The following is a 55,188-nucleotide window of genomic DNA, read 5'->3' as shown; positions in this document are numbered from 1 at the left end:
GGTGGCCGAACAGCAGCGCCATCCCGAGCCCGGCCACGGCCATGCCGAGCACCAGCGTCACCACGGGCCGGACGAGCAGCCGGGGCCGGCCGAGCAGCCCGAGCACGCCGCTCCACGTGATGGCTCCGCTCAGGACGCACAGCATCGTGACCCCGAGCACGGAGACCGGCTGGGCCGCGGTGTCGAGGTCGAGGCTGGTCATGTCCCGCAGCGTCACCCGTATGAGCATCAACGGATCGACCAGAAGCCCCTGCCTGACCCCGCCGAACAGCACGAACTGCGCGAAGAGCAGGCACGCCCCGGTCAGGCCGAGCGCGGCCAGCGCGCGCCGGGGCAGGCAGAAGTGCCAGGCCGCCTGCACCAGCGCGACCGCCACGAGCCCGGCCGTGAGCAGCGGCAGGTAGGTGGCCTTGGCGCCCATGACCGCGACGAGCAGGATCGCGAGCAGCGCCCAGAGGCGCCGGCTCGGCCGCTTGCCTTCGAGAAGGTCGATGAGGAGCAGCACGATCGGGGCGAAGAACAGGGCGCCGAAGGTCTGGGTGGGGCTCGCCCACGATTGCAGGGCCTTCCAGTTGAGCACCCCGGCGGCCTGGCCGACGTACAGGCTCGGCGCCGTGATGAGGAGCGTGCCCGCGACGCCCGCCAGCGCTCCGGCGCGCGAGCCCGTGATGCGGCGGCCGACCGTCCCGAGGAGGACGACGAACGCGGCGAGCATGGGCAGCATGGCCAGCCGGAAGACCAGCACCAACGGTTCCACTCCGGTGACCCAGCTGGCCGCCGCGAGGTGGGCGTAGACGAACCAGTGGTACACCAGCGGCTCGCCCGCGACCGCGGGCATCGTGGGCGGCATGTGGTTCTTCAGCTCGCCGACCAGGGCCAGGTGGAAGGGCATGTCGACGAACGACTTCCCGAGCGCCGGCCAGGTGAGGGGCTCACTCCTGAAGAAGGTGACCGCGGACCATCCGATCAGGTAGATCACGCTCGCCGCGCTGCACCACGACCACCACAGCGGCGTCCGCTTCGCGCGGACCCCGCCCTTCCAGTACCTGCGCAGCCGGGGCACCGCGAGGAAGGCCACGTAGGTGCAGACCGGCCACGCCAGGACGAACAGGGGCGCGCCGAGTGCCCGCGCGGGGATGTAGGTGAGCACCTCCAGCGCGTAGCCGAGGGTCAGGCCGAGCGCGATCTCCTCCGGCAGCGTGTGCGCCCGCCGGTACAGGACGCGTACCAGCAGCAGACCCGGCAGCGCGATGCCGAGCACGACGTAGAGGCTGAACAGAGCCAGGTCGGCGACGGGCACGTGGTAGAACCCGAGCGCGGCCCCGGCGCAGGCGACCACAGCCGTCGCCGGCAGCCAGACGGAGACGCGCCTCAGGAGCCCGCGCGGAGCTGTGTGCCCGCCCCGGGGCGGTGGTCCGCCCGCTCCTGGCTCCCGCACGGGCGCGGCGAGAGGGGCGGAACGCGGAAAAGATGGAGCTTCGGCCATGGGCGCAAGCCTGACGACACGCGCGCCTCTGGTAGGGGTAAACGCCAAGGTCAGGCGATGTCCTTGCCAGTCCTTTGAGGGTGCTTCAGTATCCCGCCGGCCGGTCGCGACATTTCCGGCTTGTCAGGAGCACGGCCGTTCGCGTCCCGGCGAAAGAGGGCGATCGCCTCGGGGCGTCCAAGAAGAAGGCAAGAAACGCTCGGACGCGAGGGTGCCGGAGCGACTCGGCCGCTCGCGTCGCCAAGCTTGCCGCCATGGACAAGATCTCGTCTGCCAACGGCTCCGCGCTGAGCCGGCTCGTGGTGATGGACATGGCCGCGCCCGGCGGGCCCACGCCCGTCCGGCCCCCAGCCCCACGCCGGGCGCGTCGGTCGCGGGCCGTGTTCGTGGCGACCAGGCGACGGCTGCTGTCGCCTCCCGCGTTGCTCGCGCTGGGGATGGCGGCGGTCTGCCTCCTCATCACGCACTTCGTCCTGTTCGGCCGGGTCTGGTGAGAGCTGGTCGCGGCCCTGTCGCCCCTCCTGTGCTCCCGCGAACCGGCGCCAGGTAAGACTTGGATAATCGCTCAACAAGCTGCCCGGCACGACGCCCGCCGGTCGGGCCGGTTCGTTGTTCACTGCGTCCGTGACCGTAAGCGATCAGACGGCGATCCCCTTCAACCGGACGCACGTCTCGGACAACGAGCTCGACTACCTCACGCAGGCCGTGCGCCAGGGGAACACCTGCGGCGACGGGCCCTTCACCCGGCGGGCCACCCAGCTCATCGGCGAGATCACCGGCGCCCGGCAGGTGCTGCTGACCACCTCCTGCACGCACGCGCTGGAGATGTCGGCGATCCTGCTCGACCTGGAGCCCGGCGACGAAGTGATCGTGCCGTCGTTCACCTTCATGTCGACGGCCAACGCGTACGCGCTGCGCGGGGCCGTCCCGGTGTTCGTCGACTGCCGGCCGGACACGCTCAACCTGGACGAGCGGCTGGTCGAAGCGGCGATCACCGATCGCACGCGGGCCATCGTGGTGGTCCACTACGCGGGCGTCGGCTGCGCGATGGACGCGCTCTGCGCCCTCGCCGAGCGCCACGGGCTGGCGATCGTCGAGGACAACGCCCACGGCCTGGGCGGCTCCTACCGAGACCGCCCGCTCGGCTCGTTCGGCCGCATGGCCACGCAGAGCTTCCACGAGACGAAGAACGTGCAGTGCGGGGAGGGCGGCGCGCTCCTCCTGAACGACGCCGACCTCGCCGAACGCGCCGAGATCATCAGGGAGAAGGGCACCGACCGCGGCCGGTTCTTCCGCGGCCAGGTCGACAAGTACCGGTGGGTGGACATCGGGTCGAGCTACCTGCCGTCGGACGTGCTCGCCGCGCAGCTCACGTCCCAGCTGGAGTCGTTCGACAAGATCCAGCTCCGGCGGCTGTCCGTCTGGGACGCCTACCACGCGGAGCTGGCCGACTGGGCGGCGGGTAACGGGATCTCCCAGCCGACCGTCCCCACCGGGTGCGCGCACCCGGCGCACCTGTACTACCTGCTCCTCCCCGATCTGGACAACCGCCAGGCCTTCATCGCGCACCTGGCCGCCCAGGGAGTGCGGGCGGCCTTCCACTACCAGCCGCTGCACACCTCGCCCGCGGGCGAGCGGTACGGGCGGCCGGCCCCCGGCGGCTGCCCGGTGACCGAGCAGATCGCCGACCGGCTCGTGCGGCTGCCGCTCTTCGCCGACCTGGACGAGGCCCGCCTGGCCCGGGTGATCGACGCGGTCCGCTCCTACGAGGTGCGCTGATGGCCTGGCAGGACGTGATCGAGGCGACAGCCCTGCGCGCCTGGGAGTCCCGGGTCGAGTCGGAGCGGTTCGGCTGCTCGGTGGAGCGGCTCACGGCCGGGTCCGCATCGCCGTTCCCCGCCGTGCGCGAGGCCGTCCTGGGCTCGGACGCGGACGTCATCGTGCTGCGCTACCCGGCCGAGCACGTCGGCTGGTTCGCCCAGCTGACCGCTCTGGGACGGACCGCCGTGTTCGCGGACTCCCTGGTGTACTGGCGGCTGCGCGCCGGGCAGGGCCGCGCCCCCGAAGGGGCGCCGGACCTGCTGCCGGTGGAGCCGGCGGCCGCCTCCGTCGGGGAGCTGATCTCCGAGATCTTCACCGCGTACGGGAACCACTACCTGGCCAACCCCCTGTTCGACCCCGCCGACGCGGTCGCCGGCTACCAGGAGTGGGCGCTCAGCTCGGCAGCCGAGGGCGGCTGCCTCGCGCTGTGGGATCGGAGCACGGAGGCGCTCGTCGCGCTGGCCACCCTGGAGGAGGGCGAGGCCAGGACGGAGATCCTGCTCGCCGGCGTCGTCCCCGGGCGGCAGGGGCGCGGGCTGTACGCGCACCTGCTGAAGGCCGTCGAGGACCGCACGCTGACACGCGGCTCGGCGGACGTCGTCATCTCCACCCAGGGGCACAACACGCGTGTGCAACGGGCCTGGGCGCGGTACGGGTTCGAGCCCACGCAGACGGTTCTCACCGTGCACCTGATTCGGAGCGCGCTGCTGCCAGGGCACTGAGGCCAATTCGCGCACGGTCGTGCTGCCGTGGGTGCGGACCCGCGAGCAGGAATTACCACCGACACGACCTCGGTGTCGCAATCCATCCAGCATGAGATGGTTACAATCATGCTTTCCCGCACCGCCCGATAACGATCCGGAGTGCCGGCGACATGGTCGAAGTGGAAAGTCGAGCCACGTACGAGGATAAATCGCATTTCGGATGGCGGGCGTTGCTCCCGGTTCTTGACGCGCACCGCGTCATCTACCTGATGGCCGGCGCCATGACCGCGGCGATCCATTGCGGCCTCCTCGGCCTGGCATTGCACGCCGCCCAGGGGGCCATCCCTTATCTCGTCCTTGTCGTGGTCAGTCATTTCGGCACCGTGGTCCTGGTGTATCCGTGGTACCGGCTGGTGGTGTTCCGCGGCTCCAAGGAGTCCTGGGTCACCGGCTACCTGCGGTTCTACCTGGTCGGGCTGAGCTTCCTGTTCGCGTCTCTGATCGGACTGCCGATTCTGGTGGAGGTCGTCGGGCTTCCCGTCCTGGTCGCCCAGGGCCTGATAGTCGTCATAAGTCCACCAATCACCTATCTGATACACCGAAATTGGACGTTTCGCGCTCACGGAAACGTCTAGTCCGGGACAACGGGCCGTACGCGCTTCGGCAAGAGGCGGCATCGCGAAGTTCCGCCGAATCGCGCCCCGCATAAACTCCTGCGGACAGGTGGCCGGCTCGGCCACGTCCGGTCCGCGGAAGGACTCACAAAGCGATGAAGGCGCTCGTTCTGGCGGGTGGCAAGGGGACGAGGCTGCGCCCGCTCACCCATACTTCGGCGAAACAACTGGTGCCCGTGGCCAACAAACCCGTTCTCTTCTACGGGCTGGAGGCGCTGCGCGACGCGGGCGTCACCGAGGTCGGCCTGATCGTCGGCGACACGGGCGCCGAGTTCCGCGAGGCGGTCGGCGACGGCTCCGCGTTCGGCCTGCGGATCACCTACATCCACCAGCAGGCCCCGCTCGGCCTGGCTCACTGCGTCCTGATCGCCAGGGAGTTCCTCGCCGACGAGCCCTTCATCATGTACCTCGGCGACAACTTCCTGGTGGGCGGCATCACCGGCCTGGTCGACGCCTTCCGCGCGGCCGACTGCGACGCCCAGATCCTGCTCACCAAGGTCGCGGAGCCGCAGTTCTACGGGGTCGCCGAGCTCGGCCCGGAGGGCGAGATCATCGGGCTGGAGGAGAAGCCCGAGCATCCGCGCAGCGATCTGGCCATCGTCGGGGTCTACATCTTCTCCCCCGCCATCCACCGGGCCGTCCGGGCCATCACTCCGTCGGCCCGGGGCGAGCTGGAGATCACCGACGCCATCACGTGGCTCATCGACCACGGCTCCCGGATCCACTCCCATCTCGTCAGCGGCTACTGGAAGGACACCGGGCGGCTGCAGGACATGCTGGAATGCAATCGGATCGTCCTCGAACAGGTCGAGCCGGACGTCAGGGGAACCGTTGACCGCCTGAGCGACGTCACCGGGCGGGTCGTCATCGAACCAGGCGCAGTGGTGGAGAACTCGGTCCTGCGCGGGCCCATCGTGATCGGCGCCGACTCCAAGATCATTTCCTCCTATGTCGGCCCGTTCACCTCGATCGGGGCGAACTGCGAAGTGGAGGACGCCGAGATCGAGTACTCGATCGTGCTCGACAGCTCGTCCGTGCGCGGGGTGTCGCGCATCGCGCACTCGCTGATCGGGCGCAACGTCGAGGTGAGCCGGGCGACGGGCCTGCCGAACACCCACGAGCTCATGGTGGGCGACCACAGCAGGATCCAGGTGCGGGCCTGAGACGGGCCGCCGCTCGCCGCCCTCGGAAAGGGGCCGCTGAACGGGCCCCGTGGTCAACGAGTGGTGAAAGCAGGAAAAGGTCCGGTGTCAGACTAATGGCCATCTATTTGTGGATCTTTCTCGTGTCCTCCTCGGGAATACATCGCCCGGCTCCTACAGTCGGGTCGTGTCTCATCTCGATGTAACGGGGGTCCTGACATGGGAGAGAAACTGGTGGTCGTCGGGCAGGGCTACGTAGGCCTGCCCCTGGCGATGCAGGCGGTCGAGGCCGGGTTCGAGGTCGTGGGGATCGACGTGGACCCGTGGCGGGTCAAGCGGCTCAACGCCGGCGAGTCCTACGTCGAGGACATCAGCGACGACCAGCTGACCGCCGCCCAGCAGAGCGGCCGCTACCTCGCCAGCGCCGACTACACCGACGCCGAGAACTTCGACATCTGCGTGATCACCGTACCGACGCCGCTGGCCGAGGGCGCCCCCGACCTCCGTTACATCGCCTCGGCCGGCCAGTCCATCGCCCCCTTCGTCCGGCCCGGCGCCACCGTGATCCTGGAGTCCACCACCTATCCGGGAACCACCGAGGAGTACCTGCTGCCCCTGCTGGAGGAGGGCTCGGGGCTGCGCGCGCCCGAGGACTTCCACCTCGGCTACAGCCCCGAGCGGATCGACCCGGGCAACACGCGGTGGCGGCTGGAGAACACGCCCAAGGTCGTGTCCGGCATCGACGAGACCTCGCTGAAGAGCGTCCAGAACTTCTACGGGCGGGTCGTGCGGGAGGTCGTCCCCGTCTCCTCGCTCCAGGTGGCCGAGCTGTGCAAGCTGCTGGAGAACACCTTCAGGCACGTCAACATCGCGCTGGTCAACGAGCTGGCCGTGTTCGCCGGGCAGCTCGGGATCGACGTGTGGGAGGCCATCGACGCCGCCTCCACCAAGCCGTTCGGCTACATGCGCTTCACTCCCGGCCCCGGCGTCGGCGGGCACTGCCTGCCGATCGACCCGTCGTACCTGTCGTGGAAGGTCAAGCGGAGCCTCGGCCACAACTTCCGGTTCGTCGAGCTGGCCAACGACATCAACGACCACATGCCCGACCACGTCGTCCACCGGCTCACCCTCGCGCTCAACCAGCGCCGCAAGCCCATCAACGGCAGCCGCGTGCTCGTGCTCGGGCTCGCCTACAAGAAGAACGCCGGAGACTGCCGCGAGTCCCCCGCGATCGAGGTGGCCAGGGCCCTGAGCAAGCTGGGCGCGCACGTGCGGGCCGCCGACCCGCACGTCAACGACTTCCACCTGCCGTCGTGCGTCGAGCTCGTCGAGGCCGGCCGCGCCGAACTCGCCCACGCCGACGCCGTGGTGGTGCTCACCGACCACGACTGCTTCGACTACGAACTGGTCGAGCAGGCCAGCGCCTTCGTCTTCGACACCCGCAACCGTTGCCGGGGCGCCAACGTCGAACGGCTCTGAGGGGCGGCTCTGACGAGCCGCGTCACGCCAGGGCCGACGCCAGGGCCGTGAGGCCGTGGTCGAGGTCGGCCTCGGTGATGTTGAGCGCCGGACGCAGCCGGACCGAGCGCGGGCCACAGGGCAGCACGAGCACTCCCTCGTCCTCCCGCAGGCGGGTGATGAAGGCGTCCCTGGACGCCTTGTCGGGCAGGTCGAAGGCGCACATCAGGCCGCGGCCGCGCACGCTGGAGACGGTGTCCGGCTGCCCGGCCTGCAGCTTGGTGAGCCGCTCGAGCAGCTGCTCGCCCAGCGTGGCCGCGCGCTCGATCAGGCCGTCGCGTTCGACGATCTCCAGCAGCCCGCGCGAGCGGACCATGTCCACCAGGCCGCCGCCCCAGGTCGAGTTGATCCTGCCGCTGACCTGGAAGACGTTGTCGGGCACCAGGTCCACCCTGCGGCCCGCCATGATCCCGCCGACCTGCACCTTCTTGGCGAACGCCACGATGTCGGGGGCCAGGCCGAGCTGCTGGTACGCCCACGGGGTGCCGGTCGTGCCGCCGCCCGTCTGCACCTCGTCCAGCACGAACAGCGCGTCGTAGTCGTGGCACAGGTGCTGCATCGCCTGCAGGAACTCGGGACGCATGTGGTTGTCGCCGCCCTCGCCCTGGATGGGCTCGGCGATGAAGCAGGCGATGTCGTGCGGGTGCCGCTCGAACGCGGCCCTGGCCTGGGCGAGCGCGCGCTGCTCCGCCGCCTCGACGTCCCCGTGGTGGATGGCCGGGACGTCGATGCGCGGCCAGTCGAACTGGGGGAAGCGGGCGGTCTTGCCCGGCTCGGTGTTGGTCAGGCTCAGCGTGTAGCCGCTACGGCCGTGGAAGGCCCTGGTCAGGTGCATGACGCGGGTGCCCAGCTCAGGGGACCTGCCCGCGGCCTCGTTGCGGCGGCTCTTCCAGTCGAAGGCGGTCTTCAGCGCGTTCTCGACGGCCAGCGCGCCGCCCTCGACGAAGAACAGGTGGGGAAGGTCGGGGTCGCCGAGGACGCGGGTGAACGTGTCGACGAAGTCCGCCAGGTGCTCGGTGTACATGTCGGGGTTGGCCGGCTTGTTGCGCGCCACCCGGCCGAGCAGGTCGGCGAAGTCGGAGGGGAAAGGCGGGTTCACTCCCAGCGGCGCGGACGCGAAGAACGTGTAGAAGTCCAGGTAGCGGCGGCTGTCACGGGCGTCGACCAGCCAGGAGCCCCGGCTGCGGTCGAGGTCCAGCACCAGCCGGTAGCCGTCGACGAGTAGGTGGCGGGCAAGGCGGTGGTGTATGTCCATGTCTCCTCCACGTTGAGCCAGACAAGACATACTTTCCCCGTATGGAGGCGTATATATCCGAAAATTTTCCGGCCGCTAGGGCGTCGGGGCGAGTTTCTTCACCCGGAACGACAGGACCACCATCGCGATGCCGTACAGGATCGCGAAGATGCCGAGCAGCCAGACAAGCGTGAGCAGACCGGCACCCGGCCAGATGATGAGCAGGATGCCGAAGATCACCGACAGGATGCCCCCGACGATCAGTGTCCACTCGTTGGTGATCATCTCGCGGAGCGCGATGCCCGCGATGACCTCGGACACGCCGCTGAACAGAGCCCAGAACGCGACCACGTACAGCAGGGCCAGCGAGGTGATGCCCGGCCAGACGAACGCCAGGATGCCCGCCACGATGCCGAGGATCCCGGAGAGGATCAGCCAGGCCCGCGACTTCACCCCGTGCTTGAACGCGGCGAACAGCGCGAAGATCCCGCTGACGAGCGCGTACGCGCCGAACAGGATCACCAACGCGAGCAGCGTGAGCCCCGGCCAGACGAGCGCGAGGACGCCGAAGATGAGGGCGAGAATCCCGCGAACGAGGATGAGCCACCACGTACGCGCGATCTCCCCCATAGTGGCGTGTTCTCCATATGGCTCCATATTGGTGTGTTCTCCATATGGATCGCGAAGCAGACCAGCGCCCGGTCAAAAGTCGGTGACCCGCACCCCAACCGTCCCGTCGCGCCCCCTGCGCAGCCTGCTGCCGAGCAGCACCAGCCGGCCGACCAGGCCGTACTTGCGCCTGAGCAGGCGGCGCACCCGCTCGGTCTCGTCGGCGCCGAGCACCTCCGCCCGTCCCTTGACCGGCTCTCCCCTGGTGGTGCCGCGCACGTCACAGGCGACCACCGTCACCTCGGGGTTGCGACGGATCCGTTTGACCTTCGCCGAATCCGCGACGGTCCAGAAGACCACGGCGTCGCCGTCCTGGGCCACCCAGACGGGGGTCGCGACCGCAGTGCCGTCCCGGCGGTAGGACGTCACCGATATATACGGCTCATCTCCGAGATTCACCATGACCTCCGGAGGAAGCCCGGTCCTTGAGAGCCGGGATGAATCCGGCCCCTGCAAGGGGTGGCCCGGCGGAGCCAGGGCAACCCAGGATGCGAAGCGCACATAACCTCACCTTTTCCCTTTCGCTTACGGATCTTTCTGTGCTGCGGCAAAATGCGAACGTGCGTACGGCGTACAAGGTGTGCGGGTCTACCCCACTCCCGAACAGGCTGCGGTGCTGAATCGCACGTTCGGCTGCGTACGCCTGGTGTGGAACAAGACGCTGGCGTGGCGGCAGCACCGTTACCGCGCCGACGGGGCCACGACGTCCTACGCGCAGAGCGACCGGTATCTGACCGAGTTGAAGCGCGACCCCGAGTTCGGGTTTCTGTTCGAGGTCTCCTGTGTGCCGTTGCAGCAGACGTTGCGGCACCAGTACACGCCGTTCGTGAACTTCTTCGCCGGACGCGCCCGCCATCCCCGGTTCAAGTCCCGGCACGGCAAGCAGTCGGCGACCTACACCCGCTCGGCGTTCCGCTGGAAGGACGGGCGGCTGTTCCTGGCGAAGATGGACGCACCGGTCGCGTTCGTGTGGTCCTGGCCCGAGGTGGACCCTGCCACGCTGAACCCGACCGCGGTGACCATCTCGCGCGACCCTGATGGCCGCTGGCATGCCTCCCTCGCCGTTGAGACCGCCGACGGAACAGCCGTCGAGACCGCGGGCGAAGGCGGGCAGGCTCCCGCCGCCGCCAGCTCGGCGGTCGGGGTGGACCTGGGGGTCAAAGACTTCGCGGTCCTGTCCACCGGGCAGCGCATCGCCAACCCACGCCTTCTGGAACGCAAGGCGGAGAATCTGGCCCGCTACCAGCGGCGCATGGCCCGCAAACAGCCCGGCTCGAACAACAGGAACAAAGCGAAGGCGAAGGTCGCCCGCGCGCACACCAAGGTCCGTGACGCCCGCGCCGACTTCCTGCACAAGACCAGCGCCCGCCTGGTACGCGAGCACGACCTGATCGTGATCGAGGACCTGGCCGTGACGAACATGGTCCGCAACCGCCGCCTGGCGCGGGTCATCTCCGACTGCGGATGGGGCGAGTTCCGGCGCCAACTGCAGTACAAGAGCGCCAAGCACGGGCGACACCTGATCGTGATCGACCGCTGGAACCCCTCCAGCAAGACCTGCTCGACGTGCGGGCACCTGCTCGCCGAACTCCCGCTCAACACCCGGACGTGGCACTGCCCGTCCTGCGGCACCCGGCACGACCGGGACATCAACGCCGCCAAGAACATTCTGGCCGCTGGTCAAGCGGTGTCCGCCTGTGGAGCTGACGTGAGACATACCGGGCCCTCCCGGGTGCGGTCGGCTGTGAAGCAGGAAACCTCACCCGCGAGTGTGGGAATCCCCCTCCTTTAGGAGGGAGAAGAAGTCAACGATATGTACTGCTCGGTTCACGCGTGCGAGTACACCACGATCGACACCGCGATGTACTGCACCAGGTAGGCGGCGATGGTGAACGCGTGGAAGACCTCGTGGAAGCCGAACCAGCCGGGCGACGGGTCGGGGCGGCGCAGGCCGTACACGACGGCGCCGGCGCTGTAGAAGACGCCGCCGACGGCCACCAGCACCACGGCGGCGACCCCCGCGCCCTCCAGCAGCTGCGGCATCACGAAGATCGCGGTCCAGCCGAGCGCCAGGTACAGGACGGTGTAGAGCCAGCGGGGCGCGTTCATCCAGAACACCCTGAACAGGACGCCGGCCAGCGCGCCGCCCCAGATGATCGACAGCACGGCCACCCTGGCGGCGCCGTCGAGCGCGAGCAGCGCGAACGGGGTGTAGGTGCCCGCGATGATCAGGTAGATGTTGGCGTGGTCGAAGCGGCGCAGCGCCTCTGCCAGGCGCGGGCCGAGGGTGCCGCGGTGGTAGGTGGCCGAGATGCCGAACAGCAGGCCCGAGGTGATCGCGTAGATCGCGGAGGCCAGCCGGGCCTGCAGGGTCGGGCCGAGGGCCACGAGCGCGAACCCGGCCACCAGGGCCACGGGCAGCGTCCCGGTGTGCAACCAGCCTCGTAGCCGTGGCTTCGCGGTGATGGTCGTCATGAAACCTACGGTACCGTAGGTTAGCGCCCGCCGGGAGAGCGCCTGTCGTCCGCCGTGGAACGCCGGGGTCACAGGCCGTTGAGGAAGCGGGCCGCTATCGGCAGGGCCGCCGAGCGGCCCGAGCCGCCGTTCCGCACGAACACGCAGAAGGCCAGGTCGTCGCGGTAGCCGATGAACCAGCCGTGCTCCGCGCCGCCCCCGGCCTCCGCCGTCCCCGTCTTGCCCGAGACCCCGTCGGGAAGGCCCGCCTGGCCGGCCGTGCCGTGGTCGACGACGGCGCGCATCATCTCCCGCAGCGCCGCGACGACCCCGTCGTCGAGCTTGACCACCGCGTTGGCCTGCGCGCCGTCGATCCGGCGGGCCGCCTCCAGCGGCAGGATGCGCGGCGCCCGCCAGCTCCCGTTCTGCACCGCCGCCGCGACCATCGCCATGCACAGCGGGGTCGCCTCGACCGTGCCCTGGCCGAAGGAGTCGGCGGCGAACTCGTCCACGCTGCCGGGCGGGTTCATCCGGCCGCACTTGCCGCCCACCCCGGTCGACAGGTTCGCCCCGGTGAACCCCCACTTCTGGGCCTCCGCCACCAGGTCGCTCCCCCGCAGCCGGGTGACGGCCTGCTGGACGAAGGTGGTGTTGCACGAGTAGGCGTACGCGTCGGCGAAGCTGACCGTGCCGTGGCCCTGCCCGCCGGCGTTCCTGATGCTCCGGTTGCCGGGGATGGTGTAGCTGCCCGGGCAGTCGAGCTGGGCCGCCGGGTCGAGCCCGGATTCCAGCAGCGCGGCGGCGGTGATCGTCTTGAACGTGGAGCCGGGCGGGAAGAAGTCGCGCAGGGCGCTGCGGTTGTCCCGCAGCCGGTCGGCGACCGCGAGGATCTCGCCGGTGCTCGGCCGCAGGGCCACCACGGCCGCGTCGGCCACCCCGTCGAGCGCCCGGGCGGCCGCCGCCTGCACGCTCTGCGACAACGTGGTGCGCTCGGCCTTCCGCTCCGGCTCGACGGCCATCAGCCTGCGCGCCTGCTGCCCTGGCACGACGGACACCAGCGCCACCCCCTCGCCGCCCTCACCCAGTTCGGGCCGGAGCCGGGCGAGGTAGGACTCGGCGTAGCTGTCGTTGGGGATCTTGGCGCCCTCGCTGGTGACCAGTTCCGGCGGAAGTCCTTCGAACGAGGTCAGCTCCAGCGTGCCGCCGTCCTTCAGGAGCGGGTGCAGGGTCTCGGGCGTCCAGATGACCTTCCACGCCCGGTCCCGGACGGCGAGGCGCAGCGTGCTGGCGAACGGCCACGGGCCGAACTCGCGCAGCACCCTGCTGCCGGTGAACGGCACCTCGGCCGACTCCTCGCCGGTGCTCCGCACCGCTCCCGGCTCCAGCTTGACGTCCTGGACGTGCAGTTCCTCGGTCAGCGACCGGTGCCTGGTGACGAAGTCGGGAGGCGGCTGGTAGACCAGGCGGGCCATGGCCTCGACGTCGCCCCTGCGCCAGGCGGCGAAGTAGGCCGACGCGACCTCGGCCGGGTCGCCTTTGACACGATGGGATACGGCGAGGGCGAAAGCTCCCGCCGCTAAAACCACAAGTAACGCGATAACGAGCACAATCAGTCTTCGCCGTCGCATACGGTTTTCTCCCAGGAGGATCAACGTGGCACGTGGACAGCGGGAGCCGATGCCCGGCCGGTACCCGGTGACGTTCGGCGAGGTCGAACTGCTCCGAGACCTGGACAGGCAGGACGGCTGGGTGCTGTCCAAGGATGGCGTACCTCAGTCGTACGTCGACCTACAAGACCCCACCTTCCTGGAGTTCGAGTACGTACGTCTCATGGCGGACGTCATCGACCTCCTCCCTGAGGGTCCGCTGAGCTGTGTGCACGTGGGCGGCGGCGCCTGCACGATCCCGCGTTACGTGGCGGCCACCCGCCCCGGGTCCAGGCACATCGTGATCGAACCCGACGGGCTGCTGGTCAACCTGGTGCGCGAGCAGCTCGACCTGAGATCGGTGCCGAAGCTGAAGATGATCGTCCAGGGCGGCCGTGAGGGCACGGCCAAGGTCTGGGACGCAACGGCCGAGCTGTTCGTCCTGGACGCCTTCACCGGCGCCACCATGCCGGTGGAGCTGGCCACCCAGGAGTACATGGGCGACATCGCCCGGGTCCTCAGCCCCTCGGGCACGCTGCTGATCAACCTGGCCGACGGCAAGGGGCTGGCCTTCGCCAGGCGGCTGGCGGCCACCGTCCGCGACACCTTCCGGCACGTCGCGCTGCTGGCCGAGCCGGGGGTCATGCGCGGTCGCCGCTTCGGCAACCTCATCGTCGCGGCCTCACGCTCCGGGCTGCCGGTGGACCTGCTCACCCGCCGCGCGGCGGGCGGCCTCACCCAGGCCAGGTGCGTGCACGGCGAGGCGCTGACGAACTTCGTGGCGGGCGCGCAGCCCATCAAGGACGGCGACCCGGTGCTCGCGCCCGTGCCGCCACCCGCGGTCTTCGGCTGAGGGGTCAGGGCCCGAGGTAGGCCAGCACCGCCGCGACCCGGCGGTGCACGTCCGCGCTGGTCTCCAGCCCGAGCTTGGTGAAGATCGAGTTGACGTTCTTCTCCACCGACGACACCGACAGGTGCAGCGCGCGGGCGATGGCCCCGTTGGACCTGCCGTGCGCCATCTCGCGCAGCACGTCGCGCTCGCGGGCCGTCAGCCCCTCCTGCTGGCCGCGGACGTCCCGCCTGGCGAGCAGCCCTTCGACCACCTTCGGGTCGATGACGGAGCCGCCGGAGGCGACGGCCCTGATCGCGCCGAGCAGCTCGTCAAGGTCGCCGACCCGGTCTTTCAGCAGGTAGGCGAACCCCGCGGTGCCGTGCTTGAACAGCTCGACGGCGAACAGCGCGTCGGAGTACTGCGACAGCACCACGACCCCGACGCCGGGATGGTCGGCGTGCACGCGGTGCGCGGCGTCGATGCCCTCGAACCCCTGCCGCCAGTCCCCTCCCGGCATCCGGATGTCGGTGACCACCACGTCGGGGCCGAGCCTGCGGACCGCGTCGAGCAGCTCGTCGGCGTCGCCGACCGCGCCCACGACCGCGACCTCGCCGGACGTCTCCAGGAGCTGCCTGGTGCCCTCGCGCACCAGGTAGTGGTCGTCGGCCACGACCGCGCGGATCCGGTCAGGCATCGACCGGCACCCAGGCGTTCATCCTCGTCCCCTTTCCCGGGCCGCTGTCGAGTTCGACGCCGCCGCCGAGCGCGTCGAGCCGGTCGGCCAGCGTGGCCAGGCCCCTGTGGCCGGTGGCCCGCGGGTCGAAGCCCCTGCCGTCGTCGGCGACGGTCGCGCACAGCCGCCCTCCGGCGCGCGCCAGCCGCACCTCGATCCTGGTGGCTCCGGCGTGTTTGAGCGCGTTGGCGACGGCCTCGCTCACCGTGAAGTACATCGCGCCCTCCACCTCGTCGGGGAAGCGCTGGGAGCGCAGCTCGCCGCCGGCGGCGACGGTGGTGGGCACGGGCAGCCGGGCGCAGCGCTCCTCGACGGCCTCGACCAGCCCGCCCTGGCTGAGCGCCGAGGGGTGGATGCCGGCCGCCAGCTCGCGCAGGTCGGCGAGTGTCTGGCGGGCCTGCTCGCGCAGCTGGGCGAGCAGGTCGGGGCCGCCGCCCGTGGCCCTGGCCAGCTCGAGCCCGGCGATGAGCGCGACGAGCTGCTGCTGGACGCCGTCGTGGATGTTGCGCTCGATCCGCCTGCGCTCGGCCTCCTGGGCGTTGACCAGGCGGGTGGCCAGCCCGGCGCTCTGGATGGCCAGCGCCGCGGGCACGGCCAGCGCCTCCAGGAAGCGCCGGTCCGCCCCGGTGAACCGGCCGCCGTTCCTGGGGCCGGCCTCGATCCGTCCGGGACCGCCGCCGACGGGCAGCGCCAGCGCGGCCTCGCCCTGCTCGCGTCCCGACACCAGGCGGGTGCCGTCGGCGAGCGTGACGGCCGCCCAGCGGGCGCCGAGCCCGGTCCTGACGGCGGACGCGAGCCTGCCGAGCTGCTCCACCGGCTCGGGCGCGTCCTCCAGTTCGCTGCCGAGGCTCGACAGCACCTCGTCCACCGTGGGACGGACGTCGAACACCAGGTGCAGCCGCGACCCCCTGACGCCCACGGAGATGTCGAGCAGCCGGTGCCGCACCACCGACACCGCGAGCGCCACCGGCAGCGCGCCGAGCACGGCCACCACCCCGAACACGCCGAAGACCGGCTGCCCGCCGCCGAAGTCGAAGTGGGTCAGCAGCCCGGCTCCCACGAGGTTGACGGCCACGCCCGCCACCATCCACGCGTACTGGCCGCGCTCGTCCGGGCGGCTGCGCCTCCACCGGACGACCAGGCCGACGAAGGCGACGAGCCCCGAGATCACGACCACGAGCTGGCCGAACGACGCCGCGAGCACCGGTACCAGGTTGTCCGACCCGAGATGCGACAGCGACAGGCCGTCTCCTGACACCAGCGCGATGCCCGCGAAGTGGACGCCGACGGCCACGCCCGCGACCCACGCGACGGGCCGCCACCGGGCCGAGGGCAGCCGCCCCTCGGGGAACAACAGCGGGAGGAACACCCAGGTCAGGCCGTAGTACACGGTGAAGACCGCGAACAGGGCCGCCACCGGCCCCGACGTCTGCCCGGTTCGGGTGATCAGGCCCACGTCGAGCGTGCCGAGCCCGAGGCAGAGCGCGGTCGCCAGGAGCAGCCAGCCGTAGCGGACGTCGGGACGCCGGACCGCGAGCAGCCAGCCGAGCCCGGGATAGACCAGCCCCAGGACGATCAACGCCCACGTGAACGCCGATGCGGGCAGGCCGCTCTCCATCAGCGCGCCCGCCGTCACCCCCGCCGCCGCGGCGACCGCCAGCAGCCCGGCCACCAGCCTGGAACTCATAGACCACCATCGTCACGCGACACCACGGGAGCGTCTATGAGGTTAACCGCACACCTGGTGCGGGCAACCTCAGGTCCGGAAGCGGCGGCTCGCCCGGTGGGCGCCGGGCTGATCGGTGCGATTGGCTCGGTGCAACCCGATGTGAAGGAGTCGCCATGAAATCTCCGTCGAAACCGTTGCGCGTCCTCGCCGTCGCGGCGACAGCCGTGGCCGTCACGCTGACCTCCGGAGCCGGGCAGGCCGCCGCGCGACCGCTCGCGCCCAGCCCCTCGCCTTCCTCCCCGGCCGTGGAGATCCCGGACACGCCCGTCGGCGCGCAGGTGCGCTGGCTGTTGGACGCGTCCACCAGGACGCCGATCGCCGAGAGCGAGCTGAAGGAGCACCTGGCCGCCGCGTTCCTCCAGCAGGTGCCGCCCGCCCAGGTCAACCAGGTCCTGGCGAGCATGGCGGACATGCGCCTGCAGAAGATCGCCGGCGCGCAGCCCACGGAGCTGGTGGGCGAGGTGACCGCCGGCGGGAAGACCTACACGCTCACGATCAGCGTCGACGGCGCCGGGAAGATCAACTCGCTGCGGTTCTCCGTCCCCGCCACCCCGCAGCCCGCGCCCACGAGCTGGCAGGAGCTCGACCAGCGGCTGCGCAAGGTCGCGCCGGACGTCGGATTCGCCGCCGCCGAGGTGACGGACGACGGCCGCTGCCGCACCGTCCACGCCGTGTCGCCCGGCGAGCCGCGCCCGCTCGGCTCCATGTTCAAGCTGTACGTCCTCGGGACGGTCGCCAAGCAGGTCAAGCAGGGCACGCTCGACTGGGACACCGAGCTGACGATCAAGCCGGAGCTGAAGAGCCTGCCGAGCGGCCGGCTCCAGGACCGTCCCGACAACAGCAAGGTGTCGGTGCTGGAGGCGGCCAAGCTGATGATCTCCATCAGCGACAACACGGGCGCCGACCTGCTGCTGCACGCGGCCGGGCGCAGGGCGGTCGAGAACACGGTGCGGTCCTGGTCGGCGCACGCGAAGCGGAACGTGCCCTTCCTGTCGACCAGGGAGCTGTTCGCGCTGAAGGGCGCCGACTACCGCCGCCACGCCAAGCGCTACCTCTCGCTCGGCACGGCCCAGCGGCGCGCCTACCTGGCGAAGGTCGTCGACAAGGTGCCTCTTACCGGCATCGTCCCCTGGACGAAGCCGCGCGAGCTGGGCACCGTGGAGTGGTTCGCCTCCCCTGAGGACGTCTGCCGCGTCTACGCCGAGCTGTCCGAGCTCCGCTCCAAGGAGGTCGGCCAGATCATGTCGGCGAACGGCGGGGGGCTGGGGCTGTCGCCGGGCACGTGGCCGACGGTCTGGTTCAAGGGCGGGTCGGAGCCGGGCGTGCTGGACCTGAGCTACCTCGCCCGCACCTCCTCAGGCCGGACGTTCGTCGTCACCACCCTGGCCTCCAACCCCAGTGCCCCCTTCGCCGAGGATCAGGTCGTCCAGGAGTTCCTGGCACTGTCGCGGGGCGCGTTCACGCTGCTCGGCCGCTCCTGAGCGAGGTCCAGGAAGAGGGCCGCCGACCAGCCGAACCCGGTCGTCGCGCGGCCCGCGCGGCCCCCGGTCAGCGGGTTCCAGTACTCGTAGAGGCCGCCCCCGTCGCGGACCATGGCCAGGGTGCGGGCCCTGAGCTCGTCGGCCGTCTCGTGGTACCCGGACCGGCGCAGGCCGTCGATCAGGAGGTAGTTGACGTTGAGCCAGACCGGGCCGCGCCACATGGCGTCGGGGTCGAAGCGCGGGTCGTAGAACGCCACCGTGGGCACGGGGCGCTCGGCCCAGAAGCTCGGCGAGGTCAGGCCGTCGACGAGGGTGCGGGCGATCTCCGCGGGGAGCCTGCCGGTGAACAGGGGCATGAAGTCCAGCGGGGTGCGGACGTCGTCCGACGGCCTGGTGACGAAGCGGGAGCCGTTCCAGCGGCGCTCGACCATGAGGTCGACGAGCGCCTGGGCCTTGTCCCGCCAGATCCCCTGGTCCCGGCCGAGCACGGCGGCGATGTCGGCCAGGCGGTCGTACTGCAGCGCCAGGTAGGAGTTGAGGTCCGGCGGCTCGGCTCGCGGGCCATGGTCCCAGATGGGGCTGTCGTCCAGGCCGGACGAGTACGGGTGCAGGTACTCGGCCAGGCCGTCGCCGTCGGGGTCCGAATGCTCGAACCACCACTCCTGCGACCTGACCAGCGGCTCGTAGACCTCGGCCAGGAAGCCCGGGTCGGGGTCGCGCTCGTGGATCTTCCAGACGGCCCAGGCGGTGAGCGGGGGCTTGGTCACCGGGACCTGCGGTCCGATCGGACCGCCGCCGACGTGCTGCTCCAGGCGGGCCAGGTCGGAGCGGGGCAGGTCGGTGGTCTCGGCGAGCACGCCGTGGTCGTGCACGACGTCGGGGATCAGGCCGTCAGGGCGCTGGTTGTCGAGCAGGATGCGGATCTGCTCCCTGGCCAGGGCGGGGTCGGCGTGCCTGAGCGCGATGGCGTGGAAGTACGAGTCCCAATTCCATAGGCCGACATATCCGTACTTGGACGGGATCAGCGACTCCCTGCCCTGGATCCGCACCAGGTTCACCGCGAGCGTCCACCACGCCTGCTCGGCCCGTTCCCGCAGGTCGTCGGGGACCGCGGGCATCCGGTCGAACCAGTCGCGCCAGCGCCGGGCGGCCGCGCCCAGGACGTCCGCGCCGGCCGGCGGCGGGGAGCCGACCAGGGTCAGGCAGCCGTCGACCGCCGCCTCGCCGCCGTCCCACACGGCTCGCGCTCCCGTCCCGAGCAGGACGATCGAGTCCGGGTCCGCGAAGGCCAGCGTCACCCCGTCTGTCACCCCGTCCGCGAACTCGACGCGGTCGGGCAGCGCCCGGCGGACCGGCAGCTCGCGCGACCCGGCGAAGACCCGCAGGCCCGTCAGGACGGACGTCTCGCGCAGCCTGGTCTCGTACTCGGCCCTGGCGATCCAGAGGGAGCCGTCGTCGGCCGCCATCACCAGCAGGCGCGAGCCCCGCTCGGTGAAGGGGCGCTCGCGGAGATCCAGCATCAGCGTCCTCCCAGGCCGGATGCGGCCATCGAGTTGATGATCTTGCGTTGGCCGATCAGGAAGGCGATCAGCGTGGGGACCACCGCGATCGCGGAGCCCGCCAGGGTGAGCCCGTAGTCGACCGCCCCGTGCTGCTTGGAGAACTGGCTGAGCAGCAGCGGCACGGTGGCCATCTCCGGCGAGTTCAGGAAGATCAGCGGGAAGAGGTACGCGTTCCATGAGGCCAGGAAGACGATGATGCCGGTCGCCCCCAGCCCGGGGCGGATGTTCGGCAGCACGATGCTCCAGAAGATCCGCCAGCGGCCGGCCCCGTCGAGCCGCGCCGCCTCCTCCAGTTCCATCGGCACCGCCCTGATGAACTGGCGCAGCAGGAAGACCGCGAACGGGTTCGCGATGGTCGGCACGATCAGCGACAGGTGCGAGTCCACCCAGCCGAACTGCGCCAGCATCAGGTACAGCGGCACGACGATGACCTGCGGCGGCACCATCTGGGTGGCCAGGAACAGGATGAACAGCGCGCCCGAGCCCCTGAAGCGGATCCTGGCGAAGGCGTAGGCGGCCATCGCCGAGGTGAGCAGGGTGAGGACGACGTTCAACGCGGCGATGTAGATGCTGTTCCAGTACGCCCGCCCGAACGGCACCTCGCTCAGCGCGTCCGCATAGTTCTGCGCCCGCCACGGGTTCGGCAGCCAGTCGAGCGGGTTGTTCAGCATCTGGTGCGCGCCCTTGAAGGACGTGAGCAGCATCCAGACGAACGGGAACAGCATGGCCAGCCCGCCCAAGGCCAGGACGGCATGCAGGGCTACCTGCCTGCTTCGCATGCGAGCCCTCTCATGAGTCGTAGTGGACGAAGCGCTTCTGCGCGGCGAACTGGACGAGCGTGACCAGCAGTGTCAGCACCAGCAGGATCAGCGCGGCGGCGCTGCTCATCCCGAACTGGAAGTCCCTGAAGCCCAGCTTGTAGACCTGGAACACGATCGTGCGGGCCCCCTCGTTGTCCTTCGGATCGACCAGCACGTAGATCTGGTCGAACGCCTGGAACGAGCTGATCACCGCGACCACGGTGGAGAAGAAGATCGTGGGTGAGAGCATCGGCAGGGTGACCGAACGGAAGATCCGGAGGCTTCCGGCGCCGTCGAGCTTGGCCGCCTCGACGAGCTGCGGCGGGATCGTCTGCAGCCCGGCCAGGAAGATCACCACGTTGAGCCCGAGCGACGACCAGATCGTCACCACCGCGATGGCCACGATCACCCAGCCGGGGTCGAGGAGCCAGTCGGGCGGGGTGATGCCGAACCAGCGGTGCAGCGAGGTGTTGAGCACCCCGTTCTCGTCTCCGGCCAGGATGACCTGCCACATCAGCGCCACCGCGACGGAGCTGGTCACGACGGGCATGAAGTACATCACCCGGTAGAAGCCGCGGCCTTTGATGTTGTTCAGCGCGACGGCGATGAGGATGGCGAGCCCGAGCCCGAACGGCACGGTGAGCAGCGTCAGCTTGATCGTGTTCCACACGGCCAGCCCGAAGTCGGGGCTGGACAACTGCGCCGCGAAGTTGCTGAAACCGGCCCACTGCTTCTGGCCGAGCCCGTCCCAGTTCATGAACGCCAGCACGACGGCGAACCCGAGCGGGATCAGCAGGAACAGGACCAAGGCGACGACCTGGGGCGCCAGGAAGAACGCGGCCCACCAGCCGTCCTTGGTCCTGATCTTCCCCGCGGCGTGGCGGGACCGGGGGCGGGTCCGGGTGAGAACGGCCACGCTCAGCCCATCTTGCTCTCGACGAGCTTCTGCAGCTCGGTCATGCCCTGATCGAAGCCGACCTTGTTGGTCCAGACCTTCATCAGCTGGTCGTTGATGTCGGCGGTCAGGCCGGGAACGCCGACCTCCTCGGGGTAGTTGGCGAAGCCGTTGTCACGCACGTCGAGGAAGGTCTGCGCGTGCGCGGGATAGTTGCCCTGCAGCACGACCTGCTCCGCGCCCTTGATGGACGGCACCGCGGCGCCGGTCTTGAGGCGGATGAGCTGGCCCTCCTTGCTGACGAACTCGGTCAGGAAGGTGAAGGCCTCCTTCGGCAGCTTGGTGTCCTTGTTGAGCGCCAGGTAGGAGGCGGCCACCGCGCCGGGCATCGGCTCGCCGGACTGCGAGGGGAACGGCACGATGTCGTAGTCGGCGAGCTCGCCGCCCTTCTTGAGGGATTCGATCATCCACCGGCCGCCGGCGTAGAAGCCGGCCTTGTGCTTGAGGAACTGGGTGTCCGGGCCGTTGCTGGCGGGCTGCAGGTCGGCCGAGAGGAACGTCTTGTCCTGGTAGCCCTTGGCCAGGGTCTGCAGGGCCTCGCGGGCCTTGGCGTCGGTGGTGGCGACGAACTTGCCGCCGTCCCACACCTTGCCGCCGAAACCGTTGATGATCGAGTACGTCGAGCCGTACCAGTTCCAGAAGATGGACCCGGCCTTGCCCGCCGCCTTGAGCTTGGCGTTCATCTCCAGATATTTGGCCATCGTCCACTGCTTGGCCGCATAGAGGGCGGCCGGGTCCTCGGTGATGCCCGCGTCCTTGAGCGCCTTCTTGTCGAACCAGAGGACCTCGGGGTTCGTGTCGTTCGGGACGCCGTAGATCTTGCCGTCCTTCTTGGCCCCGCCGTAGATGCCCTCGAAGAAGTCCTCCGGCTTGCTCTTCGAGTCCGGCCCGCCGAGCAGGTCGTTGAGCGGGCTGAGCACGCCGGCCGAGACGATCTTGCCGATGTTGTCGTCGCCGACGAAGAAGACGTCGGGCGCGGTCTTGCTGGTGAGCTGGGTGAGCAGCTTGGGGTGGTAGTCCTCGTACTTGGCCACCGGCTCCAGCTTGAGCTTGATGTTCGGGTGGCGCTTCTCGAAGTCCTGCATGAACTCCTCGTACACCTTCACGTCGTCGGCCGAGCCCCAGGTGGACCAGCGGACGGTGACGGGCCCTCCGGCGCTGCTGACGCCGGGGACGTTGCCTCCACCGCTACCGCTGCACGCGGTCGTCGCGAGGGCGAGGATGCCGATGACGGCAAGCGCACGCTTCATGGTCTTGCTCCTTTGGGGGGTCTTGCGGTTAAGCGAGCCCGCCGCCGTCGACGACGAGGGCGGAACCGGTGATGTAGCTGGCGGCGTCACTCGCCAGGAAGAGCACGGCCTGGGCGATCTCGTCCGGGCTGCCGGAGCGGCCCATCGGCCGGTCGGCGGCGTCGGCCTCGAACGCGGCCCAGTCCTCGTCGAGCTGCCGGGCCTCGTCCCGGAGCATCGGGGTGTCGGTGTCGCCGGGGTTCACGGAGTTCACCCGGATCCCGGCCTTGGCGTGGTCGATCGCGAGCGCCCGCGTCATGTTGACCACGGCGGCCTTGGACGCGCAGTACGAGATCGCGTTCCCGCCGCCCTTGAGCCCCCAGCCGGAACCGGTGTTCACGATCGCGCCGCCCTCGGTCATGGCGGGGATCGCGTGCTTGCACATGAGGAACACCGACCGGACGTTGACCGCCATCACCCGGTCCCACTCCTCGACGTCCAGGTCGAGGGCGGTGGTGCGGCGGATGATGCCGGCGTTGTTGAACAGCACGTGCAACCCGCCGAACGTGGCGACGGCGGTCTCGACGACGCGGCGGCAGTCCTCGGAGTCGGCCACGTCGGCCCGCACCGCGACGGCCCTCGCCCCCGGCCCTTCGACGGTGGCGGCGATCTCCTTGACCGTCGCCTCGGCGCCCGCGCCGTCGATGTCGGCGACCACGACGCGGGCGCCGTGGCCGGCGAAGAGCAGCGCGGTGGCGCGGCCGATGCCCGAGGCACCGCCCGTGACGATCGCGACCTTGCCCTCGAGCGTGTTCATCCGTGGAACTCCTCACTTGCCGCACAAATGCGATAAATCGTGCTTTCGCGATATCCGGTGATCACCTGGACGTGGCCGGCGAGCCTCCTGTCCAGGTCCTCGTCCCCGCTGTCGACCAGCAGCGGACGTCCCCCCAAAGCGGCCAGCTTCTGCTGGCTGGCCAGCACCATCAGCCCCCCGCCGGCGGGCCCGGCGGTCTGTTCGCCGCCGGTTCGCCCGGCGGTGACGGCGTCCATCACCCGGGGCGAGATCTGCTGGTTTCCTCTCCCCACGACGAACCCCTGCCCTCCGATCACCGACAGCACCACAACCGCGTGGTGCCCGTTGACCAGGGTAAACAGCTCGCGCTCCGAGACGTCACCCGCCACCAGCACGCCCCCGGACTGCTCCACCTCGACGACGTCCACCCCGAGCAGGGTGGTGGCCAGGCCGAGCCTGCGGCCCACCGCAGAGGTGGTGGCTCCCGGCCCGAGCACGTAGCGCACTCCGGGCCGCATCCGTGCCACGACCTCCCGCGCGATTCCTCCGACCGTGCCGGCCGCCGTCGCGGACGCCCCCACCTTCCGTCCCGACAGCGCTCCCCTCGCCGCCGGAACGCGCACCGTCCCGTAGAGGCGGGGGCTGACCAGTCCGTACCGGTAGCGCTCCTCGTCGAGATCCACCACCTCGGCCTCGTCCAGCTCTCCTCCGTTGGTGGCGAGGGTGCCGGTCAGGGAGACGCCGCTGGGGGTTGTCTCGGCAGCGGTGGTTCTGGCGCGGGAGAGGGCGGAGAGGTGGTCGGCGGCGAGGAACCCCGCGGTGGCGGGGCTGAGCGCGAAGCACCCGGAGTACACCTTCACGCCGGCCGGGATCCCCAGCACCGGCGGGGCCTGGTCACCGAGCGAGCGGAGCGCGTCGAGCACGTCCCGGGCGGTCCCGTCACCTCCGGCGAAGAGCAGCAGATCCACCCCGGCCAGCGCGACCACCGCCGCCCGCGTGTCCGCCGCCTTGGTCCCACCCGCTCGCGGGGCGAGCGGGAGTCGTACCAGCTCGGGGGCGCCGCCCGCGGCGCGGACGCTGTCCTCCCCCATCACCCCCGACACCGTGACAAGGCGGGCACCCGGGCGGCGGGACAGCAGCGTGCGGACGGCTTGCGCCGCACGCTCCCCCGCCCGCGGGATCGCTCCGCGCGTCAGGGCCTCGCGCTGCACGGACGCGCCGTCGCTGCCCTTGAGCCCGGCGGACCCGCCGAGCCCGGCCACCGGGTTGACGACCAGGCCCACGACCTCGCCGCGCGCCGCCACGTGTCGCGTGTCGGGGGTCATCGGTCAGTCCCCGGCCGTGAGGTGCTTGCGCACGTAGGCGCGCCAGGTCGGCGCCCACTGCTTGGGGTCGTCGAGGGACGTGGGGTCGATCTTGTGGATCGTCTGGTTGTAGGGGGCGCCCTTGACGAACTCCGGATCCCGACGGGCCTCCTCGGCGACGTGCGCGAGGATGGCGGCGTACTCGTCGAGGTCCTCGCGGGAGTACGACTCGGTGGGCTCCAGCGTGAACGGCTCGGGCACGATGTACGGGTGGTGGCTGGTCCAGTAGTGGACCCCGAAGTCGGCAGCCCTGACGCCGATCTCCTCGGAGTGCACACCGGTCTCCTCCGACAGCTCCTGCCAGGAGTAGCGCACCTGCTCGACCCGCCGCTTGTCCCACGGCGCGGACGCCCCGGGGATCTGCAGGATCCGGTGCATCAGGTAGTTGTTGTTGAGCGCCGCCGTCTCCGCGACCTCGCGCAGCCCGTCGGCGCCGAACGCCATGATCCACGCGTACGCGCGGACCACGTTGGGCGTGACCCCGAGGAACGGCCGGATCTTGCCGACCGACTTCTCCGGCGTCTCGAGCCCGTACGCCGACCCGTCGAAGGTGACCACGGGCCCCGGCAGGAACGGCGCGAGGTCGTCCGAGACGCCGCAGGCTCCGGCCGCCGGGCCGCCGCAGGCGTGCGGCGTGGAGAAGGTCTTGTGCAGGTTGAAGTGGCACAGGTCGAACCCGGCGTCGCGGGCGCGGGTGATGCCGAGGATGCCGTTGGCGTTGGCCTGGTCATAGCAGGCCAGGCCGCCGACCGAGTGGACGAGGTCGACGAACTCCCTGATGCGGGGGTTGAAGATCCCGGTGTCCTCCGGGTTGGTGATCATGAGGGCGGCGGTGCGGGGGCCGATGGCGGCGCGCAGCGCCTCGATGTCGGGGTAGCCGTCGGCGTCCGGCATCAGGGTGATCACGTCGTAGCCCGCGGTCTTGGCGCAGGCCGCGTTCGACGGGTGCGAGAACATCGTGGTGATGACCTGGTCGCGGTGCGTCTCGCCGCGGGAGGCGTGGTAGGCGCGGATCATCGCGATGTTGGCGTAGATGGCGGCCGAGCCCGACCCGGGCTGGAGCGACACCCGCGACATGCCGGAGATCTCCGCCAGCATCCGCTCAAGTCTCCAGTAGATCTCCAGAACGCCCTGGACGGTGTCCTCGTGCTGGAGCGGGTGGAGTTCGGCGATCGCGGCGGCGAACTGGTCGTTGACCTTGGGGCTGTACTTCATCGTGCAGGTCCCCTGGCCGACGTCGATGTTGAGGTCGACGCCGAGGTTCTCCTGCGACAGCCGCAGGTAGTGCCGCAGCACGTGCAGCTGTGACATCTCGGGCAGCGCGGGTGGCGTGGCCCGCCGGACGGAGTCGGGCAGCTCGACCCGCTCGGCGTCCGGCTGGGGGACGGCGAGGCCGCGGCGCCCCGGCTGCGACAGCTCGAAGATGATCGGCTCGTCCCAGCGCGCCTGGTGGAAGCGGCGCAGCGGCGGCTTCGGCGCGACGGGCAGTTCGGCGAAGGACTCTCCGGTGTTCACAGGACCTCCTCCACGGCTGCGGCGAGCCGGTCGATGTCGGCGAGGGTGTGCCGCTCGGTCACGCAGACCAGCAGCGTGCGGTCGTCCAGGGGGACGCCGCCGTAGATGCCGCGCTCGCGCAGCGCGGCGAGCAGCGCGTCGGTCGAGGGTACCCGCACGGCGAACTCACGGAAGTGGACGGCGTCCGGGTGCAGCACGGTCACCGAGCGGGACAGCGCGTCCATGGCGTAGCGGGTGCGCGCCAGGATGGTCTCGCCGAGGTCGCGCATGCCCTGCGGGCCCATGAGCGCCAGGTAGACCCCGGCCGTGATGCCCCAGAGGGCGGCGGCGGTGCCGACCCACTCCTTGCCCTCTTCGCGCAGCGCGAACGAGGTCCGGTCGTAGTAGACGTCGCCGAAGCCGTACTCGCCGGGGACCGCCGTCGGCGCGATGCCGAACAGCCGCGACGGGAACTCGGCGACCAGCGGCTCGTGGTCCTGGGTGGCGATGTAGCCGGCGTGGCCGCCGCCGTAGCTCTGGTGCATGCCGAGCGACTGGATGTCGCCGCAGGCGATGTCCGCGCCGTAGGAGGCGGGCGGGGCGAGGACGCCGAGGGAGATCGGGTCCGCGCCGACGACGAGCAGCGCGCCGTGCGCGTGCGCCAGGTCCGCCAGCTCGCGCCCGCGGGTCTCGACGACGCCGTAGACGTTCGGGGTCTCCAGGTAGACGGCGGCGTACGAGTCGTCGAGCCGGACCTCGCCCAGCTCGCCGTTCTCCGCCACGGCGACGGTCTCCAGGGTGATGTCGGGGGCGAGGAAGTCGCGCAGCTTGCTCAGCTTGTCAGCGCTGATCGCCGCGCTGACCAGGACCTTCGACCGCTTGGTGTACCGGCAGGCCATGCGCAGCGCGGTGCCGGCCGCCTGGAAGCCGTCGTAGGTCGGGACGTTGACCACGTCCATCTCGAGCAGCTCGCCCATCATGCTGACGTACTCGAACAGCGCCTGGAACCGGCCGTGGTCCTCGTACGGCTCGCCCGCGTAGGCGGTCAGGAACTCGCTCCTGGAGTTCACCTCGTCGCACACCGCCGGGACGTGGTGCGGGTAGCAGCCGTGGCCGAGGAAGCTGAGCGCCTCCTCGGTGTCCCGGTTCTTGTCGAACAGCGACCTCATGTGGCGTACCAGGTCCCGCTCGGCCGGCAGCGGCTCCGGCAGGTCGAGCGGCCGGTCGAGGCGCAGGTCGGCGGGGATGTCGGCGTAGAAGTCCGCGACGCTCGACGCGCCGATGGCGGCGAGCATCTCGGCCCGCACGCCGGGAACGGCGTTGGGGATGTACGGGTGCGTCACTTGTCTCCTTCGATCCTGAGTACGACGGCGTCGCGGGGGGCGAGCTCGATGTCGCCGTGCAGGGCGGTGTCGGTGAGCAGGTCCGTCCCTGGCCGCGGCAGGGTGACCTGTTGGCGGGTGGTCGTGTGGTTGAGCAGGAAGAGGTGGCCGCCTCGCCGGACGGCTTCCACGCCCTCGGGGACGTCCACGTGGTCGAGGCCGCCGAGCAGGGGCGCCAGGACGGGGGTCACGTCGTCCAGCAGGCAGCTGACGTAGGTGACGTTGCCCTTGCGCGTGATCGCCGGACGGCCGTGCAGCTCGCCGCCCTCGTAGGACGCGACGGGCTCGGCGTCGACCAGGCGGATCCACTCGGCCCAGGTGCGGGCCGGGCCGGCGGTGGTGTCCTGGGTGACGCCGTCCTGGAGGGGCCAGAACTCGTCCACTTCGATGCCGAGCAGGTCGCGGAGCGGGCCGGGGGCGCCGCCCTCGTGGACCTGGTCGGCGGCGTCCACCACGCCGGAGAACGGGCCGACGATCAGTTCGCCGTCGAACGCGGCGAGGGCCTCGGCCTGCTCGTCCGTGCAGAGATAGAGGTTCGGGACGATCACCAGGCGGTAGCCGGACAGGTCACGTCCCGGCGGGGCGAGGTCGACCGCGACGCCGCGCGCGTGCAGCGGCCGGTACCAGGCGAGGAGCAGGTCCTTGAGCTTGAGCCGGTTCGACGGCATGGACTCCGGGGCCTCCAGGCCCCACCAGCTCTCCCAGTCCAGGACGATCGCGACCTGCGCCTTCGTCTCCGCGCCCGCGAGCTCGCCCAGCTTCCGCAGGTCCTGGCCGAGGCGCAGGGTGTCCTGCCAGCCCCGGGTGGCGGTGCCGCCGTGCGGGAGGAGCGCCGAGTGGAACTTCTCCGGGCCGTACTTCGCCTGCCGCCACTGGAAGAACAGCACGCCGTCGGAGCCGTGCGCGAGCGCCTGCAGGCTGTGCAGCCGCATCATCCCCGGCGGTTTGGGGACGTTCACCTCGCGCCAGGACACCGCCGACGGCGCGGACTCCAGCAGGAGCCACGGCTGCTGCTTGAGCGAGCGCATGAGGTCGTAGCTGAGCGCCACCGCCACGTGCGACTCGGGGTCGGCGGGGTCGGGGTAGGCGTCGTCGCTGACCACGTCCAGGGCCGCGGACCACTTCCAGTAGTCCAGGCCGTGCAGGATGCTCATGAAGTTCGTGGTGATCGGGACGAACGGGGTGATCGCCCGCAGCACGGCCTTCTCCGCCAGGAACAGCTCCAGCAGCGCGTCGCTGCAGAAGCGGCGCCAGTCGAGGACCTGGGCGGGGTTGACGGGGCCGGGGGCCGTGCGCGGCGGCTCGATCTGGGCGAACGCGGTGTAGTGCTGCCCCCAGCAGGACGTCCCCCAGGCGGCGTTCAGCGCGTCGACGTCGCCGTAGCGGGCCGTCAGCCACTCCCGGAAGTGCCGGGCGGACTCCGGGCAGAAGCACTCCAGCGTGTGGTCGGCGTACTCGTTGCCGATGTGCCACATCACCAGGGCCGGGTGGTTCCGGTACCGCGTGGCCATGGCCGTCGTCAGCCGGACGAGGTGCTCGCGGAAGACGGGCGAGCTCGGGCAGTAGCCTTGGCGGGAGCCGAACTCGAGGCGGACGCCGTCCGCGTTGACCGGCATGACGTCCGGGTGCTCGCGCACCAGCCACGGCGGCGGGGTGGCGGTCGCGGTGGCCAGGTCGGCGGCGACGCCGTGCGCGTGGAGCAGGTCGAGCACCCGGTCCAGCCAGCCGAAGTCGTACTCCCCCTGGCGCGGCTCCAGCCGCGACCAGGAGAAGACCGCGACGGTGGCCAGGTTGACGCCCGCCTCGGCCATGAGCCGCGCGTCCTCGGCCCACACCTCCTCAGGCCACTGCTCGGGGTTGTAGTCTCCGCCGAACAGCAGCCCCGGCACCCGGGTCAGCCCCACCATAATCTCCGATCTTCATGTCATATGCTATTTTGTATTCAGAATTCATAGTGCAGTATTTTGCATCACGTCAAGCGTTACGCTTGGATCCGGGCCGAACGGAGCGAGGGAGCCTCATGCCGATCGAGCGGCGACCGCTACGCGAGCAGATCAGGGAAGAGCTGCTGAGTCGGCTCGACCGGGGAGAGTTCACCGCGGGCACCGACGTCAACGAGGCCGCCCTGGCCGCCGAACTGGGCGTCAGCCGCACCCCGTTGCGCGAAGCCCTGATCACCCTGGCGGGCGAGGGCGTCCTGGAGAGCAACCAGGGCCGCGGCTTCACGTTCGCGCCCGTCAGCCGCAAGGAGTTCCGGGAGCTCTGTGAGATCGTGGCGGCGCTGGAGGCGCTCGCCCTCGACGGCTCCGACCCCGCCCACCTCCAGCGGATCGCCCCCGACCTGCTCAGGCTGGCCACCGATTTCCCCGACAGCGTCGCCGAGCAGCAGGTCATCGAACGTCACGACGACGAGTGGCACGACCTCCTGCTCAGCGGCTGCCAGAACGAGCGCCTGCTCGACCTCATCACCAGCGTCAAGGCGGGCATGCGCCGCTACGCCCACCTCCTGGCGGGCGACGACGCCCCCCTGGAGCGCGAGGCCGCCGAACACAGCCGGATCGCCGAGTTCCTGCTGGCGGGCGACCTGAAGTCAGCGGCGGAGGCCCTCCGCCACAACTGGGTGAACGGCATGGAACGCATGCTCTCCCGCATCCCCGCCTCGTAGGCGGGACTTCTTAGGAGCCGAGTCCTTATAATCGCACTCCTAAAAGAGTGCGAGGCAGCGATGGACCTACCGAAGCCCGGCGACATGTTCGACCGGACCTGGGAGTGGGCGCAGCTCACCCGGTTCGTCTCGGACGAGCAGCCAGGAGCCACCCTTGGCGTCGTGTCGGGTCGCCGCCGCCAGGGGAAGACCTTCCTCCTGGAGGCGATGTGCGAGGCCACCGGCGGCTTCTACTACGCCGCGACGGAGGCGGTGCCCCGAGCCGAGTCCCTTCGCCAGCTCGGCGAGGCAGTCGGACAGCACCTCGGGTCACCGGGAACCATCCGCTTCGCCGACTGGGACGAGGCGATCGACGGGCTGCTCTCGCTGGGCGCGGACCGGCCCGTTCCCGTGGTCCTGGACGAGTTCCCCTACCTGGTCCGCGGCGCCCGGGAACTGCCGTCGGTGATCCAGCGGGCGCTGTCGCCCCGGCGGAGGGAACGCCACGAGTCCCGTGCGCGCATCCTGCTCTGCGGGTCGTCGATCTCGTTCATGGGCGGCCTGCTGATGGGCACGGCGCCGCTGCGCGGCAGGGCGTCTCTCGAGCTCATCGTGCCGACGTTCGACTTCCGGGCAGCCAGGGAGTTCTGGGGCCTGGACAACCCACGGCTGGCCGCCCTCGTGTACTTCGTCCTGGGAGGAACGCCCGCGTACAAGACGGAGTTCCTCCGCGGAGCCGCGCCCACGCGCGTCGAGGAGTTCGACGACTGGGTGGTCGACCACGTGCTCAACCCGGCCAGCCCGCTGTTCAGAGAGGTCAGAGCCTTGCTGGCCGAAGACCCGACGCTCACCGACACCGGCCTCTACCACACCGTGCTGGCCGCTGTCGCGGAGGGAAACCACACCAGGGGCGCCATCGCGAGCCGGATCGAACGCAAGGCGACGGACATCTCCCACCACCTGACCGTCCTCGCCGACGCCGGCCTGCTGACGGTCGAGCCGGACGCCTTCAGGAGCAACCGCTCGGCCTACCGCATCACCGAGCCCCTGGTCCGCTTCTACCACGCGATCATGCGGCCGTACTTCGCACAGTTCGAGCAGGCACGTCCCGGCAGGACGGAACGCCTGTGGGCCGCCTCCCAGCCCCGCTTCCGCAGCGCGGTGGCGGGCCCGGTCTTCGAGCACGTCTGCCGGACGTGGGCGCACGACCTCGCGGCCGAGGAGACGCTCGGAGGGCTGGCGGCCCGACTGCTGTCGGGAGTGGTCCACGACAGCGCCGCACGGACCCAGCACGAGGTCGATCTGGTCGCCCTCGACGCCGACGGGAAGCTGCTGTCCATCGGCGAGGTGAAGTGGGGCGACACGCTCGGCCTGGCCCATCTGGAGCGGATGGAGAAGATCGCCGCCCTCCTGGAGGCCGGCGGCCGACCGCCCAAGGTCATCACGCTCTTCAGCGGGACGGGATTCATGCCCGCGCTCCAGGACGCCGCGGCGAGGAGCGGGGGACGCGTCCAGCTGGTCGATCTCGACAGACTCTACTCGGGCGCGTGACGGCCTCTTCCGGCCTCATGAGCGGGTGAGCGACGGCTGACGACTCTCCCCTGTTCCGCCCTCCTGAACGGGGGAGCGACGGCTGACGACTCCCCCCGTTCCACCCTCATGAGCGGGTGAGCGACGGGCCTGGAATAGTTGAAATATAAACTTGGTTGTGTCGGGCAGATTCCGCAGGAAGGAGCCCGACATGCCCGCCGTCACCGTAGAGAACCTGCTGACCCTGCCGCGCCTCCCCGAGCCGGTGGCCGGAGCGCAGGAGCGGAAGGTGCTCGCCGTCGAGACCGCGCCCAGCGGGTTCGAGGGCGAGGGCTTCCCCGTCCGCAAGGCGCTCGCCACGATCAAGCCGTCCTACCTGGACCCGTTCGTGATGATGGACCAGATGGGCGAGGTCGACTACGCCGCCGGTGAGCCGAAGGGCACCCCGTGGCACCCGCACCGTGGCTTCGAGACCGTCACCTACATGATCGACGGCGTGATCGACCACCTCGACTCCAACGGCGGCGGCGGCACGATCACCAACGGCGACACCCAGTGGATGACCGCCGGGTCGGGCATCCTGCACAAGGAGGCGCCGCCGGAGTGGCTCGTGCAGAAGGGCGGGCTGTTCCACGGCATCCAGCTCTGGGTGAACCTGCCCGGCGCCAAGAAGATGAGCGCGCCCAAGTACCAGGACATCGGCAGCGCCAGCGTCGTCCTGCTCAGCAGCCACGACGGTGGGGCGCTGGTGCGGCTCATCGCGGGCGACCTGGCGGGGAACGTCGGCCCCGGCAGCACCCAGACGCCGATCACGCTGCTGCACGCCACCATCAGCCCCGGCGCGCGGCTCACGATGCCGTGGCGCAAGGACTTCAACGCGCTCGCCTACGCGCTGTCCGGACACGGGACGGTCGGCACCGAGCGGCGCCCGTTCCAGAGCGGGCAGCTCGCGGTGTTCGACGGCTTCGGCAACCGCCCCGGGCTGGTGACCGACGGCGAGAGCATCACGATCTCGGCGAAGGACACGCTGGAGGTGATCATCCTGGGCGGCGAGCCGATCGGCGAGCCGGTCGCGCACTACGGGCCGTTCGTCATGAACACCCGCGCCGAACTGCTGCAGGCGTTCGAGGACTACCAGGCGGGCCGCCTGGGCACCATCCCCGCCGAACACGCCTGACGTGAGTCGGCCGAGGCCCGTCCATCCGGGGTTCCGGACGGACGGGCCTCGTTCTGCGCATCGGGAACCCCGCGTTTCCCCACAGCTCGCCGCTACGCAGGCCGGAGCTGCCAGACCTGGTGGACGCGGGCCGCGCCGGGCGTCGTCAGTGGAGGTTGAGGCAGGCGACGCGGGCCCCCGCCTCGCCCGCGTTGGAGCCGGTGCGCTGGGTGGGACCGGCGTGGATGACCAGGGAGCGCGGCAGGTGCGACCGGTCGAAGACCCACTCGTTGCGCGCGGTGGCGCGGCCGGAGCCGGAGTCGTCGGTGGTGACGTCGAGCCAGACCTCGCTGGCCGCGTTGGCCTGGCCGTGCTGGTGCTGGTAGTGGGGGCCGGCGGCCTCGGGCTTGAGGCCGCACGCGTTGGCGTGCAGGTGCGCCCCGTAGGTGTGGGCCGGCAGGAAGCCCTCGACGACCATGGACGTCAGCGTGCCCCCGTCGACCTCCTCGGCCGTGAGGCTGACCTGGGCCCCCTCGGGGACCAGCTTGCTGTCGTAGACGATCGCGGACTTGTCGCCGGGGGCGAGCTGGCCACTGCCCGAGAAGACGACCCTTTTGGTGGGCGCCACGTCGGGGACGGCGGGAGCGGTGGCGCAGCTCGCCGTCAGCAGAACGAGCAGCAGTGCGGGCAGACGCATGAGACCCCCAGAGCGGTGACTTCCGCGAGCGCCTGTGCGGCCGGCTCGCGGGCAGGTGACCACTCTAGCGAGTAACCGCGCGACTACGCGCCGTGTCGGCCCGCTATGTCGTCGATCAGGGCTGCCAGCTGGAAGTCGAGCTCCGTCAGGCCGCCCTTGTCGTGCGTGGTGAGCGCCAGGTGCAGCTTCCGCCACCGGATGTCGATGTCGGGATGGTGGTTGAGCTCTTCGGCCTTGACGGCGATCTCGTCCACGATCCGGATGGCCGTGGGAAAATCGGGCGCGGCGACCGTGCGGCGGATCTCGTCGCCCTCGCGCCGCCAGTGCGGCAGCTCGGCGAGCTTGCTCTCGACGTTCATGAGGCCAACGTTACTTCAGCGCACCCGCACCCAGCCCCGACTGGATCTGGCGCTGGAAGATGATGTAGACGACCAGTACGGGCAGGATCGTCATGCTGAGCGCGGCGAACAGCGCCGGCCAGTCCGCCTCGTAGCCCGCGATGGTGGAGATGCTGGCGACTCCTTGGGTGATGACCCACTTGTCCTCGCTCGACAGGAGCACCAGCGGCAGCAGGTACTGGTTCCACTGGCCGAGGACGTTGAAGATGGTGATGCTGATCAGGCCGGGCTTGGCCATCGGCACCATGATCTGGAAGAACGTACGGGTGTGGGACGCGCCGTCGATCTTGGCGGCCTCGGCCACCGTTTCCGGCAATGTCCGGAAAAATGCGGCCAGGAAGAAGACCGTGAACGGCATCGAGTAGGCGATGTAGACGAGCACCAGCCCGACGTGCGTGTTCAGCAGCCCGACCTGCTTGACCACGAAGAACAGCGGCGTCAGGGCCAGGAAGACGGGAAACGCCAGTCCTGCCACGAAGTAGTAGTAGATGACCCGGCTGCCGAAGAACCGGTAGCGAGCCAGGACGTAGGCCGCCATCGACCCGAACAGCATCGTCCCGGCCGTACTGAAGAACACGACGACGACGGTGTTGAGCATGTACCGGCCGATGTGCGCCTTGTCCCATGCCCTGCCCCAGGAGTCGAGCCGCAGCGCGCCGGGGAGTTGGAGCGCGTCCCCGAAGATCTCCGTGTTGTTCTTGAAGGACGCGAGGAACGTCCACAGCAACGGCAGGATGATCAGCAGGGCCCAGACGAGCAGCGCCACGTGCGAGAGCCCGCTGAGCACGCTGAGCCGCGGCTTCTCCAGGCGAGGCTTGGCCATGTCAGAGTTCGATCCTCTCGCGCCTGGTGGTGCGCAACGTCAGCACCGCGAACGTCACGGTGAGAAAGAACAGCGCCACTCCCATCGCCGACGCGTAGCCGAACTTCGAATAGGTGAAGGCGGTCTTCCAGATCTGCACCGGCAGGATGGCCGTGGACCCGTCGGGCTCCCCCTTGTCGCCCGCGAGCACCTGGATCAGCGCGAACCCGTCGAAGGCCGCGATCCCGAGATAGATCCAGCCGACCTGAACGGTGTCGCGCAGCAACGGCAGGGTGATGGAGAAGAACAGCCGGACGCGCCCCGCGCCGTCGAGTGCCGCCGCCTCGAAATAGTCCTTGGGAATGGCGGCCATGCCCGCGGAGAACAGCACCACGTAGAAGCCGACGGCCTGCCAGACCATCACCGCGATGATGGACCACAGGGCCAGGCTCGGCTCGGTGAGCCAGCCCACCGGCTCGAAACCCAGCTTGATCAGCGCGCCGTTGATGACTCCGCTGTCGTCGGGCCGGTAGACGGCCTTGAACAGGACTCCGACCACGGCCACGGCGAGCACCTGGGGGAAGAAGAACACCACCCGGTAGAACTTCGACCCCCAGACCCCTTTCATGCCCGCCCCGCTCGATCCGCCGCCCAGGTTCAGCAGGAAGGAGAAGAAGAGTGCGATCGCTATCGTCGCGAGCGGCAGCACGAGCAGCAGGATCCCGTGGTTGCGCAGCGCCCGCCAGAACGCCTCGTCCTCGAACAGCCGGCGGAAGTTCTCCAAGCCGATGTAGTTCGGTCTGGACTCGTACGCCTTCCAGTCCGTCAGCGAGATCTGGAACGCCTGGACATAGGGGCTGATCACGAAGACCGTGTAGAGGACGACGGGGACGATGAGGAATCCGGCGATGAACCCGTACCTGCGCAACCGCTCCATCGGCTATTGGCTCCGGGTCTGCTTGACGACGGACGAGTCCTTCTTGATCTCGTCGGCCTTCTTCTGCATGTTGGCGCAGAACTTGTCGGGCGTGATCCGTCCGGCCATCACCACGTTGATCTGCTCGGTGCCGTAGTCGAAGAGCTCCTTGTACCAGCCCTCGAACCGGGCGTCGGTGATGATGTTCTGCCCGGCGGCGTCCTGCGCCTTGGCGGCGCTCTTCAGGCCCGGGGTCAGGTCCAGCCCTTCGGCCGCGCCGTTGACGACGGTGAGGTTCTTGGTCCGCTCCGTGAATCCCTTCGCGCCCTCCTTGGAGAGCATGATCCGCAGGTACTCCAGGCCGCCCTGCGGGTTCTTGCCCTTGGCCGCGACGAAGAAGTTCTCGCCGACACCGACCTGGATCGCGCCGTAGGGCATCTTGTCGGACGAGGTGACGTCCGGGATGGGGGCGATGGCGTACTCGAAGTCGAGCGGCGTGTCCTTGACCATCTCGTTCTCGACCCAGGAGCCGACCGGGTAGAAGAGCAGCTTGTTCTCCAGCTGCTTGACCTGCGTCTGCGTGTGGTCGAGGCCGAAGTACGCTTTGTCGCCATATTTCGCCTGGATCTCCACCCAGGCGGTGACCGACTGCTTCATCGCCTCGACGTTCCAGGCGTTGTCGACCAGGTTGTCGATGTCGATGATGACCTGGTTGCCGCCGATCTTGGCGGCCGTGTACAGGACGTTCCAGAGCTGGTAGTAGGGCCCCTTCTGCCCCGGGTACGCGAACAGGAGGATGCCGTCCTTCTTCGCCGTCTCCCCCAGCGCCTTGAACTCGTCCCACGTCTTGGGGACGGACCAGCCCCTGCCCGCGAACAGCTTGGCGTTGTACCAGAGCGCCCGGTGCGACACCGTGTAGTTCAGCACCAGGTCCTTGCCGTCGATCTTGGCGTTGTCCAGGACGGCCGGGGTCACGGTGTCGCGGACCTTCTTGCCCGGGTCGTCGATCGACGGCGCGTCGAACAGCGGGGCCAGGTCGGCCAGGTGCCCCTCGGTGGCCAGGGCCGCCAGGTCGAGCGCCTCGGGCCCGGAGTTGTTGACCACGTCCGGCACGTCGCCGCCGACGAAGCGCGGGCGGAGCTGGGCGCTGATCTGCTGCGTCGCGTTGTGCTTGATCGTGACGCCGGGGAACTCCTTCTGGTAGAGCACCTCGTGCAGATCCCTGGCGTACGCGTCACCGTACCCGCCGCTGAAGATCGTCACCTCGAGCGGCTTCTTGGCGTCCACCGCGAACGGGTTCTTCGGGTCGGCGGAGACGGCCGGCGAGGTGGACGGCGCGGCCGACGGCCTGTCGCCGGCGCCGCTGGTGGCGCAGGCGCTCAGCAGGCCCGCACCGGGCCCCACGGCGAAGGCGGTCAGGCCGACACGGCGCAGCAGCTGACGCCGGGTGATCTCTCCCGGATGGGTCATAGGGGCGCTCCTGAAGGATCAGTTAGGAAAGTTTCCTAAACGTTTCCCGAAGGTACGAATGGCCCCGGATACCCGTCAAGGGGGTGCGATCGAGACGTGACCTTGCCGTGACCCCCTACCGCAGGAGGATTCCGTTCCGCTCAGGCCACGGTGAATCTGACGACAGCATCGTGGACGCCGCCACGAAGGGCAAGGGCCTGCGCGTCACGCCCTCACCCGCCGACATGGGCGCGGGTCTCGGCGAAGGCGCGGTCGATGCGTTCGAGGGCCTGGGCCACGTCCTCCTCGGTGTGCGCGGCCGACATGAACCAGTTGTGCCACGGGTGGATGTAGACGCCGTGCCGCAGGCAGGCGTCGCTCCAGTACAGGGCGGTCGACAGGTCGGCGTCGCCGTCGAAGCTCAGCCACGGGATCGTCACCGGGCCCGTCTGGTTCACCGTGAACCCGTGCGCCTTGGCCTGGGCGTACAGGCCCTCGCGCAGCCGGGTTCCGGCCAGCTCCATGGCGGCGATGCCGTCGGTGTCGCGGAGGGTCTCGATCGTGGCCTTCGCCGCCGCCATCGCCACGGCGGAGAACCAGAACGACCCGGTCGAGTACAGCGTCTGCGCGGGGCCGCGCAGCGCGTCCGTGCCGGTCACGGCGGCGATCGGGTACCCGTTGGCCATCGCCTTCGACCAGGCCGTCAGGTCCGGACGGACCCCGTACGGCTCCCACGAGCCGCGCAGGTCGATCCTGAACCCCGCCCGCACGTCGTCGATCACCAGCGCGGCCCCGAGCCTGTCGGCCAACGCCCTGGCGCCGCGCGCGAACGCGGGCTCCACCAGCTCCTGGTCCTCGAACGAGTCGTGCTTGAACGGCGTCACGATGATCGCGGCGACGTCCCCCTCGACGGTGGCCGCCGCGGCCTCCAGCGACTCCAGCGAGTTGTATGTGAACTCGACCAGATCGGCCCGCTCGCTGGGCGTGGTGCCCGCGGGCGACGGGGTGCACCAGGGGTCGGCGCCGTGGTAAGCGCCGTGCGCCATCAGCACCTTCGTCCGCCCGGTGGCGGCCCTGGCGACCATGAGCGCCTGCGTGGTCGCGTCGGTGCCGTTCTTGGAGAACATCGCCCAGTCGGCGCTGGGGACGAGGTCCACGAGCAGCTCGGCCAGCTCCACCATGACCGGCCCCGGCCCGTTCAGGCAGTCGCCCTTCGCCAGCTGCCTGGCCGCGGCCTCCTCCACGCGCGGGTGCCGGTGGCCGAGCACGACCGGGCCCCAGCTGCACATGAAGTCGAGGTACTCCCGCCCGTCCACGTCCCACTGGCGGCAGCCCTCGCCGCGTTCGAAGAACTGCGGGTAGCCGGGCGCGAAGATGGCCGCGTTGAGGTGCCCGTACATCCCGCCGGGCACCACCTTCGCCGCGCGCTGACGGAGTTCGGCGTCTGTCGTCATCTCTTCGGGCTTCTCTCTGGTGGGTGAGTGGTCAGGTGAGCAGGGCCAGGGTGGTGGGGAGGTCTGTCAGGCCCGCGTCCGAGCCGAGGCCGGTGGACACGCGGGCGGCGGCGGCCGTGCCCCAGCGGGCCGCCGTCAGCACGTCCTGGCCGTGCAGGAGGCCGGTGACGAAGCCGGCGCAGTACGCGTCTCCGCAGCCTGTCGTGTCGACCGCCTCGGTCTTGAGGGCGGGCACCCGCTCCGCGCCGTCGGCGGTGACCACCAGGCTGCCCTCGGCGCCGAGGGTGACGAGGACCGCTCGCGGCCCCTGCGCCAGCAGCGCCCGCGCGGCGTCCTCGACGGTCTCGGCCCCCGTCATGAGCAGGGCCTGCGCCTCGTTGGGCAGGACGTGGTCCACGTGCGGCAGGAAGGCGCGGGCCATGCCCAGCAGGTCCGGCATCTCGGACAGGAAGTCCATGGTGACGATCGTCCCGGCGGCCCGGACCGAGTCCAGGAGGGCGAAGAAGGCCGGGTCGCCGAGGCCGAACGTGACGTCCACGCCGCCCAGGTGGATGGCCCTCGCGCCGCGCAGCGCCGCCTCGTCCAGGTCTGCGAGGGTGACCCCGAGGTTCGCGCCCGGCACGTGGAAGCTGGGACGCCCGCCGTCGGGCCTGATGGGCAGGATGGACGCGGCGGTCTGCTCGCCGGGCCTGCGGACCAGGCGGGAGACGTCCACGCCCCGCTTGGCCAGCACGGCCAGCAGGAAGTCGCCGAGTTCGTCGTCGCCGACCGCGCCCATGGTGACGACCTCGTTGCCCAGCTTGACCAGGTCCACGGCGGTGCCGGCGGCGGCGCCCGCGGCGGTGAGGCGGATCTGCTCGACCAGCACGGTGTCCTGGCCCGCGGGGATGTGTTCGACGGGCCTGGCGAGGATGTCGACGATGTGGACGCCGACGGTGGCGACGGTCATGGGTCTAAATAGACAGACGTCCGACTAAAAAGTCAATATGCTGGAAGCAGCACGAGAGGGGGCAGCCGATGCCGAAGATCGTTGACCACGACGAGCGCAGGCGCGAGGTCCTGTCAGCGGCCCGCCGGGTGATCGTCAGAGACGGCATCGACGCCGCCACCACACGCGCGATCGCCAAGGAGGCGGGCTACTCCAACGGCGTGCTCGCCCACTACTTCGCCGACAAGGACGAGATCCTGCTGTCGGCGCTGAGCCAGTCGCACCAGCGCATCAGGGAGCGGCTGACCCGCAAGGTCGAGGGCGTCACCGGGCTGGCCGCCCTGCGCGAACTGCTCCTCGACAACCTGCCGCTCGACGCGGAACGCACCCAGGAGACCCGGCTGGAGGTGAGCTTCTGGAGCCGCAGCCTCGCGGCCGAGCGGCTGGCCGAGGTGCAGCGGGCGGAGGCGGCGGACCTGCGCGCCGCGGTCCGCGGGCTGCTCGCCGAGGCGAGGGCGGCGGGCGAGCTGTCGACCGAGGAGAACCTCGACGACCTGACCGAGCACCTCCTCGCCCTGATGGACGGCCTCAGCCTCCACCTGCTGCTCTACCCGGACCGCCTCACCCGCGTCGACCTCGAACGCCTGATGCTCGCCACCCTCGACAGAATCTCCGCCTAGCTCCCACGGCGATCTGGGCGATTGATGCATTTCGGACGACCGACTACATTGCCGCCATGAGCCTCCGCGAGCAGTTGTGCGAGTACGGCAGGCGGGCCGTGGAACTGGGCCTGGTGATCGGCACGTCGGGCAACCTGAGCGTGCGGCAGGGCGACCTGGTCGCGGTCACCCCGTCGGGCGTCGCCCTCGACCGGCTCACCCCCGAGCTCTGCCCCATCGTGGACGTCGACGGCTACCTGGTGGAAGGCGACCAGCAGCCGTCCTCCGAGACCCCGATGCACCTGGCCGTCTACCGGACGACGTCCGCGCAGGCCGTCGTCCACACCCACTCGGTGTTCGGGACCGTCGTGGCCACCACGCTGCCGGAGCTGCCGCCCGTTCACTACAACGCGCTGCTGCTGGGCGGGACGGTGAAGGTGGCCGAGTACGCGACCTACGGCACGCCGGAACTGGCGGCCAACGTCCGGCGGGCGATGGCGGGCAAGCAGGCGGCGCTGCTGGCCAACCACGGCGGGGTGACCATCGGCGCCACGCTGGAGCAGGCGTTCGAGGCCACCCGGCTGCTGGAGTGGCTGTGCGAGGTGTACGTCCGAGGGCTGAGCGTCGGCACCCCGACCATCCTCTCGGACGACCAGCTCACCGCCGTGGTGGACCGCTCCCTCAACCCCCCGTCCTTCCCCCGGAGGACCGCGTAGGAGCGGGGCGGGTCACGACAGGGCGGCCTGTTCGGCGAGGCCGAGGGGGAGGCCGCCTGAGCCGGCGATCCGGTCGTGGAAGTCGCGGAGCGAGCCCTGGAAGGACTCCCTGATCCGGTCGATCTCGATGGCGCCCGTCAGGTACGACGGCGCCTGCGTGGGCCAGGCGCAGTAGCGGTTGACCTCGCCCTGGGCGGTGCCGGGTGACAGCGAGGCCTTGGTGGACATGAACGTCTCGGCCTCCTCGATCGTCATGTCCTCGCAGTGCAGCGCGGTGTCGACGACGATGCGGGCGGCGCGGAAGACGCGGCAGTCGAGGTGCGCCAGCTCGGTGGCGGGCGTGTCGAAGTAGCCCTGTTCGTGCAGCACCTTCTCGACGTACAGGGCCCAGCCCTCGGTGAAGTACGGGGTGCGGAACACGTTCCTGACGGTCCTGGTGTTGGACGCCATGTGCGACAGGTGCCAGTGGTGTCCCGGGTACGCCTCGTGGACGGCGATCGACGGCATCTGCGCCCGCGAGTTGGTCCGCAGCCGCTGCCGTACCTGCTCGTCGGTGAAGCCGTCGGGCGTGTAGGGGACGAAGAACACGCCGGTGCGCGAGCTGCTGAGCGGCGGCGGCGCCAGGTAGTGCGCCACCGACAGGATGGGCCGGGTGTACTCGGCGGACGGCAGCACCAGGCACTCCTCCCCGTCGGGGAAGGTCACCAGGTCGCGGGAGCGGACGAAGTCGCGCGCCCGGAGGGTCTCCGCCTCGTACTCGGCCCGCATGTCCTCCAGGGTCGGCGGGTGGTCGTCCATGAGGGACTCCATCGCGGCCCGCCAGTCCTCGGTGCCGTTGACGCGCCGCGCGACCTCGCGCATCCGCGTGTCGATGGCGGCCCAGGCGTCGAGGCCCTTCTGGTGCAGCTCGGCGGCGCCGTAGCCGAGCAGCTCGCGCTCGCGCAGCAGGGTGGAGTACAGCCGCTCCCCCATCCGCCAGGTGCCGCCGCACTCGAAGGTCTCCAGGAAGGTGACCAGTTCGTCGAACGCCTCGGCGGCGGGTTCCGCGGCCTGCGCGAGCCTGGCGCGCAGGGTCTCGTCCGCGACCATCGAGGGGACGGTGCCGGTGAGGAACCGCCGTCCGGTGCGGGCCTGCCCGAGCCCGCGGCGTACCAGCAGCGGCGCGGCGAGGTCGGGGTCGAGGTTGGCGCGCAGGGCGGCCAGCACGCCCGGCACTTCCGCCAGCCGGGCGATGGCCGCGGTCACCAGGTCGGGCTCGGGTTTGAGCCGGTGCTGGAACGGCGTGAACAGGGAGCTGAAGACGGGCCCCAGGTAGGCGGACGGGTCGCGCCGCCACTCGGGCCAGGACGCGACCGCGATGGAGCCTCTGAGCTGGGAGAGGACGAGGTCTCTGTCGATGGCGTCGTCGAGGGTGGGCGTTTCGAGCCTCGACAGCCGCTCCAGCCACTGGACCTCTTCACGCTCGCGGGCGGCCCAGCCCGCGGCGGTGAAGTCGCCGAGCGTGTGGTCGTAGCCGTCGGCTCCCAGGATGCTGGCGAGGACAGGACGGCCAGAAAAGTACCATTTGAGAAACTCGTCCACGGTCGCACAATATCCTGATCGCATGCCTCTCCAGATGACCGGCGCGCTCGGCGACTCCGACCTGATCCGCCTGCCCTGGGAGCTCCCGCTCGCCGACTGGCCGCAGCACCACCTGGTGGACCTGCCCCGCGGCATCTCCCGGCACGTGGTGCGGTTCGCCAGGCTCTCGGGCAAGGTCTACGCCATCAAGGAGATCAGCGAACGGTACGCCAAGCGGGAGTACCAGCTGTTGTGGGACCTGGCCAGGCTCGACGCCCCCGCGGTGGAGCCCGTCGCCTACGTGACCGGACGCGAAGACGGCCTGGACGCCGCGCTGATCACCCGGCACCTGCAGTTCTCGCTGCCGTACCGGGCGGTCATGTCGGGCACGCTGCGGCCCGACACGCTGACCCGGCTGCTCGACGCGCTGGCCGTGCTGCTCGTGCGGCTGCACCTGAACGGGTTCTACTGGGGCGACTGCTCGCTGTCGAACACGCTGTTCCGCAGGGACGCGGGCGCGTTCGCCGCCTACCTGGTGGACGCGGAGACCGGCGAGATGCACCCGATGATCAGCGAGGGCCAGCGGCTGGCCGACATCGACGCCGCGCACACCAACATCTTCGGCGAGATGCTCGACCTGGAGGCGGGCGAGCTGCTGCACCCGTCCATCGACCCGATGGAGACGGCCGAGGACGTCGTCTCCCGCTACCACCGCCTGTGGAACGAGATCACCCAGGACGAGGTCATCGAAGAGGTCGACTGGCACAAGGTGGAGCAGCGGATCCGCAGGCTGAACCTGCTCGGCTTCGACGTGGCCGAGATGATGGTGCGGCGCAAGGTCGGCACCGGGCGGCTGATCGTCCGGCCGAAGGTGGTCGACTCGGGCCACCACCAGCGCCGGCTGCTCAGGCTGACCGGCCTGGACGTGGAGGAGAACCAGGCGCGACGGCTGCTGAACGACCTCGACGGCTTCCGGGTCGCCCAGGGCCTGCGCCACGAGGACGAGGCGATCGTGGCGCACCGCTGGCTGGCCGAGGTGTTCCAGCCGACGGTGGCGGCGATCCCGGTGGAGCTGCGCGGCAAGCTGGAGCCCGCGCAGCTGTTCCACGAGATCCTGGACCACCGCTGGTTCCTGTCGGAGGCGGCCGGGACCGACGTGGGGCTGGCCACGGCGGCGAAGTCGTACGTCGACAACGTGCTGGTGTTCAAGCCCGACGAGCGGGCGCTGCTGCCCGACGAGCCCGGCGCGCCCGAGCAGGACCTCCTGTGACCCTCAGTAGGCGACCGTGATGCGCTTGCGCGGGTGCGCGCCGTTCTCCACCTCGTCGGCGATGGCGACCGCGAAGTCCTCGGCGCTGATGCGGCTGCGCCCCTCGGCGTCGGTGAGGAGCTGGTCGCCGCCGATGCGGTAGACGCCGGTGCGCTCGCCGGGGTCGATCTCGGCGGCCGGGCTGACGTAGGTCCAGTCGAGGTCGTCGACCTCGCGGTAGAGCTTGAGGGCCTCCCGCTGGGCGAGCGACTCCTTCTTGTACATCTCAGGGAAGCCGGGCGTGTCGACCAGGTCGAGGCCGGGCGCCACCTGGAGGCTGCCCGCGCCGCCCACGACGATCAGACGCCTGACCCCGGCCTTGCGCGCGCCGTCGATGAGAGCGCGGTTGGCGGCCAGGAAGGGCGCCTCCGGCTCCGTGCCGTCGCGGGGCGGGGCGATCGCGGAGATCACCACGTCGTAGCCCCTGGCCAGGGTGGCGGTGTCGGCCACGTCGCCCTTGTCGGGGCCGGACCTGCTGAGAGCGGTCACGTCGTTGCCACGGTTGCGCAGTTCGGTGGCGATGCGCTGGCCGACCATGCCGGTCGCGCCGAACAGAAGGATCTTCATGCGTCCAAGAGTATCCATCGGATACTGGTTACTTCACCGTGCTATAAGTACCTAATGCATACCGGTGATGTCTTTGATCCTAATTGCCCCACGCGGCTGGTCCTGGACCGCATCGGCGACAAGTGGTCGGTGTTGGTCCTGCTCGCCCTCATCGACGGGCCGATGCGCTTCACCGTGCTGCGCGGCCGGATGGGCGGGGTCACGCCCAAGGTGCTGACGCAGACGCTGCGCGCCATGGAGCAGGACGGGCTGCTGACCCGCGAGGTCTTCGCCGAGGTGCCGCCGCGGGTCGAGTACGAGCTCACCGCCCTCGGCCGCTCGCTGCACGAGCCGGTCTCGGTGGTGGCCAGGTGGGCCGAGGAGAACGTGAACGAGATTCTCCTTTGTCGCGAAAAGTCTGCGTAAACCGTGACTTTTCTCCATCACGGTGGTGCATCTCTCCACCGAGGCGGATAAAGCTTCAACTTCGTACCAGCCCCGCCGAAGACGCCTGATTCGATCATGTCGGTTGTCCCTACGCTGTCCCAGTCCCCAAGACGGCGAGGAGGCCCCGTGCTCGGACTCGACAGCTGCCTGGCCGAGGTCATGGCCATTCCAGGGGCGCTGGACGCCATGCTGGTGGACCAGACGAGCGGCCTGGCCGTGGCCACCAGCAACCCTCCCGGCGTGGACGCGGAAGGCTCCGCCGCCGCCCTGACGGAGGCGCTGCGCGCGACCACCGACGGCCTGACCCGCTCGTGTCCAGGCGAGGCGGTCCGCATCGACGACATGCTCGTCACCACGGACCGGGGCCACCACCTGCTCAGGCTGCTGGACACGGCCTTCGAGGGGCCACTCGTCGTCTACGTCCGGCTGGACCTGGAGCGGTCGAACCTGGCCCTGGCCCGCTACCGCCTCCAGGCCATCTCCAGCCAGTTGCTGGCGTGAGCCATGGCCCAGCTCGACACCCTCCTGGCCGGCCTGGCCCGCGAGCGCTCCACGGGCGCGCTGCGGGTGGGCAGAAGCGGCACGATCTTTCTCTCCGACGGGCGCGTGACGTACATGGAGTGCGCCCAGACGCCGGGCGTCGAGCGTCTGCTCTCGGCCAGGGGCCGCGTCCCGGAGGCCGAGCTGCGCAGGCTCCAGGCCGACGGCGGCTGCGCGCGCCTGCTGGAACAGGGCCCCGTCACGCAGGGCGAGCTGCAGTACTGCGTGCTCGGCGCGGTCCTGGACGCGGCGTTCTTCCTGCTGCCGGCCAGCGGGACCCGGCCCAAGTTCCGCCCCGGCGAGCAGCACTGGCTGGGCGGCCAGTGGTACTTCGACGTGACCGGCCTGGTGCGGGAGTGCGCCAGGCGCCGCGCCCAACTCGCGCAGATCTGGCCGTCCGCCGACCTGGACGCCGCCCCGGTGCGCCCGTCGCCGAGGCTGCCGGGGCAGGGTGTGACGCTCAGCCGGGTGCAGTGGGAGATCATCGTCCAGGCCGACCGGGAGGCGACCCCGCTCGACCTGGCCAAGCGGCTCGGCAGGTCCGGCTACTCCGTCCTGCTGGCCGTGCGCAGGCTGGCGGCGGCGGGCCTGCTCGTCCAGGACGCGCCCGCCCTGCCGAGAAGGACGCGGCGCGAGCGCATACCGCCGCCCGCGCCCAGGACCGGCGCCGACGCCGTCGGCCCCGCGGTCACGGCGGACCCGACGGACCTGGCGCTGCTGCTGCGCCTGAAGAAGGCGCTGGAGGAGCTGTCGTGAGGTTTCCCTCACGCAGGAGGAGGCCATCGGTGGAGCTGCGTGACGAGGTACTGAAGGAAATGACGCTCCTGCGCGAGCGCGCCGCGGACGTCAGCGGCAGCGTCGCCTGCACCGTCGACGGGCTGCCCATCGCCTGCGACCTGCCCAGCAGCGGCCCCGGCAACGGTACGGGGGACGGCGGCGCGCAGACGGCCGCGCTGTCGGCGGCGCTCCTGGCGATGAGCAAACGCATGATCGCGGGTACGGGCAGGGGCGCCCTGGAGGAGACGCTCATCTCCGGCACCGCCGGCTACGCGGCCTGCTACGCGGCGGGCCCCACCATCGTCCTCACAGTCCTGGCGGGCCCCGGCGCCAATCTCGGCCTGCTCCGGCTGGAGGGGCGCAGGACGGCGGCCGCTCTGGCCGCCATCGCAGCACGCGAACGGAGGAAGACATGACGAGCATGGACATCTCGCTCAAGGAGATGATGACGATCGACGGCTCGATCGGAGCGGCGATCGTCGACCACGGCAGCGGCATGGCGCTCGGCGCGCTCGGCGGCTCCAAGGACCTGGACCTCCAGGTGGCCGCCGCGGGCAACACCGAGGTGGTCAAGGCCAAGCTGCGCACGATGGACTCGCTGGGGCTCAAGGACGCCATCGAGGACATCCTGATCACGCTCGGCTCCCAGTATCACATCATCCGCCCGATCAGCGGGCGCGGCGGCAAGGGCCTGTTCCTCTACCTGGCTCTCGACCGCGGCCGCGCCAACCTGGCCCTGGCCCGCCACCAGCTTCGCGCCATCGAGGAGAAGCTGGAGGTCTGAAAAGCTCGACGGCTTGCGCCCAGTGCGGGTGGGCGCAAGCCGTCGTCAGGTGTGTCCGCGATCCCCTGATCCGCGGGCCCCTTGAGGGTGGGTTCCCGATGAGCCCGCGGTCCCCGTGTCCGCGGGCTCCCGAGGTTCAGCGTCGGATGAGCCTGCGGATCCGGTCGCGGCCCATCACCAGGCCGCCACCGACCAGGGCCAGGCCGCCGGCCACGACCGCGCCGGTCACGCCGCTCGACGCGCCCGAGGCGGGCTCGCTCTCGGCAGAGGCGGCCTGCGGATGCACGTCGGCCACGTTGGCCACAGCGGCCACAGCGGCCTTGGGCTCGGCGGCTGCGGGCGCGGGCGCGGCGGGAGCGGGCTCGCTCTTGTCCGCCGTGTCCTTCTTGACGAGGACGGTCGGCGGCTTGGCCGGGTGCTTGTCCACGCGGGACCAGGCGCCGGACGAGTACGCCACCGGGTAGTTCTTCTTGCCGGGGCCGGAACCCCACTTGGTGATGACGTACTTGATCTTGATGTGGCCCTCGCCACCGACGCCGTCCACGCCCAGCGTGCTGCTGTTGAACGAGCCGCCGGTCAGGTAGGCGAACGTCTTGGCGTCCAGGTCGAGCATGACACCGCTGTTGGAGGGGACGCCGGGGCCGCGGTCGCCGACGAAGAACGGCGCCTTCTTGTCCTTGTAGACGACGTAGCCCTCGGTCATCAGCGGCCAGCTCGGGCTGGCGACGAGCCCCTTCTGCATGGGCTTGCCGCTGGCGGGCAGACCGGTGTCTCCGGCGCGGCCGGAGGAGTCGTCCCAGAAGTAGGACGCGGTGGTGCCGCCCTTGAGCAGAGGCTGCTTGTCGTAGGGGGTGTCGGCGTGTGCGGGGGATCCGGCGCCGATGGCCACCGCACCGAACGCGGCGGCGGCGATAGCGGCAAACGAGCGCATGCCAAGACGTACAGACATGAAGTCAAAGAGTCCTTTGTGAGGGTACGGGGAAGCAGCGCTCCCAAGGGCGTAGCCGGGCGGGTATGCCGAAACGGTCGCTACGCGGAGCGCTGGAAGTTCAGGGGAAGGGGGGCCGCTCTCAGTCGGCGGCGGGTGACACTACGCGGGCTGGGGGTACGACGCGGTGAACCATCAGGTAGGTTGTCCTCTCCATCTCGCCTACCGGGTTAGCTGACGGGTTCGGGCGTGGAGATGCCCTACCGACGCACTTGTCGGATTCACCCCAAAGAGATGGGTCCCCGGTTCCCGCGGGCGCGGGATTCGACGTCAGCCAGCCGCCTCTTCCTTGTGAAGGGCCAGGTCACTAGCTGATAACACCAGGACTGTACCCAAGAAAACGGACAAGGGCAAAGGTAACCCCATAAAACGGGCGAAGATCTACCTTTTACGACATAGCAGGCAAAAGAAAAGGAGGGCACGGCCCATGCCGTACCCTCCCGAACAGTCCGGTCTCAGCCGCCGCTCTTCCGCCTGAACGAACGCTTGCTCGAAGCCGGCCCGTGGGCCCCGTGAATCTTGGAAGGGTCGGCGCCCCTGCCACCCGCGCCCGACCCGGCCTGCTGGCTGCGCTTACGCTCCAGCGCCTCGCGGAACTTGCGCTTCAACTCGTCCTCGGGGGTTTCGCTGACTTCCGGCTCCGGTGTTTCCGCCATGAGGACCTCCTGGTGTTTGGGACACACACAGCTTCGCACGGCGCGGCTCACGCCGCGAAACCGGCCTCCGCCCGCTCCTCACGGACGATGGGCCGCAGCCGCCCGCCCGGCAGGGCCACCAGCGCGGCCAGCGCCACCAGCGCCCCCGCCACCCCCAGCGACGGGATGACCACCGAGGCGGCCGAGGCGTGCGCGGCGGCCAGCCCGTGCAGCGGCGCCTCGGTCGAGATGACCGAGGCGTAGGCGGTGCCGGCCAGCGCCAGCGCGACCGAGCCGCCGATCTGGCGGAAGAACGTCAGATTGGCCGAGGCCGTGCCGAGGTACCGGGGCGGCACCGACTGCTGCACGGCCACCGTCAGCCCCGACAGCATCGGCCCCATGCCGAGGCCGATGAGCACCATCCACCCCGCCAGCAGCCAGCCGGGCGTGTCGACGGCCAGGTTCAGGCAGAGCAGCGTGCCCGCCACCATCAGGAACGGCGCGGCCACGAGCCAGGGCTTGTAGACGCGGGTCCTGGTCATCAGCGCCCCCATGACCATGCTGCCGACCACCATCGCCAGGGTCAGCGGGTAGATCCGCAGCCCCGACTGGGTCGCGCTGAGCCCGAGCGCCTCCTGGAAGTACCTGGGCAGGAAGACGACCCCGGCGAACATGCAGAACGCGGTGCAGAACGAGGTCACGTTGACCAGCGTGTAGGTGCGGTTGCCGAACAGGTGCATCGGCATGATCGGCGCCACCGCCCGCCGCTCGACCACCACGAACACCACCAGCAACAGCGCCGCCAGCGCGATCGGCGCCACCACGGCCGCACTGGTCCACGTGTTGCCGTCCAGCCCCTTCTCGGTCAGGCCGACGAGCAGAGCGCCGATCGCCACGCTGAAGACGGCGATCCCCAGGTAGTCGGGACGCTCGCCGCCCGTCCCCCGGTGGTACGGCAGGTGCAGCACCACGATCGCGATCAGCACCAGCCCGAGCGGCACGTTCACATAGAACGACCACCGCCAGCTCGCGTGGTCGGTGAACAGCCCGCCCAGGTACGGCCCCGCGAGATAGCTGAGCGCCATCACCCCGCCGAGGGCACCCTGCACCCGCGCCCCCCTCTCCGGCGGGAACAGCTCCATCACCAGCGCGAGCGACAGCGGCATCAACGCGCCCGCGCCGAGCCCCTGCAACGCGCGGAAGGCGATGAGCTGGGGCATGTCCTGGGCGACGCCGCACAGCGCGGAGCCTGCGACGAACACGACCAGCCCGACGAGCAGCAGCGGTTTCCTGCCGTACTGGTCCGACAGCCTGCCGTACAGCGGGACGGTGATCGTCGCGGTCAGCAGGTACGCGGTCACGACCCAGGTGTAGAGGGCGGTGCCGCCCAGCTCGGTCACGATGCGCGGCAGCGCGGTGCCGACGATCGTCTGGTCGAGCATCGCCAGGAACATGCCGCCGATCACGGCTACCAGCAAGAGGGTCTTGGATCTCGTGTCACTACTCACAGGTGAAGCTTGATATGTAACTTCTTACATGTCAAACGGTGGCTATGCTGAGCTCATGTCCCTACGGATCGCGCTGCTCGGGCTCCTCGAAGCGAAAGGCCCGGCCAGCGGCTACGACCTGGCCAAGTCCTTCGAGCATTCGATCAACCACGTCTGGCAGGCCGGGCACACGCAGATCTACCCGGAGCTGGTCAAGATGGCGGCTGACGGGCTCGTCGCGGTGGAGTCCGAAGGAGCGCGCGGCCGGAAGATCTACGCGATCACCGCCGAGGGGGCCCGGCAACTCCACGACTGGCTGGTCGAGCACCAGCCGAGCGGCACGATCCGCAGCGAGGTCGCGCTCCAGGCGTTCCTGCTCCCCCTGCTCGACGGGGACGACGCCGTGCAGGTGGTCGAGCGCCTCAGGGCGTTCTTCGCGTCCCGGCTGGCGGACCTGGAATGCAAGCCGTACGACGGGCCGGGGTTCGGCAAGTACGCGCTCAAGCTCGGCCTCGCGCAGCGCCGCGCCGGCCTCGCCTGGGCCGAGGAAACCCTCGCCGACCTCAAATCCCGTTCGACTCCCTCAAGCCCGTAACCCTTTACCACCGGGCCCATGTACCCCTGTGGCCGCACGGGCCCCCGACCGCGCAAGTCACCAGCCCAGACCCGCTCTGCCCCTTCCCCTTCACCTCCTCACGACCGCAACTAGCTTTCCGCAGGTGAAAGCGTGCGACCTTCAAGGGAGAAGACGGAGGCGCACGGGTGCCCCCGGTGCGGGAGACGCCGGTGCGGGAGACGCCGGTGCTTCGCACGAGCGCCCCCTGTGGGGCACCCATCCAGCACACACTCCCCACGGAACGCACTCGCCCACCCAGCGCCCCCTCCCCATAGGACGTGCGGCCGCCCGGCGGCCCTCCCAGGGAATGCGCCCACCTCGCGCGCCTTCCCCGGGGGATGGCACGCGCGGGTGGGTTAGAGGCGGGTGAAGCTGAGGAGGCGGTAGATCGGGTCGGGGGCGGGGCCGCCCTGGCCGTGGCCGATGAAGGTGGACTCGGTGTCCTGGCGGAGGCCGTGTCTGGAGGCTTCCGCGATGACCAGGCCGGACGCGTCCGACGGGCTGGGTCGGCCACCGGGGCCGTGGGAGGCGCGCTTGTCGACGGTGGTGACGTACACGCCGCCAGGACGCAGCACGCGGGCGCACTCCGCGATCACCGGGCGGGCGTCCGGGAGCAGGTGGAGCAGCCAGATCGTGCTGACCGCCGCCACGGACGCGTCACGTACCGGCAGTCGGCAGGCGTCTCCCAGCACCACGTCCAGCCGCCCGCGGGCGATCCGCGCCATCCCGGGTGCGGCGTCCACGCCGAGGACGCGCAGCCCCCGCCTGGCCAGTTCCCCGCTGACCAGGCCGGTGCCGCAGGCCACGTCGAGCAGGGTTCCGCCAGGCACGAGTCGGCGCACCGCGTCAGCCGCGGCCTGCGCACGCGGCAGCCCGCCGCGCGTCTCGTCGTACCGAGCCGCCTCCGCCGAGTAGTCAAGCAACGCCCGTCACCTCCCTGGACGCCGCCACGTCCTCAACCATGAGTCGTCAACTCCTCAGAACGTCGCCGCGCAACCGAGCAAGAGTCATCGACTCCCTGAACGTCGCCGCGCGACCGAGCAAGCCTCTTCAGCCCCTCGGACGTCCACACGCGACCGAGCAAAGGGTCGTCAGCAGGTCGCCTGCGATCAGGCGAGTCTCACGGGCTCACTGATCGCAGGCGCGTGGTCAGTCGAGGGACTTGAGCTCCTCGGGGGTGAGGGTGAGGTCGGTGGCCGCGACCGAGTCGAGGATGGTCTCGGGCCTGCTGGCCCCGGGAATGGGGATCACGACGGGGCTGCGCGCCAGCTCCCACGCGAGGCAGACCTGCTGCGGCGAGACGCCCCGCGCCTGCGCCACCCGTCCGAACGCGGCGTGCTTACTGCCGAGCTGCCCGGCGGAGCTCATGCCGCCGAGCGGCGACCACGGCAGGAACGCCACCCCCAGCTCCTCGCACAGGTCGATCTCGGGCTCGCTGGTGCGGAAGCGCGGCGAGTACTCGTTCTGCACGCTGGCAAGCCGCCCGTCGAGCACCTGGTAGGCGAGCCTGATCTGGGACGGGTTCGCGTTCGAGATGCCCGCCATCCGGATCTTCCCCGCGTCCAGCAGGTCGCGCAGCGCCCCGATGGTCTCCTCGTACGGCACCGCGGGGTCGGGCCGGTGGTGCTGGTACAGCCCGATCGCCTCCACGCCCAGCGCCTTGAGTGACCGCTCACACGCCTCCACCAGGTATTCGGGCCTGCCGTCAACGTCCCAGCCGTCGCCTGGGGTGCGGGTGTGCCCGCCCTTGGTGGCCACGAGCACCCTGCTGGTGTCGCCGCCCCAGCTCGCCAGCGCCTCGGCCACCAGCCGCTCGTTGTGCCCGGCCTGGTCGGATGTCGGCGTATACGCGTCAGCCGTGTCGATCAGCGTGACCCCGGCGTCGAGCGCGGCGTGGATCGTCCTGATCGACTGGGCTTCGTCCGGCATGTGGCCGTGGACCGACATGGGCATGGCGCCGAGGCCGATCGCGCTGACACTGGTCTCGCCAAGAGGTCGCATGTTCATGATTGCCATCCTGCCCGCAAGGTCAAGACCGCTTCGTCCGGGGCTAGATTGGGCGGCGCCCGCTCGCCTCCCGCTGAGAAACCGGTGAAGGAATGATCCACGATCTCCTCGTCAGCGAGGTGTCGTTCGCTGACAAGGCCGTCAGGACGATCGCCGTGTACCTGGCGGTCGCGTTGCTGCTGCGCCTGGCGGGCAAGCGCGACCTGGCGCAGCTCAACAACTTCGACCTGGTCGTGATGCTGCTGATCAGCAACGTGGTGCAGAACGCGATCATCGGCCCCGACAACTCGCTGATCGGCGGGCTGGAGGGCGCGGTGGTCCTGGTGGCGTTCAACGCCGTGGTGGTGCGGCTGGCGGCGTCGGTCCCGTGGATCGGCAGGCTGGTCGAGGGCGGGCCGACCGTCCTCGCCAAGGACGGCCGCTACCTCGACAGGGTGCTGAGGCGGACCGGGCTGCGCAGGGCGGACGTCGACACGTCGATCCAGCGCCAGGGCGGCACCCACGTGAGCGACACCAGCCTGGTGACCCTGGAGCCGGGCGGTTCCGTGCTGGTGCGGCTGCGTCCCGAGGAGGTGGACGCCACGCGCGGCGACGTCGACGACCTGCGGGCCCGCCTCGACCGCATCGAGCGGCAGCTGGAGACGCTGCTCGAGCGCGGCGCCCGCTAGCACCCGACGTCGCGGGCCGGCTACGCGACGTCATCCCCTGAGCGGACGTTCTTCTCCAGCTGCGCGAGCACCTGCTCGAACACCTCGATCCGGCCCTCGTCGAGCTCGGCGCGCAGCCGCCCGTCGAAGGCCATGACCACCTCGCGCAGCCGGTGGAACAGCCGCTCGCCCTCCTCGGTCAGCTCGACCACGTGGACGCGCCGGTTGGCGGGGTCGCGGCGGCGGGTGAGCAGGCCGTTGGCCTCCATCGCGTTGAGGTGGTGGGTCAGCGTCGCCCCCTGGATGCCCACGGCCTCGGCGAGCTGCCGCTGGTTGCCGAGCTGCCGCGACTTGATCGAGATGAGGATCTGCCAGATCGGCGCGGAGCCGCCCGCTTCCGCGAGGGCGTCGTCGAATGCCCTGCTCACCACCCGCGCGCTGGCGGCTAGTCGCAGGCCGATGGGCGTGCGGGTCGGTCGCGTCATGCCCCGATGATATATCGACGGCTAACCGTTTGACATCTAATGCTTCGATGTCTACCGTCAAAGTCATGACACTTCCGATGCAGGGCAAGGTGGCGATCGTCGCCGGGGCCAGCCGCGGCATCGGCGCCGTCACCGGCCGCGCCTTCGCGCAGGCCGGTGCCGCCGTCGTGCTCGGCGCCCGCGACCTGAAGTCCGTGGAGACGGTCGCCGAAGAGATCCGGCTCGAAGGCGGCCAGGCGCTCGCCGTCCAGCTCGACGTCGGCGACGCCGGCTCCAGCGAGCGGATCGTCCGCCGGGCGGTCGAGACGTTCGGACGCCTCGACGCCGCCTTCAACAACGCCACCGACGGCCCGCCGCCCGCGCCGCTGGCCGACATCGACCCCGACGACTTCGACAGGGGTATCCGCACCAACATCCGAGGCACCTTCCTCGGCATGAAGTACCAGATCAGGGCCATGCTGGAGAGCGGCGGCGGCTCGATCGTCAACATGGCCTCGCTCGCGGGCGTCAACGGCGTCGCCAACCTGGCCGCCTACGTCGCCGGCAAGGCCGGGATCATCGGCCTGACCAAGGTCGCCGCGCTCGACTACGCCGACCAGGGCATCCGGGTCAACGTGGTCGCGCCGGGGCCGATCCTCACCCACCACCTCCAGGCGGCGGGCGAGGAGGCGCAGCGGCTGGCCGGCCAGGCGACGCCGATGGGCCGGGTCGGCCAGGCCGAGGAGGTCGCCGCGACGGTCGTGTGGCTCTGCTCCGACCAGGCCCCGTTCATCACCGGAGTGACCCTGCCCATCGACGGCGGGCAGGCGGCGGGCACCAAGCCGCCGCGCATGTACCGCCAGGGCCGAACCATGACACCTCAGGAGGCATGACCATGGACCAGCAGCTCGCCGACCTCACCAGGCAGTGGACCGAAGCCGAGCGCGCCGGGTCCACCGAGGGTCTCGACGCGATCGCCGCCGACGACTTCACGCTCGTCGGGCCGCTCGGCTTCGTCCTGGACAGGCAGCAGTGGGTGCGGCGCTACCAGGCGGGCGCGCTCGTCACCCACGAGCTGAGCTGGGAGCAGGGCAGCGTGCGCGAGTACGGGGACGTCGCGGTGGTGGTCGGCGTGGTGACACAGCGGGCCTCGTACCAGGGCACCTCGGCTGACGGGCGCTTCCGCGTCACCCAGATCAGCGTCCGCGACGGCGACCGCCGCAGGCTGGCCGGGCTGCACTACAGCCCGATCGCCGCCCCACCGGCCTGAGAGGCCGCCCTCGATCTGCGCCGTGCGAGGCGCCGCCACCCCCGGTTGTGACGGCGC

55 protein-coding genes, 1 pseudogene and 1 riboswitch (1 of these 57 running past the window's edge) are annotated in these 55,188 nt (G+C 70.3%); of the genes and pseudogenes, 24 read left to right on the top strand and 32 right to left on the bottom strand.

Features of this window, described 5'->3' with window-relative positions; all coding sequences use genetic code 11:
* Positions 1-1,486, bottom strand: the 5' portion of a protein-coding gene (locus ABT294_RS25130) for a hypothetical protein (protein ID WP_350808698.1). It extends 896 nt beyond the left edge of the window; the window shows 1,486 of its 2,382 coding nt (coding positions 1-1,486); it begins with the start codon at positions 1,484-1,486; its stop codon lies off the left edge, out of view.
* Positions 1,487-1,740: 254 nt separating this feature from the next.
* Between ABT294_RS25130 and ABT294_RS25125 the strand changes: the two genes are divergently transcribed.
* From ABT294_RS25125 to ABT294_RS25100, 6 genes are all read left to right on the top strand, one after another.
* A complete protein-coding gene (locus tag ABT294_RS25125) occupies positions 1,741-1,980 on the top strand; it encodes a hypothetical protein (RefSeq protein WP_350808697.1) in 240 nt (79 codons plus the stop codon).
* Between the two features lie 130 nt (positions 1,981-2,110).
* Positions 2,111-3,265, top strand: a complete 1,155-nt coding sequence (rffA, locus tag ABT294_RS25120) for a dTDP-4-amino-4,6-dideoxygalactose transaminase (RefSeq protein WP_350808696.1) — start codon at positions 2,111-2,113, stop codon at positions 3,263-3,265.
* Positions 3,265-4,029: a GNAT family N-acetyltransferase gene (locus tag ABT294_RS25115; protein ID WP_350808695.1), complete on the top strand. Its 765-nt coding sequence runs from the start codon at positions 3,265-3,267 to the stop codon at positions 4,027-4,029. Before rffA ends, ABT294_RS25115 begins: the two co-directional genes overlap by 1 nt.
* 152 nt (positions 4,030-4,181) lie before the next feature.
* Positions 4,182-4,646, top strand: coding sequence for a GtrA family protein (locus ABT294_RS25110; protein ID WP_350808694.1), 465 nt, complete (start codon positions 4,182-4,184; stop codon positions 4,644-4,646).
* 134 nt (positions 4,647-4,780) lie between these two features.
* Entirely contained in the window at positions 4,781-5,848 is a 1,068-nt protein-coding gene (locus ABT294_RS25105) for a glucose-1-phosphate thymidylyltransferase (RefSeq protein ID WP_350808693.1), read from the top strand.
* A 198-nt stretch (positions 5,849-6,046) separates the two neighbouring features.
* The gene (locus ABT294_RS25100; RefSeq protein ID WP_350808692.1) at positions 6,047-7,306 is read left to right on the top strand and encodes a nucleotide sugar dehydrogenase; all 1,260 of its coding nucleotides are present in this window, start codon (positions 6,047-6,049) and stop codon (positions 7,304-7,306) included.
* Positions 7,307-7,328: 22 nt separating this feature from the next.
* On the opposite strand, the gene lat is transcribed toward ABT294_RS25100, so the two are convergent.
* The 3 genes from lat to ABT294_RS25085 form a co-directional block, all read right to left on the bottom strand.
* The gene (gene lat / locus ABT294_RS25095) at positions 7,329-8,600 is read right to left on the bottom strand and encodes an L-lysine 6-transaminase (protein ID WP_350808691.1); all 1,272 of its coding nucleotides are present in this window, start codon (positions 8,598-8,600) and stop codon (positions 7,329-7,331) included.
* Between the two features lie 75 nt (positions 8,601-8,675).
* On the bottom strand, positions 8,676-9,209 hold the full coding sequence (locus ABT294_RS25090; protein ID WP_350808690.1) for an HdeD family acid-resistance protein: 534 nt from the start codon (positions 9,207-9,209) through the stop codon (positions 8,676-8,678).
* Positions 9,210-9,281: 72 nt separating this feature from the next.
* Complete coding sequence (locus ABT294_RS25085) at positions 9,282-9,647, bottom strand: PPOX class F420-dependent oxidoreductase (protein WP_502912117.1); 366 nt, start codon at positions 9,645-9,647, stop codon at positions 9,282-9,284.
* A gap of 161 nt (positions 9,648-9,808) precedes the next feature.
* On the opposite strand from ABT294_RS25085, the pseudogene ABT294_RS25080 reads away from it, so the two are divergent.
* A pseudogene (locus tag ABT294_RS25080) lies at positions 9,809-11,040 on the top strand (RNA-guided endonuclease InsQ/TnpB family protein).
* A 35-nt stretch (positions 11,041-11,075) separates the two neighbouring features.
* On the opposite strand, the gene trhA reads toward ABT294_RS25080, so the two are convergent.
* Together trhA and ABT294_RS25070 are read right to left on the bottom strand one after the other, a co-directional pair.
* Positions 11,076-11,723, bottom strand: a complete 648-nt coding sequence (gene trhA / locus ABT294_RS25075) for a PAQR family membrane homeostasis protein TrhA (RefSeq protein WP_350808688.1) — start codon at positions 11,721-11,723, stop codon at positions 11,076-11,078.
* Between the two features lie 68 nt (positions 11,724-11,791).
* Positions 11,792-13,288, bottom strand: a complete 1,497-nt coding sequence (locus tag ABT294_RS25070) for a penicillin-binding transpeptidase domain-containing protein (RefSeq protein ID WP_350808687.1) — start codon at positions 13,286-13,288, stop codon at positions 11,792-11,794.
* 67 nt (positions 13,289-13,355) lie between these two features.
* Here ABT294_RS25070 and ABT294_RS25065 point away from each other — a divergent pair, with 67 nt between their 5' ends.
* Positions 13,356-14,201 carry a spermidine synthase gene (locus ABT294_RS25065; protein WP_350808686.1) on the top strand — a complete coding sequence of 282 codons (846 nt, stop codon included), beginning with the start codon at positions 13,356-13,358 and terminating at the stop codon, positions 14,199-14,201.
* 4 nt (positions 14,202-14,205) lie between these two features.
* Here ABT294_RS25065 and ABT294_RS25060 read toward each other — a convergent pair whose 3' ends face one another.
* Positions 14,206-14,874 (bottom strand): response regulator transcription factor, encoded by a 669-nt coding sequence (locus ABT294_RS25060; protein WP_350808685.1) that lies wholly within the window; start codon positions 14,872-14,874, stop codon positions 14,206-14,208.
* Complete coding sequence (locus ABT294_RS25055; RefSeq protein ID WP_350808684.1) at positions 14,867-16,600, bottom strand: sensor histidine kinase; 1,734 nt, start codon at positions 16,598-16,600, stop codon at positions 14,867-14,869. Before ABT294_RS25055 ends, ABT294_RS25060 begins: the two co-directional genes overlap by 8 nt.
* A 155-nt stretch (positions 16,601-16,755) precedes the next feature.
* Here ABT294_RS25055 and ABT294_RS25050 point away from each other — a divergent pair, with 155 nt between their 5' ends.
* A complete protein-coding gene (locus ABT294_RS25050; protein WP_350808683.1) occupies positions 16,756-18,123 on the top strand; it encodes a serine hydrolase in 1,368 nt (455 codons plus the stop codon).
* Here ABT294_RS25050 and ABT294_RS25045 read toward each other — a convergent pair.
* Genes ABT294_RS25045 through ABT294_RS25005 form a run of 9 tightly spaced genes read right to left on the bottom strand, consistent with a single transcriptional unit; the run spans position 18,060 to position 29,612 of the window.
* The gene (locus tag ABT294_RS25045) at positions 18,060-19,643 is read right to left on the bottom strand and encodes an amylo-alpha-1,6-glucosidase (protein WP_350808682.1); all 1,584 of its coding nucleotides are present in this window, start codon (positions 19,641-19,643) and stop codon (positions 18,060-18,062) included. The genes ABT294_RS25050 and ABT294_RS25045 overlap by 64 nt on opposite strands.
* The gene (locus tag ABT294_RS25040; protein WP_350808681.1) at positions 19,643-20,464 is read right to left on the bottom strand and encodes a carbohydrate ABC transporter permease; all 822 of its coding nucleotides are present in this window, start codon (positions 20,462-20,464) and stop codon (positions 19,643-19,645) included. The genes ABT294_RS25045 and ABT294_RS25040 overlap by 1 nt, the downstream gene beginning before the upstream one ends.
* A 10-nt stretch (positions 20,465-20,474) precedes the next feature.
* The gene (locus tag ABT294_RS25035; RefSeq protein ID WP_350808680.1) at positions 20,475-21,401 is read right to left on the bottom strand and encodes a carbohydrate ABC transporter permease; all 927 of its coding nucleotides are present in this window, start codon (positions 21,399-21,401) and stop codon (positions 20,475-20,477) included.
* A 2-nt stretch (positions 21,402-21,403) separates the two neighbouring features.
* Positions 21,404-22,690 carry an ABC transporter substrate-binding protein gene (locus ABT294_RS25030; RefSeq protein ID WP_350808679.1) on the bottom strand — a complete coding sequence of 429 codons (1,287 nt, stop codon included), beginning with the start codon at positions 22,688-22,690 and terminating at the stop codon, positions 21,404-21,406.
* A gap of 28 nt (positions 22,691-22,718) precedes the next feature.
* Positions 22,719-23,486, bottom strand: a complete 768-nt coding sequence (locus tag ABT294_RS25025) for an SDR family NAD(P)-dependent oxidoreductase (RefSeq protein WP_350808678.1) — start codon at positions 23,484-23,486, stop codon at positions 22,719-22,721.
* Positions 23,483-24,790 carry an ATP-NAD kinase family protein gene (locus ABT294_RS25020; RefSeq protein ID WP_350808677.1) on the bottom strand — a complete coding sequence of 436 codons (1,308 nt, stop codon included), beginning with the start codon at positions 24,788-24,790 and terminating at the stop codon, positions 23,483-23,485. Before ABT294_RS25020 ends, ABT294_RS25025 begins: the two co-directional genes overlap by 4 nt.
* A 3-nt stretch (positions 24,791-24,793) precedes the next feature.
* Positions 24,794-26,344 carry an aminomethyl-transferring glycine dehydrogenase subunit GcvPB gene (gene gcvPB, locus ABT294_RS25015; RefSeq protein ID WP_350808676.1) on the bottom strand — a complete coding sequence of 517 codons (1,551 nt, stop codon included), beginning with the start codon at positions 26,342-26,344 and terminating at the stop codon, positions 24,794-24,796.
* Positions 26,341-27,666, bottom strand: a complete 1,326-nt coding sequence (gene gcvPA, locus ABT294_RS25010) for an aminomethyl-transferring glycine dehydrogenase subunit GcvPA (RefSeq protein WP_350808675.1) — start codon at positions 27,664-27,666, stop codon at positions 26,341-26,343. The genes gcvPB and gcvPA overlap by 4 nt, the downstream gene beginning before the upstream one ends.
* A complete protein-coding gene (locus ABT294_RS25005) occupies positions 27,663-29,612 on the bottom strand; it encodes a beta-galactosidase (protein ID WP_350808674.1) in 1,950 nt (649 codons plus the stop codon). Before ABT294_RS25005 ends, gcvPA begins: the two co-directional genes overlap by 4 nt.
* A 113-nt stretch (positions 29,613-29,725) precedes the next feature.
* On the opposite strand from ABT294_RS25005, the gene ABT294_RS25000 reads away from it, so the two are divergent.
* The 3 genes from ABT294_RS25000 to ABT294_RS24990 all read left to right on the top strand — a co-directional run bounded on the left by ABT294_RS25000 (position 29,726) and on the right by ABT294_RS24990 (position 33,056).
* Complete coding sequence (locus ABT294_RS25000) at positions 29,726-30,370, top strand: GntR family transcriptional regulator (protein ID WP_350808673.1); 645 nt, start codon at positions 29,726-29,728, stop codon at positions 30,368-30,370.
* Between the two features lie 60 nt (positions 30,371-30,430).
* Positions 30,431-31,900 (top strand): ATP-binding protein, encoded by a 1,470-nt coding sequence (locus ABT294_RS24995; protein WP_350808672.1) that lies wholly within the window; start codon positions 30,431-30,433, stop codon positions 31,898-31,900.
* A gap of 190 nt (positions 31,901-32,090) precedes the next feature.
* Positions 32,091-33,056 carry a pirin family protein gene (locus ABT294_RS24990; RefSeq protein ID WP_350808671.1) on the top strand — a complete coding sequence of 322 codons (966 nt, stop codon included), beginning with the start codon at positions 32,091-32,093 and terminating at the stop codon, positions 33,054-33,056.
* A gap of 145 nt (positions 33,057-33,201) precedes the next feature.
* Here the strand turns inward: ABT294_RS24990 and ABT294_RS24985 are convergent, their stop codons facing one another.
* The 7 genes from ABT294_RS24985 to ABT294_RS24955 form a co-directional block, all read right to left on the bottom strand.
* Positions 33,202-33,732, bottom strand: a complete 531-nt coding sequence (locus ABT294_RS24985; RefSeq protein WP_350808670.1) for a superoxide dismutase family protein — start codon at positions 33,730-33,732, stop codon at positions 33,202-33,204.
* Positions 33,733-33,815: 83 nt separating this feature from the next.
* On the bottom strand, positions 33,816-34,091 hold the full coding sequence (locus ABT294_RS24980) for a 4a-hydroxytetrahydrobiopterin dehydratase (protein WP_350808669.1): 276 nt from the start codon (positions 34,089-34,091) through the stop codon (positions 33,816-33,818).
* Positions 34,092-34,101: 10 nt separating this feature from the next.
* A complete protein-coding gene (locus ABT294_RS24975; RefSeq protein ID WP_350808668.1) occupies positions 34,102-34,953 on the bottom strand; it encodes a carbohydrate ABC transporter permease in 852 nt (283 codons plus the stop codon).
* Between the two features lies 1 nt (position 34,954).
* Positions 34,955-35,869 carry a carbohydrate ABC transporter permease gene (locus ABT294_RS24970; protein ID WP_350808667.1) on the bottom strand — a complete coding sequence of 305 codons (915 nt, stop codon included), beginning with the start codon at positions 35,867-35,869 and terminating at the stop codon, positions 34,955-34,957.
* A 3-nt stretch (positions 35,870-35,872) separates the two neighbouring features.
* Positions 35,873-37,318, bottom strand: coding sequence for an N-acetylglucosamine/diacetylchitobiose ABC transporter substrate-binding protein (ngcE, locus tag ABT294_RS24965; protein ID WP_350808666.1), 1,446 nt, complete (start codon positions 37,316-37,318; stop codon positions 35,873-35,875).
* 212 nt (positions 37,319-37,530) lie between these two features.
* On the bottom strand, positions 37,531-38,751 hold the full coding sequence (locus ABT294_RS24960; RefSeq protein ID WP_350808665.1) for an aminotransferase class III-fold pyridoxal phosphate-dependent enzyme: 1,221 nt from the start codon (positions 38,749-38,751) through the stop codon (positions 37,531-37,533).
* A gap of 31 nt (positions 38,752-38,782) precedes the next feature.
* Positions 38,783-39,700: a carbohydrate kinase family protein gene (locus ABT294_RS24955; protein ID WP_350808664.1), complete on the bottom strand. Its 918-nt coding sequence runs from the start codon at positions 39,698-39,700 to the stop codon at positions 38,783-38,785.
* Between the two features lie 68 nt (positions 39,701-39,768).
* Here ABT294_RS24955 and ABT294_RS24950 point away from each other — a divergent pair, with 68 nt between their 5' ends.
* Both ABT294_RS24950 and ABT294_RS24945 read left to right on the top strand, forming a co-directional pair.
* Positions 39,769-40,359, top strand: coding sequence for a TetR/AcrR family transcriptional regulator (locus tag ABT294_RS24950; RefSeq protein WP_350808663.1), 591 nt, complete (start codon positions 39,769-39,771; stop codon positions 40,357-40,359).
* 56 nt (positions 40,360-40,415) lie between these two features.
* The gene (locus tag ABT294_RS24945) at positions 40,416-41,054 is read left to right on the top strand and encodes a class II aldolase/adducin family protein (RefSeq protein ID WP_350808662.1); all 639 of its coding nucleotides are present in this window, start codon (positions 40,416-40,418) and stop codon (positions 41,052-41,054) included.
* Positions 41,055-41,066: 12 nt separating this feature from the next.
* Here the strand turns inward: ABT294_RS24945 and ABT294_RS24940 are convergent, their stop codons facing one another.
* Positions 41,067-42,635, bottom strand: coding sequence for a DUF885 domain-containing protein (locus ABT294_RS24940; protein WP_350808661.1), 1,569 nt, complete (start codon positions 42,633-42,635; stop codon positions 41,067-41,069).
* Positions 42,636-42,657: 22 nt separating this feature from the next.
* Between ABT294_RS24940 and ABT294_RS24935 the strand changes: the two genes are divergently transcribed.
* On the top strand, positions 42,658-43,884 hold the full coding sequence (locus ABT294_RS24935; protein ID WP_350808660.1) for a DUF4032 domain-containing protein: 1,227 nt from the start codon (positions 42,658-42,660) through the stop codon (positions 43,882-43,884).
* A gap of 3 nt (positions 43,885-43,887) precedes the next feature.
* Here the strand turns inward: ABT294_RS24935 and ABT294_RS24930 are convergent, their stop codons facing one another.
* Entirely contained in the window at positions 43,888-44,490 is a 603-nt protein-coding gene (locus ABT294_RS24930; RefSeq protein ID WP_350808659.1) for an NAD(P)-dependent oxidoreductase, read from the bottom strand.
* 54 nt (positions 44,491-44,544) lie between these two features.
* Here ABT294_RS24930 and ABT294_RS24925 point away from each other — a divergent pair, with 54 nt between their 5' ends.
* The 5 genes from ABT294_RS24925 (at position 44,545) to ABT294_RS24905 (ending at position 47,017) form a co-directional block, all read left to right on the top strand.
* Positions 44,545-44,895 carry a winged helix-turn-helix transcriptional regulator gene (locus ABT294_RS24925; protein ID WP_350808658.1) on the top strand — a complete coding sequence of 117 codons (351 nt, stop codon included), beginning with the start codon at positions 44,545-44,547 and terminating at the stop codon, positions 44,893-44,895.
* 147 nt (positions 44,896-45,042) lie between these two features.
* Positions 45,043-45,417, top strand: a complete 375-nt coding sequence (locus ABT294_RS24920; RefSeq protein ID WP_350808657.1) for a roadblock/LC7 domain-containing protein — start codon at positions 45,043-45,045, stop codon at positions 45,415-45,417.
* Positions 45,418-45,420: 3 nt separating this feature from the next.
* Positions 45,421-46,212, top strand: coding sequence for a hypothetical protein (locus tag ABT294_RS24915; RefSeq protein WP_350808656.1), 792 nt, complete (start codon positions 45,421-45,423; stop codon positions 46,210-46,212).
* Between the two features lie 29 nt (positions 46,213-46,241).
* The gene (locus ABT294_RS24910; RefSeq protein WP_350808655.1) at positions 46,242-46,649 is read left to right on the top strand and encodes a roadblock/LC7 domain-containing protein; all 408 of its coding nucleotides are present in this window, start codon (positions 46,242-46,244) and stop codon (positions 46,647-46,649) included.
* A complete protein-coding gene (locus ABT294_RS24905; RefSeq protein WP_350808654.1) occupies positions 46,646-47,017 on the top strand; it encodes a hypothetical protein in 372 nt (123 codons plus the stop codon). Before ABT294_RS24910 ends, ABT294_RS24905 begins: the two co-directional genes overlap by 4 nt.
* Positions 47,018-47,153: 136 nt before the next feature.
* Here the strand turns inward: ABT294_RS24905 and ABT294_RS24900 are convergent, their stop codons facing one another.
* The 3 genes from ABT294_RS24900 to ABT294_RS24890 form a co-directional block, all read right to left on the bottom strand.
* On the bottom strand, positions 47,154-47,966 hold the full coding sequence (locus ABT294_RS24900) for a hypothetical protein (protein ID WP_350808653.1): 813 nt from the start codon (positions 47,964-47,966) through the stop codon (positions 47,154-47,156).
* A 183-nt stretch (positions 47,967-48,149) separates the two neighbouring features.
* A riboswitch (cyclic di-AMP (ydaO/yuaA leader) is annotated at positions 48,150-48,285 on the bottom strand.
* A 175-nt stretch (positions 48,286-48,460) separates the two neighbouring features.
* Positions 48,461-48,661 carry a DUF5302 domain-containing protein gene (locus ABT294_RS24895; RefSeq protein WP_350808652.1) on the bottom strand — a complete coding sequence of 67 codons (201 nt, stop codon included), beginning with the start codon at positions 48,659-48,661 and terminating at the stop codon, positions 48,461-48,463.
* A 47-nt stretch (positions 48,662-48,708) separates the two neighbouring features.
* On the bottom strand, positions 48,709-50,148 hold the full coding sequence (locus ABT294_RS24890) for an MDR family MFS transporter (protein WP_350808651.1): 1,440 nt from the start codon (positions 50,146-50,148) through the stop codon (positions 48,709-48,711).
* A 55-nt stretch (positions 50,149-50,203) separates the two neighbouring features.
* Here ABT294_RS24890 and ABT294_RS24885 point away from each other — a divergent pair, with 55 nt between their 5' ends.
* Positions 50,204-50,722, top strand: coding sequence for a PadR family transcriptional regulator (locus ABT294_RS24885; protein WP_350808650.1), 519 nt, complete (start codon positions 50,204-50,206; stop codon positions 50,720-50,722).
* Positions 50,723-51,099: 377 nt separating this feature from the next.
* On the opposite strand, the gene ABT294_RS24880 is transcribed toward ABT294_RS24885, so the two are convergent.
* Positions 51,100-51,666 (bottom strand): class I SAM-dependent methyltransferase, encoded by a 567-nt coding sequence (locus ABT294_RS24880; RefSeq protein ID WP_350808649.1) that lies wholly within the window; start codon positions 51,664-51,666, stop codon positions 51,100-51,102.
* A gap of 226 nt (positions 51,667-51,892) precedes the next feature.
* Positions 51,893-52,750: an aldo/keto reductase gene (locus ABT294_RS24875; protein ID WP_350808648.1), complete on the bottom strand. Its 858-nt coding sequence runs from the start codon at positions 52,748-52,750 to the stop codon at positions 51,893-51,895.
* A gap of 92 nt (positions 52,751-52,842) precedes the next feature.
* Here ABT294_RS24875 and ABT294_RS24870 point away from each other — a divergent pair, with 92 nt between their 5' ends.
* On the top strand, positions 52,843-53,418 hold the full coding sequence (locus tag ABT294_RS24870) for a YetF domain-containing protein (protein WP_350808647.1): 576 nt from the start codon (positions 52,843-52,845) through the stop codon (positions 53,416-53,418).
* Between the two features lie 20 nt (positions 53,419-53,438).
* On the opposite strand, the gene ABT294_RS24865 is transcribed toward ABT294_RS24870, so the two are convergent.
* Positions 53,439-53,882, bottom strand: a complete 444-nt coding sequence (locus tag ABT294_RS24865) for a MarR family winged helix-turn-helix transcriptional regulator (RefSeq protein WP_350808646.1) — start codon at positions 53,880-53,882, stop codon at positions 53,439-53,441.
* Positions 53,883-53,947: 65 nt separating this feature from the next.
* On the opposite strand from ABT294_RS24865, the gene ABT294_RS24860 reads away from it, so the two are divergent.
* Complete coding sequence (locus ABT294_RS24860) at positions 53,948-54,754, top strand: SDR family NAD(P)-dependent oxidoreductase (protein ID WP_350808645.1); 807 nt, start codon at positions 53,948-53,950, stop codon at positions 54,752-54,754.
* Positions 54,751-55,131, top strand: coding sequence for a nuclear transport factor 2 family protein (locus ABT294_RS24855; protein ID WP_350808644.1), 381 nt, complete (start codon positions 54,751-54,753; stop codon positions 55,129-55,131). The genes ABT294_RS24860 and ABT294_RS24855 overlap by 4 nt, the downstream gene beginning before the upstream one ends.
* Positions 55,132-55,188: the final 57 nt, after the last annotated feature.

Source organism: Nonomuraea sp. NPDC000554 (assembly GCF_040300065.1).
Classification (GTDB): Bacteria; Actinomycetota; Actinomycetes; order Streptosporangiales; family Streptosporangiaceae; genus Nonomuraea.
The sequence above is the reverse complement of the archived record's forward strand: the minus strand, read 5'-3'. Positions and strand labels throughout refer to the sequence as shown.

Coding starts and splice junctions, on each gene's coding strand:
- ABT294_RS25090 (WP_350808690.1), bottom strand. CDS start 9,209: ATGGGGGAGATCGCGCGTACGTGGTGGCTCATCCTCGTTCGCGGGATT.
- ngcE (WP_350808666.1), bottom strand. CDS start 37,318: ATGACCCATCCGGGAGAGATCACCCGGCGTCAGCTGCTGCGCCGTGTC.
- ABT294_RS24895 (WP_350808652.1), bottom strand. CDS start 48,661: ATGGCGGAAACACCGGAGCCGGAAGTCAGCGAAACCCCCGAGGACGAG.
- ABT294_RS24955 (WP_350808664.1), bottom strand. CDS start 39,700: ATGACCGTCGCCACCGTCGGCGTCCACATCGTCGACATCCTCGCCAGG.
- ABT294_RS25100 (WP_350808692.1), top strand. CDS start 6,047: ATGGGAGAGAAACTGGTGGTCGTCGGGCAGGGCTACGTAGGCCTGCCC.
- ABT294_RS24995 (WP_350808672.1), top strand. CDS start 30,431: ATGGACCTACCGAAGCCCGGCGACATGTTCGACCGGACCTGGGAGTGG.
- ABT294_RS24930 (WP_350808659.1), bottom strand. CDS start 44,490: ATGAAGATCCTTCTGTTCGGCGCGACCGGCATGGTCGGCCAGCGCATC.
- ABT294_RS25020 (WP_350808677.1), bottom strand. CDS start 24,790: ATGACCCCCGACACGCGACACGTGGCGGCGCGCGGCGAGGTCGTGGGC.
- ABT294_RS25045 (WP_350808682.1), bottom strand. CDS start 19,643: ATGCTGGATCTCCGCGAGCGCCCCTTCACCGAGCGGGGCTCGCGCCTG.
- ABT294_RS24865 (WP_350808646.1), bottom strand. CDS start 53,882: ATGACGCGACCGACCCGCACGCCCATCGGCCTGCGACTAGCCGCCAGC.
- ABT294_RS24870 (WP_350808647.1), top strand. CDS start 52,843: ATGATCCACGATCTCCTCGTCAGCGAGGTGTCGTTCGCTGACAAGGCC.
- ABT294_RS24985 (WP_350808670.1), bottom strand. CDS start 33,732: ATGCGTCTGCCCGCACTGCTGCTCGTTCTGCTGACGGCGAGCTGCGCC.
- trhA (WP_350808688.1), bottom strand. CDS start 11,723: ATGACGACCATCACCGCGAAGCCACGGCTACGAGGCTGGTTGCACACC.
- ABT294_RS24900 (WP_350808653.1), bottom strand. CDS start 47,966: ATGTCTGTACGTCTTGGCATGCGCTCGTTTGCCGCTATCGCCGCCGCC.
- ABT294_RS24980 (WP_350808669.1), bottom strand. CDS start 34,091: ATGAACGTCGAGAGCAAGCTCGCCGAGCTGCCGCACTGGCGGCGCGAG.
- ABT294_RS24855 (WP_350808644.1), top strand. CDS start 54,751: ATGACCATGGACCAGCAGCTCGCCGACCTCACCAGGCAGTGGACCGAA.
- ABT294_RS24970 (WP_350808667.1), bottom strand. CDS start 35,869: ATGGAGCGGTTGCGCAGGTACGGGTTCATCGCCGGATTCCTCATCGTC.
- ABT294_RS25060 (WP_350808685.1), bottom strand. CDS start 14,874: ATGCCTGACCGGATCCGCGCGGTCGTGGCCGACGACCACTACCTGGTG.
- ABT294_RS25105 (WP_350808693.1), top strand. CDS start 4,781: ATGAAGGCGCTCGTTCTGGCGGGTGGCAAGGGGACGAGGCTGCGCCCG.
- ABT294_RS25125 (WP_350808697.1), top strand. CDS start 1,741: ATGGACAAGATCTCGTCTGCCAACGGCTCCGCGCTGAGCCGGCTCGTG.
- ABT294_RS25055 (WP_350808684.1), bottom strand. CDS start 16,600: ATGAGTTCCAGGCTGGTGGCCGGGCTGCTGGCGGTCGCCGCGGCGGCG.
- ABT294_RS24860 (WP_350808645.1), top strand. CDS start 53,948: ATGACACTTCCGATGCAGGGCAAGGTGGCGATCGTCGCCGGGGCCAGC.
- ABT294_RS25115 (WP_350808695.1), top strand. CDS start 3,265: ATGGCCTGGCAGGACGTGATCGAGGCGACAGCCCTGCGCGCCTGGGAG.
- ABT294_RS25110 (WP_350808694.1), top strand. CDS start 4,182: ATGGTCGAAGTGGAAAGTCGAGCCACGTACGAGGATAAATCGCATTTC.
- ABT294_RS25030 (WP_350808679.1), bottom strand. CDS start 22,690: ATGAAGCGTGCGCTTGCCGTCATCGGCATCCTCGCCCTCGCGACGACC.
- ABT294_RS24935 (WP_350808660.1), top strand. CDS start 42,658: ATGCCTCTCCAGATGACCGGCGCGCTCGGCGACTCCGACCTGATCCGC.
- ABT294_RS24875 (WP_350808648.1), bottom strand. CDS start 52,750: ATGAACATGCGACCTCTTGGCGAGACCAGTGTCAGCGCGATCGGCCTC.
- ABT294_RS25000 (WP_350808673.1), top strand. CDS start 29,726: ATGCCGATCGAGCGGCGACCGCTACGCGAGCAGATCAGGGAAGAGCTG.
- lat (WP_350808691.1), bottom strand. CDS start 8,600: ATGGACATACACCACCGCCTTGCCCGCCACCTACTCGTCGACGGCTAC.
- ABT294_RS24975 (WP_350808668.1), bottom strand. CDS start 34,953: ATGGCCAAGCCTCGCCTGGAGAAGCCGCGGCTCAGCGTGCTCAGCGGG.
- ABT294_RS24885 (WP_350808650.1), top strand. CDS start 50,204: ATGTCCCTACGGATCGCGCTGCTCGGGCTCCTCGAAGCGAAAGGCCCG.
- ABT294_RS24905 (WP_350808654.1), top strand. CDS start 46,646: ATGACGAGCATGGACATCTCGCTCAAGGAGATGATGACGATCGACGGC.
- ABT294_RS25040 (WP_350808681.1), bottom strand. CDS start 20,464: ATGCGAAGCAGGCAGGTAGCCCTGCATGCCGTCCTGGCCTTGGGCGGG.
- ABT294_RS24960 (WP_350808665.1), bottom strand. CDS start 38,751: ATGACGACAGACGCCGAACTCCGTCAGCGCGCGGCGAAGGTGGTGCCC.
- ABT294_RS24990 (WP_350808671.1), top strand. CDS start 32,091: ATGCCCGCCGTCACCGTAGAGAACCTGCTGACCCTGCCGCGCCTCCCC.
- ABT294_RS24925 (WP_350808658.1), top strand. CDS start 44,545: ATGCATACCGGTGATGTCTTTGATCCTAATTGCCCCACGCGGCTGGTC.
- ABT294_RS24945 (WP_350808662.1), top strand. CDS start 40,416: ATGAGCCTCCGCGAGCAGTTGTGCGAGTACGGCAGGCGGGCCGTGGAA.
- ABT294_RS24950 (WP_350808663.1), top strand. CDS start 39,769: ATGCCGAAGATCGTTGACCACGACGAGCGCAGGCGCGAGGTCCTGTCA.
- ABT294_RS25005 (WP_350808674.1), bottom strand. CDS start 29,612: ATGGTGGGGCTGACCCGGGTGCCGGGGCTGCTGTTCGGCGGAGACTAC.
- ABT294_RS24915 (WP_350808656.1), top strand. CDS start 45,421: ATGGCCCAGCTCGACACCCTCCTGGCCGGCCTGGCCCGCGAGCGCTCC.
- ABT294_RS25050 (WP_350808683.1), top strand. CDS start 16,756: ATGAAATCTCCGTCGAAACCGTTGCGCGTCCTCGCCGTCGCGGCGACA.
- ABT294_RS25025 (WP_350808678.1), bottom strand. CDS start 23,486: ATGAACACGCTCGAGGGCAAGGTCGCGATCGTCACGGGCGGTGCCTCG.